This window comes from Bifidobacterium primatium (genome assembly GCF_002802875.1).
Lineage (GTDB): Bacteria > Actinomycetota > Actinomycetes > Actinomycetales > Bifidobacteriaceae > Galliscardovia > Galliscardovia primatium.
On sequence record NZ_PEBI01000003.1, the window covers coordinates 115,343 to 172,056 of the forward strand.

The following is a 56,714-nucleotide window of genomic DNA, read 5'->3' on the forward strand; positions in this document are numbered from 1 at the left end:
CAGGTCCTTGATGTCCATGGGGCGTTCGTTGGTCTCCACGCTTTTTACGCGGGCGTCGTGCATGCGGATCACCCGGTCGGCGATGGGTGCGATGGCGGAGTTGTGGGTGACGATGACCACGGTCGCGCCTTTCTCGCGGCTTTGGTCCTGCAGGATGCGCAGCACCTGTTTGCCGGTGTTGTAGTCCAATGCGCCGGTCGGTTCGTCGCACAGCAGGATCTTCGGGTTCTTCGCCACGGCGCGGGCGATGGCCACGCGCTGCTGTTCGCCGCCGGAAAGCTGGGCCGGGAAGTTGTCGACGCGGTCCTTGAGTCCCACGTCGGCGAGCACCTGCACGGAGTCCTGCGCATCGGGCACGATCTCGGACGCCAGTTCCACGTTTTCGCGTGCGGTCAGGTTGGCGACGAGGTTGTAGAACTGGAATACGAATCCGATGCTGTATCGTCGGTAGTCGGTCAGTTGGCGCGCGCTGTAGTTCGCGATGTCCTTGCCGTCGATGATGACCTGGCCTTCGGAGTTGGTGTCCATGCCGCCGAGGATGTTGAGCACGGTGGATTTGCCGGCCCCGGAGGCTCCGAGGATGATGGCGAGTTCGCCCTGTTCGATGCCGAAGGTCACGTCGTTGTTGGCGACGATGGTGGTGTCGCCCATGCGGTAGCGTTTGAAGCTGTGGACCATTTCGATGTACGCCATGGGTGTCTCCTGTTCCCCGTTGAAGCGGCGATATGCCCGCAATGCACAACATGTCGATTTTCCGGTCCGATTGTAGAAGCGTGAATACGGTGCCGACAATGGTCAGAATCGTTGGAATTGTTCATAATGAACGGTTTTTCGGAAACTGTTCATTCCGTTTGCCGATGAACGACATGGTGATATAACCTGTGGAATCAGCGTCGAAGGAGACGAGGCGACGATGCCGTAAAGGAGGGGCCATGGCGACGACGGCTCAACGACAGACCAGAACCGAGGCGAAGATTCGGGGCGCGTTCATCGAGCTTATGCAGGAGAAGGGGTTCGAGGCGATGACGGTCAGCGCCATCGTCAGGGCGGCCGGTATCAACCGCGGAACGTTCTATCTGCATTATCTCGACAAGTTCGATTTGAAGCAGCAGCTCATCGACGACACCATCGACGATTTGACCGAGATTCTCGTCGGCGATGACATGCGCGACGGCAGAAGGTCGGTGGATGACGTGCTGGACATCTTGCGCACGGATGCGATCGCCGAGGCGTTGCGTTATGTCAAGCGCGAGTATGCGTTCTTCGATGCGATCTCCCGTTCGGGTAGCGACATGCAGATGTACGACCGGTTCAAGGACGTGCTCAAGCGGATGCTGATATCGCAGGCGAAGCGTCTGAATCTCACGTCCAACACGTATGCTGGCATCCCTCGGCCGTATGCGATGGAAATACTGGTGTCATCGGTGGCCTCGATCATCTGGCTGTGGATTCGTGGCGGCTGCAAGGAGACGCCGGAACGGATCTGCGCGATCATCGAGAGGAACAAGACGATGGCGCCGGTCGATATTCTGCGGTGACGTCTTGCGGGCCGGGCATCGTCGTGACGGCCGGAGCCCCGGGATCCGGGGGCTTGCGAGCGCATAAACGAGACCCCGGAGCTGTGTTGCAAACCCCGGGGCCTCATGGTTGTATGGTGTCTCCCATAGTCACCTCTTCAATTGTCGGGCGGATGATTATCCGCTGTTGTTTGGTTATGGTTGTTCGATTATCACTTCACTTCCGTCATGCCGCCGTTGTTTCGCGGCATCTCTTCCATTATGCCTTGCCTTCGTCCGGACGCTTCCTTCTTCGGTTATCGCGACCTCGGTCCGTCGCCTCATGATGACCGCTCGTCATCGTCTGCCTCATCATCTCGTCGCTTCCTTGCGACCCTGCCGAAGATTGGAAATCAAACACCACTATGTGTTCGCTTTTCTTGGTTGAATATTTCCAACCTTCGCTTTCAGTATAGCATACGTACGCAAATCACAACAGCAAAAACGTTGAAATCCCAACGATTATGACGTTTTGTCACCAATTGTTCGATTTATGATAGGTCCCACGGATATCATGTTACTTGAGAGCAATAACACGTATTTCTACCATATGATTCATGGTCTTTAACCCGCTAAAGCTGTTAGATGCTGCTGACAAGTCGAAAGAAAAAGACACTGAATAATGTGCTTGTTCCCTAGGTTTTCTTTACTTCGGCGTATCTGTTGCGGGTATGCTTGAAAGCGAAATGAGTCATTGAATAATATCGAGGCGGTACGTCGCGTGAGGGGACGGACCCTTGCGTTAGTGGTCGTCGGATACGACGAGTTCGGGCGTCTCCTTGAGATGGTCGGATATTTGAAGGATGACGGCGATTGGCGTGTTTTCCATGCGATGAAAGCTTAGCCGCCGATTCTACGCGAGGTCGGCTTGTTGTAAAGGAGGTTTCCATGAGTGTTGTCGCCAAAGGTGGGCGGATTGTCACCGAAGACATGGAGGACCGTTGGGCGGATGAAATCGAACATGGTGAGTTGGGCGGTAGCGCCGGCCCTGTGTTTTCCGGTCCCGTGTTTGATGTGGATCCCGTTTCCCCCGTCCTTCGTACGGTCTCCATGAGTTCCGACATGTCCGCCATGTTGGATTCCATGGCGAAAAAGCGTGGCATGTCCGTTGATGCGATTATGCGTCACGCGCTGATGCGTGAGTTCGCCACGGTGTGACCTGATTCGTGTTCGACGTGTTCGCCCAGGTTGCGGCATGCGTGCGGGGTTTAGTTTCCCGTGCGTGCATGAGGGGCTGGAATCGTTGAAATTCCGATTGACGCGCCAGTTGATTTGACCTGATTATAGTCAGGTCGCTTTGATAAGCGTCATCAAGTTAAATCAGGCATGCCGCCCCGACAACCGAATAGCGAATCAAGCCAGCCTCGCATATAGCGATTTTGCTTTAATCGGACCGGCCAAATGAAAGAAAGGTGCGCCAAATGGGATTGAAAGAAGTAAGGAGTCGAAAAGGTCTCACACAGGTACAAGCCGCCGAACTGATGGCACTCCCCCAACAGAGAATCAGTGAATATGAACGCGGTCAGGACATGAATGTGTCCCGCGCGAAAAAGTTCGCGACCATTTTGGGATGCAGCCTAGATGAGGTGTGTGAGTACATAGCCCCTGAAAAGTAGGTGCAAAACACCAAGTGACATTCTTGCACTCTAGGTTTTCTTTACTTTTGACATATCCGCTGCAGGTATGTTTGAACTACTGACGAAAGCGAGGTTGTGGCTATGGCTGCTGTAGAGACTATAGAGAGTCTGCCGTCGTATGCTTCGACGGAATCCGTGGCACGAAGCAACGACGACAATCTGTTAAGTGTGACCAATGCATGTCTTGTTGGATATGCCGCCGGTGCCGATGACGTTGAAATTTTGGTCGACGATGATTACGCAAGTTCACAAGTTCTGTCGGATGAATCTGTATACAAGACCCCTGACTCCACTCGTGTGCATTTCATAGGCTTGATTGACGAGAAGCAGCACGGTGTTTGAGATTCGTACAGTCCACTTCCCTGCTTTCAGTGTCCGAAAAACGGACGTGTGGCCTCTAATTCGGGATATAAGCAACATAAGTGTTTGTGATATCTGCTATAAACTTGTCTTATGACACTGCTGCAGCTGAAATACATCGTCAAAATCGTCGAATGCGGCTCCATGAACGAGGCCTCGCACGAACTGTACATCTCCCAGCCGGCGCTTTCCTCCGCCGTCAAGGAGCTGGAGAAGGAGATGGGTATCGAGATCTTCACCCGTTCCTCGCAGGGCATCGCCCTGACCGTCGACGGCGCCGAGTTCCTCACCTACGCCCGTCAGGTCCTTGACCAGTCCGCGCTGCTCGAGGAGCGTTACAAGAACGCCAAGCCGCGCAAGCAGCTGTGCCAGGTCTCTACCCAGCACTACATGTTCGCCGTCGAGGCGTTCGTGGAGCTCATCAACTCCATCAAGTCCGACGAGTACGAGTTCACCATCCGCGAGACCCGCACCAAGGACATCATCAACCAGGTCGCCAACATGCAGTCCGAGGTCGGCATCCTCTACCTGTCCGACTTCAACAAGGACGTCATCGGCAAGCTGCTGCGCGAGAAGCATCTCGAATTCCACCCGATCTTCCGTGCCGGACTGCACGTGTTCCTCTCCCGATCCAACCCGCTGGCCGGCCGCAAGAGCCTGACCATGGAGGACTTGAAGCCGTATCCGTGGATCCAGTACGAGCAGGGCGAGGAGGGCAGCTTCTACTTCGCCGAGGAGGCCGTCTGGCCCGAATACTCCCCCAAGCAGATCAACGTGACCGACCGCGCCACCATCCTCAACTTCATCGTCGGCCTCAACGGCTACACGGTCTGCTCCGGCATCGACAACGAGGATCTCAACTCCGAGAAGATCGTCACCGTGCCGCTGGAATCCGATGAGAAGATGCTCGTCGGCTGGATCACCAACGAACGTGCCAAGCTCTCCAAGGCCGCCGAAGTGTATCTCGAGAAGCTCAAGTCCGTCATCGCCGACCACGGCTACACGCTTATCGACTGATTGCCGTGCGAAACTGACGACGTTCTCGCAAGACCGGAAAACAAAGGGCTGGTTGCATAAGATATTCACTTGCTTATGCAACCAGCCCTTTTACGTATCCCCTAACTTACGTGGTCCACGTCGACGCTGCTATTGCAGCTCCCCCGCGTCGATCATCACGCCGTCGAGGAACCAGTAGTCGTGGTGGTCGCCGACCAATGCGGTGAACGGCTTCAGTTCCACGCCCCGCTCCTCGGCCTTGCGCAGCAGATAGTTGCGGATGATCCACGGGTCTTCAAGCACCCCGCTGCGCAATTCGATGATGTCGACGATGTACCGTTCGTCCACATCGAAGTATTTGGCGAGGTCGGCCGGGGTAAGCCCCAGCAACCCGAGATTCTCCTTGAACTCACGAATGGTGTTCCTGCGTTGCGTCATGCTCAGCGACATTATGATCCCCCGTTCCTTGGCAACCGCTACACCACTGTACCCGCCGCGGCATTCACTCTTTTTGCCGGTTCCGCAAAGAGTGAACGGGAATGATTCTCAAGAGAACCTGACCTGCCCGGAATATCAACGATGCGATAGCTGAATAATGTCGCATTCCATGCGTTTGCGATTCACTCCTTCACGGGATGCGAAAAGAGTGAATCGCACACTCCGCACGGACCCTACTCGCGTACCAGACGAATCTTCTTGACGCCTTCCTTGCTCGTCTCGCGGTAGAGCACGAAACGGTGGCCGATGGTCTGCACCAGGTCGGCGTGCAGGCGCTCGGCGAACTCCTCGCCCGCCTCCTTGGCGGTGTAGCCGCAGCCTTCCAGCAGCGAGCACTTGATGAGCTCATGCGCCTCGAGGCTCTCCTCGGCCTGGGCGATGGTGGCGTCGGTGATGCCGTTCTTGCCGATGATGAGCTCGGGCTTGAGCTGCTGGCCGAGCGAACGGAGCTGCTTGATCTGCTTCTTGGTCAATGCCATGGGATGGTTCTCTTTCTTCGGATTCTCAAAAACGTTTGTGAACAAGTCACTGTATCATGCGGCATTGAGGTTCATACGGACTCCACGAGCCGGCCGGACCATTCCGCCAGCAGTCGGCCCGTCTCCTCGGGACGGTCGATGTGCAGGTTGTGTCCGGCGTTCTCCAACACCACGAACCTCGCGTTCGGATAATGCGGCAGCAACGCCCGCTGGTCCTCATAGCCGACGATCTGATCCTCATGACCGGTGACGATAAGCGTGGGACCGGAGAACGTGCCGAATACCTGCTCGGGCACGTCGTTGAGGAAATACCGGTCGCCCAGGCGCTCGCAGGCTTTTCGGTCGCACAGCCGCACGCCGGGGAGGATGAACCGCTGGTAGCGCCGCCACGCCTCGAACGACTGGTTGACGCCCATGGTGACGAAGTCGAAGACCTGTTCCTGAGGCAACGTGTGGGTGAGTTTCGGATTCGGGTCGGCGATGATGTGTTCCCCGACCTTGCGGTGCGCGTGACGCGGGTCGACCACGGGCGCGATGAGGGCGAGGCCGAGCACGCGCTCCGGCTCCCGGGCCAGCATCTCACGGGCCAGGGCACCGCCCATGGAGTTGCCGACCATGGCGAAGGCCGTGCGGGGGCCGATGATGTCGTCGATGGTGGACTGCAGCCAGTCGGCCATCTCCGGCAGGCCGCCCATGCCGTCCAGCGCCGGGGTCTTGCCGAAGCCCGGCAGATCCAGATAGATGCGACGCATCGCATCGGGAAAGACGCCGTCCAACAGCATCAGCGAACGATGGTCGACGCCCATGCCATGCACGAATACGACGGGGATGACATCCTCTCGCGCATCATCCCCCTGTATGACCACGTTCGCCTTCGGCTGCGTCATTCATCGCCCTTTCGTTCGCTTTCCGGACGAGACGATGATACGAAGCCCGACGAACAAGACACCCCGACCATCACAAAAAGGGCATGGCCACCCATACCAGTCGACGACCGATATAACTAGGCAACGTGTTGACTCGCAATATGGCGACGACCTCGTACGCCGAACATCACTTTTTCGCGATGAAGAAGAACCGGCGGAATTTGAGGATGACCTCGCCGTTGGCCTGTGGCACGTAGGCGGAGTTCACGCGCCAGGCGACCTCCTGTTCGAAGCGTTCGGCGGCCTTGCCCGATTCGTCGCGATCGTTCAGTGCGGCGATGTAGCGTTGCATGCGGGCGCCCTTGACCCATTCGACGAGCGCGTCGGCGGACGGCATGCGATGGTAGTAGGTCGTCTCCCATTGGGTGAAGTCGGAGCTGGTGGCGGCGAGGATGTCAAAGTATTCCTCGGGCTGCAGCGTGCCGTTCTTGCCGCGCAATACGTCGCCGAGATTCCAGCGCGGGTCGTTGGCCACCTCGTAGATGATGCTGAACAGCGGCGTCTGCTCGACCATGGGGATCTGCACGGCGAGCACGCCACCAGGGTTGAGCGACTCCATGAGCTGCGGTATGAGCAGCCGGTGGCCGGGTATCCATTGCAGGCATGCATTGGAGAACATGAGGTCATAGCGGCCGTGCAGATGATGCACGTCCCCGAGCAGAAATTCGATGCCGGGATGGTTCTTCTTGGCGCTGGCGATCATGTTCGGCGAGTTGTCGATGCCGAACAGCCGGGATTCGGGGAATGCGCGACGCAATACGGTGGTACTGTTACCGGGGCCGCAGCCAAGGTCGGCGATGATGTTCGGGCCGGGGATGACCTGCTTGACCCTTCGGGCCAGATCGATCGACGGCTGCGTTCGTTCCGCCTCGAACTTCAGGTACTGCTCGGAATTCCAATCGGACAATGGGCTCACACTCCTTAGGCCCTGCAACTGCGTCGTTCGCCTGGCACTCGTACTCCAGTGTAGTCCCATCCGTAGCCTCAGCCATGGTCGCCGGCGTGGCTGGAACACGGAACATGCCGCGTTCCAGCGCCCGCATTGCGATAGACTCTCAATCATTGTGCTGACCGCATCGCAACCGAATCCAAGGAGCGACATGAGCAACGAATCCCCCGTCACCGACGTCATCTTCGATTTCTGCGGCGTGCTGCTGGACTGGCGGTGCCGCGCCTGCCTCGAAGGGCATTTCCCGCCGGAGGTCGTCGACCGCATCTGCGCCGACGACGATCCGCACGGCTTCTTCCGTTATGAGGACCGCATGGACGCCGGCGAGGACGTGGCCGACATCATGCCCGACGTGGTGCGTGAGCAGGGCGAGTACATCGCCGGCATCTTCCGCTACTACGTGGACCATTACGGCGACGCGCTGCCTCGGATGCTGCCCGGCATGGAGCAGCTGCTGCACGACCTGAAGTCCGCCGGCTACGGCGTGTGGGGCCTGACGAACTGGTCGCACGAGACCATCCACATCGCGTTCGACAAGTTCCCACAGCTGGACGAGCTGCTTGAAGATACGGTGGTCTCCGGCATCGAGAAGCTGCACAAGCCGAACGCCGACATCTATGAGCTCGCGCTGAGCCGTTTCGGCCTCAAGCCGGAATCCTCGGTGTTCCTCGACGACACCGTCAAGAACGTGACGGGCGCGCAGGCCGTGGGCATGCACGCATTCCGTTTCACCGACGCCGAGCAGGCCCGTAGGGACCTTGCCTCATTGGGTATGGAGTTCTGATTCGCGTCTTTCCGTCTTTCCGCCTCATCGGCTCATGAACGACAGAGCCGGCGAGGCGTTTATTGTTCGTGAGCCCAGTCGACGACGGCTTCGATGTTGTTGCCGTCGGGGTCGAGCACGAATGCGGAATAGTATCCGGGATGGTAGTCGCGCGGGCCGGGGGCGCCGTTGTCGTGTCCGCCGGCTGCGAGCGCGGCGTCGTAGAAGTCGTGGACGGACCGTCGGCTCGGTGCGAGGAATGCGATGTGGGTGACGGGCGTGGTCGCCTGGCCGCCGTCCCCGTTGCCGTCGGCATTGTCTGCCGGCGAGACGTAGAAGTCGGAGTGTGGGGTGCCGTCGTCGACGCCGAATCCGAGTGTGGGCTCGTGGTGGGCCTTGACGATGTAGCCGAGCGGTTTGAGTGCCTTGGTGTAGAAGTCGATGCTGCGGTCGATGTCGCGTACGTGCAGTGTCAGATGGTCGAGCATGGTTTCATGCTACGCCGCCGATGGCCGTCGTGGCGCTGGTGCAACATTCGTTTGTAAAAAATATCGTATTTCGATATAGTAATATTGTTATTCGATATATTTGATTGCGTTATGGGAGGTGTGGTCATGTCGAAATACATGAATACCTGGGTGCTTGGCGGGCTCAAGGCCATCGTCGTGCTCATCTGGCTGGCGTGCCTGTGGGGTCAGGTATTCGCCGTTCCGACGTTGAGCGCCGCGTTGGCCGGATTGTATCCGGGCCAGGCGGCGATGCGGTGGCCGTATCTGGTGCTGGGCGTGCTGTTCCTGCTCTGCGTCGAAATGGCGTTCGTCGGCGTATGGCGTCTGTTCTCGCTGTCCGGTTCGGGCGTGGTGTTCACGGCTAAGGCGCGCCCCTGCGTGAATCTCATCATCGGCGGGGCCTCCGTCGGCACGATGCTGACGGCCGTCGTGCTGGTCTGTTTCGTCGCGACCGGCTCGGCCGACGCCGCCATGCCGGCCATGGATTTCTTCAGCATCGTTGCGGTGTTGGGCGCGACATTGGTGGCCGAGATCGGGTTCATCCTGCTCATGGTCGTCATGAATGGTCTGCTGCGGGCGGCGACCGACCAGTCCGACGAGTTGGAGCAGGTGATCTGACATGACGATCCGCATCAATCTCGACGTCATGATGGCCAAACGCAAGATCGGCGTCGGCGAGCTCGCCGACCGTGTCGGCATCACCCCGGCCAACGTGTCCATACTGAAGAACGGCCGCGCCAAGGCGGTGCGGTTCACTACGTTGGACGCGCTGTGCCGCGCGCTCAACTGCCAGCCCGGCGACATCCTCGAATGGGTGGACGATGACGAATAGTCGAATGACGCCGACGACGAATGCCCGCTCATCGTCCATCACCACGGTGGCATAATCGGACTATGAGTCGTTTTCTTTCACGTTGGCTGGTATTGACGATCGCGGCGGGCGTCATGGTGGCGCTGCTGCCCGGCATGGAGGCGGTGGGCGAGCCGCCGATTCTCGGCGTCGCCGCGTTCTCCCTGTTCCTGGCGCTCATCAACGCGTCCATCAAACCAGTGGTCCATCTGATTGCCCTGCCGATTTCCATCCTGAGCTTCGGCCTGTTCGCGCTGATTCTCAACTGGCTGTTCATGGAGCTGGCCTCATGGCTGGCGATGTCGTTGTTCAGCGTCGGCGTAATCATCCACGGGTTCCTGTGGGCGGTGCTCGGCTCGTTCATCATGGCCGTCGTCTCCGGCATCGTCGACGCCGTGATCGGTGAGTGATGTGCAGACGGTTCGCGCTTGATTTGGATTGGGATGCCGTGGCGGCGCGGTTCGCCGTGGACGACGACGATGTCAACGCCGACGCGTTGCCCGACCCCTCATACAACATCGCGCCCAGGCAGACCATCGCAGTCGTTGCCCAGGGCCGGGACGGGCGTCGCCATCTGACCGGCGCCAACTGGTCGCTCATCCCCCGCTGGAGTACGACCGACGACCTGCCGTATCCCACGTACAACGCACGTGTGGAGTCGATTGCGTCCAAACCCACGTTCGCCGACTCCACGCGTTCCATGCGATGCCTCATCCCCGCGTCGGGATACTACGAATGGCATGGCGTCAAGCCGTTCTACTTCCATGCCGGAGACGGCATGCCGCTGTATATGGCCGGACTGTACTCATGGTGGCGTGCCTCATCTGCGACCCCGTGGCTGCTGACGGCGACCATCATCACCTGCCAGGCCGTGGAGGGTCCGGCATCCGTGCACGACCGCATGCCCCTGCTGATGTCGCAGCCGTTATACGACGCGTGGCTGGACCCGGCCGTCGACGGTCCGACATTGCTGCCGCAAGTGCATACGGCCGGGGAATCGTTGTCCCGCGCGCTCGCCTTTCATGAGGTCGCACCGTTGGATGGTGACGGGCCCGAGCTCATCCGGCCCGTCACCCGCGAAGAGCCGCTTCGCTTATTCTGACCGATGCTCGGATTACTCCGCCGAATGAGCGGCATGATGGCCGCCATGCGCGTGCGCGGGAGCGGGCCTGGGACGCACCTTGGCGGTGAGGTATTCCGATTCGATCTTCCATACGGTCACGCTTCTGACCTGTGCGTCGGTGAATTCGACGTGGAGCATGTGCGCCTGATGCGCCATCAGCAGCTGCAGGCCATGGCGGCATGCGTCGAGATCGTCGACGATGGAGGCAATGCCGTTGCCGACGATGGATTTGAACGATTCGCCCCAGTTGCAGGCCGTGCGCCCCTCGACCACTTCGCAGTCCGTGCGCCCCTCGACCACTTCGCAGTCCGTGCGCATGGTGAACGCGACCGGCAGACGGTTGCCGGACGCACGAATGGCGTCAAGCCTGCGACCATGCGGCGCCGAGTGCATCCACAAAACGAGCCGTCCGTTTTCCCGGTCGTATTCGTAGCCGAAGTTGACCGGCACTACGGTCAGGCCCTCGACGTCCGTATATGCGACGTCGACGATGTCGCAGCCGTCGATGATCGAGGCGATGGACTGCGTGTCCGTGACCTCGCGGTCGGCCCGTCGCATGGGGCGCCTCTCCCCCGCAATCGTCCGCTCGTTCTCGCGACGGCGCACATGGCCGGCGCTGTCGTTCTCCTTTGCGTAGTCCACGCTCATCATCGGCCTCTTTCCCGTTCCGTCACGACGTCATGCCATTGCATCGCAATTATGCCACGGCATTCGCGTTCACGGCTTCGGCGACGATGAGTTTTCTGCGCACCCATACCGGGGCGATCATGCGGCCGTGGCGTTGCAGATGAATCAGGATGGCGATGGCGAGACCGCCAAGCACCAGCACCGGGATGATGCTGGCTTCAAGGCCGAAGGAGCCACCGGTCAGGAGTTCCGGTCCGTTCCATTGCGCGACCAGCCACGACTGCTGGGCTCCGGTGCCGGAGACGATCGAACCGAAGATGGGGCCTTCGGCGATGTTCCACATGGCGTGGAAGCCGATGCACCACCATAGGGAGCGCGTGGCCAGATAGATGGCGCCGAACAGCAGCCCCGCCTCGATGGCGATGGCGATGCCGCCCCATAGGGTGCCGTCCGGATTGGTCACGTGAAGCAGGCCGAATACGAGCGCGGACACCGCCACCGCACCCCATGAGCCGAGACTCTCCTCGACCAGACGCAACAGGATGCCGCGCATCATGATTTCTTCGGCGACGCCTGCGGTCAGGCCCAACGTCAGCAAATCGGCCCACGGATCGTAGCCGGCATTGAATCCGACGATCCGGTATCCGCCAAGCAGCGCGATGATGCCGATGCTCACGGCGATGCACACGAATGATGCGATGCCGCCGCGCACCAGATCTAGAGCGCGCATCGGCGCCAGTTCGGCCGGAAGGCGACGCCCCTCCATCGCCATCACGACGACCAGATACGCGACGATCGCACCGAACAATTCGCCCCACGATACGAGCGTCATATCGGGGGTCACCCCTACTCCGGAGCCCGGCAACGCCGCCGATCCGCCGGAGCCGACGCCGATGACCGCAATCGCGGCGGCAATGAATATCACCACGAATACAAGGCCTCGCAAAGGCGCGCTGTAGCGTTTCTTGTCTTTCCCGTCATACCGGCGGACCGGATGGTCATCGGTCATCAAATCGGTTTGCCGGAATGACGGGACATCGCCCAGCAGCATCCCGTGTCCATCATTTGTCTGTCGAGTTGATTGTCTCACATCGCCCATTGCAGCTCCCCTTCTCACGGATACACCGTAGTACGTGATTCCAGTATGGCATCGTCCCAATCGCGACACCATGGGCATCGCATCAACGGCGAGAATCTCCGGCAAGCACTTCGCTGCCGAAAGTCACGCGATGGAGTACACGACACAATCGTTAAACAACATGATGTTGAGCAATCATATATCCGCCGACACGTCGGCCGTCCCTATGCAATGACTTCGACGGGAACTCGATTCGTCAAATAATCGAAATGTCAACGCCGGGTCTCGCGAATGGCGGCCTTGCAGGCCCATTTGGTGAGCAAATACTGTCCGTAACAACTGACGGCGATGACGCCGACCATGATTGCCGTGGATGCAATCGTCGGCACAAGGCCATCGCGGTTCTTCAACGCCTTCCACGGGCAGCAGCGCATGGGTCCATTGTCCACGATTTCGGGAGTGACATTTTCCATGTCGTCTGTCCCGTTCATGTTCCTGGCGTCATCGTTCCTGCAGTCAGCGTTCATGACAATCCTCCTTGATTGAATACGTGCACCTATGCCACATTCAGCTTAGCAAGCGGCATCAATCGCGACCAACTCTCATGGGCGCTTACAGAGCCTCATCCTTGAGGATGAGGAGCGCGTTCATCCTCATGACCGATGGAGATTCCACGTGGTCGGGAAGACCATAGAAACATAGCGTTTCCGCCGGTTGCAAGGAGCTAACAGCGTCGTTGCAGTATGCGGGCCTAGGCAAGGCATCCTTGGTCTCTGCCTTCAATCCCGTCTTTTCCGAAAGGTGAACCATGCCATCCATATCAGCGACCAATCTCTCGATCGGGTACAGGAATTCTCCGATCGTCAGCAACATCAACCTGAAGCTAAGGACGGGCAGGATCATCTGTCTGCTCGGAGCGAACGGCTCGGGCAAGACCACGTTGATGAAGACGCTGCTCGGGCGGATAAAGCCCGTTAGCGGGCAGGTCACATACAACCAGACGAATATCAATGAGATGTCCGCGGCGATAGACCACCCGAGTTTCTTTCCCTACCTGAGTGGCAGACGGAACGTTGAGGTGGTTTCCGCGTTCTGGGGTCTGGATGTGGATCCGGAGACGGCGTTGAACAATGCAGGCATCGATCGCGCGGCACATGGACGGAAGGCGAAGGACTACTCGACCGGCATGAAGGAGCGTCTGGAACTCTGTCTCGCCCTCGTGCCGCGTCCAAGGTTCCTGTTCCTCGACGAGCCGCAGAACGGCCTGGACCCCGATGGCATAACCTCTCTGTCCGAAACGCTTCGCTCCTATCGGGACAAGGGGAACTGCGTCATCATCTCCACGCATCTGCTCCATGAAATCCAGGGAGTCCCGGACGAATGCATCATGATCCGTCATGGTCAAGCGGTTCAGGTCCCGGATCTGACCGGGGTGAACCTCGCGGACCTGTATCAGAGGAGGTAGGGTCGTGAGCGTCATTTCCCCCATTCGAACGCTGATCGCCTACTACTGGAACGTGTGGTATTTTCTCGCCGCGATGTCCGGCGCCGTAGCGTCTCTCCTGCTGGGTGCCTGGATTTCAGGCGCGGCGAACGGGACCCCGATAACCGGAGGGTATTGCGTCTATTTCACCGGCACCCAGCCGCTGATCTGCCTCTCGCTGCTCTTCGCATACGATGACAGGGTCTTGAAGGCGCACTACGGGGGCCTGCCCCGTCGAGTGTATTTCGCTTGGAAGCCGAGCTCGCTCAGAGCTGTATTCCGGGCTCTGGTACTGGCCGCTTTGAATCTGCTCGGCGTATTGTGCTTCGATGCCATCATGATTCTGGCGGGCGTCGAGATGCACCCGAACCTGGCCGCCGTTCTGCGTTTTGTTGTTCTGCAAAGCTTTTTGATTGCCCTGATCTACTCGATAATCGAGATCGTCGCCGATCCCAAGATTGCCGGAATCGTCTCGGGCATCCTGCTCTATCTGTGGGTCATCCTGCCGAGCAATCTTTCCGACTATGCGACGCCCTACATTGCAGCCGCTCTACGGACCGTCGGCCTGAACCTGAACGGCACCGTGATGTCGCCGACGGAAGCGGGGAACCGACCGTCTATCGACCCCGTGATGGGCGTGCCGATTGTGGTGCTCTGGGTCGCCTATGTTGTCGTCTATGTTCTGCTGAGCTGGTTCCATCGCAAAGGAGCGAACAAGAAATGAAATCTCTGTTCCGCATTGAACACGTGGCATTGATCCGCCGGTCGACGCTTGCCTTCTTGGCAGTGCTTCTTCTTCCGTTGTTCTTTTTACGTTACGGGAACATGGGTGCAGTGGTGCAGTCGGCAATGGTGATGGCGCTTCCCATAACCACGGCCGGTCTTGCCTTCTCCCATGCGAGGGTGCCCGGCTCGTATCGTTCCTTCAGCATCCACGAACGGCTCCTGTTGAGCTTTACCTTGAAATCGCTGTTGCTCGGTACCGCGGTCAACGTCTGCCTGACCTTGCTGTATGGATTTGCCATCGGATTTGTCGTCAATGAGAGGCCTCTTTCACCGCATACCGTCCTGATGCTCGCATTCACCGGCGTCGTTCTTTCTCTGGCATGCTTCGTCCTGCGGCTCTGGACCAGTCCCCTTGTCTCCTGGAACGTTGTCGCTTTCTTCATCGTCGCCGGACTCACGGTGAGTTCCGGCATGTTCGAAAACGCACCGATCCTGCACGCCGTCATACCGACCACATGGGTATTGAGCGGCGTAAGATTCGCTGGCTCCGTGATTCCGGTCGGCATCGCCGTCGTCATGATAAGCGCATGGCTGCTGCTCAAGGCGGTGAAACGCGTCTAGTTGCCGAGGCTTCAGCGAATAGGCCGAACCATTGTTCGAGATCGGCGAGCGCGACGGGCTGCTATAGCACTGATAAACGTCCCGGAACATCACTCATGCGAAACATCATGAGACCTCGGGAATTTTTAGCGTGAACCTATCGCGAGGTCACGGCTACCAACTATTACAAGTAGCCTTCAATGAGGAGTGATCATGGGTTTTCTGTCGGCGTTTACGGTTCCGTTCTTGTTTGCGTTGGCGTTGTGGCCTGTTGTGTCCGTGGCGTTGACCGTTCCGGTGCTGGCGATGCTGTATCACCGCGATAACCGGCTTGGATTGCCAGCGGTCCTGTCCGCGTATGGCACGGTGCTGTATGCGATCGGCTTGCTGTGCTTCACCTTGTACCCGCTGCCGGCCGATCCCGTCGCGTTCTGCGCCGTCCACCATCTGACGCCGCAGTTGGACCTGTTCCGGTTCATCACCGACATCCGTACTGACGGGTTGGATGCGGTGCTGCAGATCGTGATGAACGTCGTGTTCTTCCTTCCGCTCGGGTTCATCGTCAGGCGCGTGTTCCGCCGCGGTCTTCCCACGGCTCTCGTCGCCGGGTTCCTGGTCTCGCTGCTGGTGGAGACGATGCAGCTGACGGGAGCGTTGGGCGTGTTCCCGTGCGCGTATCGCCTGTTCGACGTGGATGATCTGGTGTGGAACACGTCGGGTGCGCTGACCGGGTACGGGTGCGCGCTGGTGTTCGATCGACTCCTGCCCGTGCGTGAGTCGGATGCGGTGACGGTGACCCATCCCGGTCTGATCCGGCGTCTGGTCGCGTTCCTCGTGGACATGGGCCTCGTGATGTCGGCGGCCCTGCCGTTGGCCGTCGCGGCGAACGTCGCCCACGCATTGGTCTCGGGCGTCCGGCCCGGCATGGATGCCGACCGCGTGTTGGGCGGGTTGGGGTTCTCGGGGCTGATGTTCCTGCTCATGCTGTTCGTCTTCGAGGTGCTGGTGCCCTGGCTGCGGGATGGGCGCACGTTGGGAGGCGGCTACACGCATATGACCTGCGAGACGGTCCCGCGCTCGGGCGCACGCCGGGTCCTGTTCTATATGGCGCGGTTCGCGGCGTTCGCCTGTCTGATGCTTGCCGGCATGCCGTGGCAGCCCGTGATCGCCCTTGCGCTTCTGGCGTTCTGGATGGTGTTCAGGCGCATGCCCTACGACCTGATCTGACGATTCTCCGGGCGTGTCGGCGCCCGTGCCGTGAACCGTCTGCGCGTTCCCCGCTACGTAAACCGATGGATACCCGTCTACGATGTGCCGTGGAAGGAGCCGCATACGCAGGATGACATGACCTTGCCCGGTGGGGAGATGACGCGCGATGAGGATCTGCTCGCGCGGGTCGCCTCCGGGGACGAGCGCGCCTTCGAGACCCTGTATGGACGGTACGCTGTGGCGGTGCGGGCGTTCGTTCGTGCGCGCGTGTCGGATACCGGTATGGCCGAGGAGGTGTGCGCCGACGTGTGGTTGGGCTGCTGGCGGTCGGCGAAGGCGTTCCGCGGTGACGCGAAGGTGCTGTCATGGCTGCTGGGCATCGCGAAACGCCAGATCTACATGCGTGTGCGGCGCGGGCGCCCGAACGTGACCGCGTTGGATGACGCGCCCGAACCGCGTGACGATGGCCCGAGCCCGGAGACGGCCGTGCTGTCCGAAGCGGGCGTGGATGATCTGACGGCGTTGCTGCGCCGTCTGCCCGTCGAACTGGTGGAGACGGCGACGTTGGCGTGGCTGCACGGCCTGCCCTACCGGCAGATCGCCCGCCTGCTGGACGTGCCGGAGGGCACGGTCAAATCCCGCGTCTCGCGTGCACGCCGTCTGCTGCGCGCGCAACTCGGCCACGAAAACGATGCGGATGGAAAGGAACGGTGAACCCCGATGACCGATCATCTTGACGAAACGACCAGCCGCTTGACGGACGATGAGGCCGACGAGCGCCTGCTCGCGGCATTGGCCGCCGTGGAACGATCCCGTTCGGGAGGCGTGCCTCCCGTGGCGGCGGTGATGGCGCGCATCCGCGCGTCGCGTTCCCCGTTGGACGGGCCCGCATGGTCGTGGACGCGTAGCCTGAGATTGTTCATGCTGCTGCTGGGCCGGCAGATGAAGGTGGTACCGTGGCAGGTGGTGCCGGCCACGCTGGCGTTGATGGCGTTCTCCGGATTGGGGGCGCGGTTCTTCGCGGTCGGCTGGGGGGTAACGGTCGTGTCCCGCGCGTTCTGCTCGATGGTGCTGGCCGGCGTGTTGTTGAGCGTGACGATGGCGTTCGGTGATTCCCGCGCGGACATGATCTCGTCGGCCACCCCGTTGGGTCCGGGGGCGGTCACGCTGGTCCGGTTGGTGTTCGTGCTCGCCTGCGACGTCGTGTTCGGCCTGTTGGTGACCGTTGTGATGGGCGCGCAGGGCTATGGGATGTTCGGCGTGCTGCTGGTCGGATGGCTGTCGCCTTTGCTGCTGGTCGCCGGCGTGGGCGCGATGCTCGCGATCCGGTTCTCCACGGGCGTCGGCTTCGGCGTCGGTCTGCTGCTGGTCGCCGTGATCCGCATGGACCTGCTCGGGCTCATGGGACTGCCGGCCGTGGGCTGGATCGATATGACCCGGACATTCGGACAACTGTTGCTGGCTGTCACGGGTCTGCTGGCGTGCACGGCGGCGGTGGCGTTCGCCGGACGATTGTCCGAGGCGCGCGTGGCGGCCGCGGCCGTCTGAACGAATCGAGGTCGATGGGTCTCATCGGTGGTTGTTCGGCGTGTCGCGTGAACCATGCGGCCGGTGGCCGCTACCTATCTGGTGACGGACGATAAGGAACGGCCGTCGATCTTCGGACTTCAGGGAGGGACGGCATGGCGGGAATGATTCGCGCGCAGGCCAGGCGCATCGGCGTGGGATTGCTGGCGGCGCCCGTGGTCTGCGGGATTACCGTTGCGGTCGCCGGCATCATGGTGTCCGGCGTGTGGTCGCGTACGCAGACGTTGACGGTGGTGAACTGGCTCGCCCAGCTGATGGTGATCGGTTCGGGCGTGTGCGTGGCGGTCGCGTTGACCGGCGACCCGCTGGTCGAGGCGAGCGAGTCCACGCCCGTGGGCTGGCGGCGCGTTGAGTCCACGCGGTTCGTCCTGACGGCCTTGTCCGGTCTGGTCGGCGCCGTGCTCATGTTCGCGCCGTTGCACGTACTGGGCTTGTGGCCGCAGGACATGGGATGGGCGAGTCTGATCGCGCCGGCCGGCGCGGTGCTGGTCGTGGGGGCGGCCGGATTCGCAGCCGCCGCATGGTCCATGTCCACGCAGGCCACGGTCATGGCGGTGGTCGCGGTATGGATGTTCCTCGCCCTCCTGTGGGATCCGTACGTGCTCGACCCGGTCGCGCAGCGCGGCATCCCGTTCGCCGCCGCCGTGATCGCCATTGGGGTCGCGTGGCGGCTGCTGGGCGACGAGGAACGCAACGCGACGCTTGCGAGGAGGAGCATATGAGCATGCGCATCGGTTTCCCGCGATTGGCCCGCGTCCACCTGCTCATCGTGTGGCGGCAACGCTCCTTATGGGTCGCGGCCGTCCCATTGGCCCTGTTCGCGCTCCTGCTGGGCGCGATCTCCCCGGCCGGCCCGCACGACCACGGCGCGGGCGATCTGGCGTTCATGGCCAAGACGATGGCCATGTTCATGCCGATCGCCTACATGGCCGCGTTCACCGACTTCCACACGCGCCACGACCGGCTCGGCATCGGCCAGCTGGAGGACTCCACGCCCACTTCCGCGCCCGTGCTGGCGGCGGCGCGCACGCTCGGCGCGTTCCTGATCCTCATCGCCCCGTCGATCCTGCTGCTGGCCTGCGCCGGCGTCACGCAGACCCTGCACGGCTCGTGGCGGGCCGTCCCGCAGGCGTTGGCCGCCGGGCTTACGATCACCGGGCCGGCCGTGCTGACCGCGATGAGCCTGTCCTCGCTGCTCGGCGTGATCCTGCCCATGATCGTCGCGCGCATCGCCGGCGTGCTCGCATGGTTCGCGCTCGTGTTCTCCTCGCCGATGCTGCCCGTGCCGACCGTCAACGGCACCATCCTCAACGTGATCGGCGACGCCGTCGGCGCCGGATGGTTCGGGCTCAAGCCCGTCTACCCGGCCGTGGGAGGCGTCCTCGCGGTCACCGGCACGCCCGCCAACGCGGCCGTGTCCCTGATCGCGCAGCTCGCCGCCGCCATACTGCTCATGGCGTTGGGCGGATGGTGCTCGGCGCGCCCGCGCACGGCACGCTGAACGGCACCGGCGGAACCCTCATCGGAAAACACCATACGGGAAGGAAAAGCATCATGTTCATCTCCATCAGCCATCTGACCAAGGACTTCCCGAGGAAGCCCCGCGCGTTGGACGACGTGACCTGCGACCTGCCGCACGGGATGGTCGGCCTGATCGGGCCGAACGGCGCCGGCAAGACCACGCTCATGCGCATCCTCGCCGGCATCATCCGCCCCACGTCGGGCCAGGTGCTCATGGACGGCCACGATCTGAAGGACGCGAGGACCCGCCGCGCGCTCAAACGAACGCTCGGCTACCTGCCGCAGGACATCGAACCCTACCCGCAGCTCACCCCGCTCGAATTCCTCGACTACGTGGGCGTCCTCAAAGGCATCGACGGCACCCGGGAGCGCATGCGCCAGGCATGCGAGCTCATCGACCGGGTCGGGCTCACGGACGTGGCCGACCGGCGCATCGGCGGCTTCTCCGGAGGCATGCGCCGCCGCGTCGGCATCGCCCAGGCCCTCATGGCGGACCCCCGGCTCATCATCGTGGACGAGCCCACCGCCGGACTCGACCCCGAGGAACGCATGCGCTTCCGCACGCTGCTCGCCGGCCTCGGCGGCGACCGCACCGTGATCCTGTCCACCCACATCCTCGACGACATCGCCCAGACCTGCCCATACGTGTTCGTCCTGCGCCAGGGCCGCATCCGCTACGACGGGCCGACCGAACAGCTCACCGGACACGCCGCGGGCCGCGTCTGGCTCACCCAACCGGCCAACACCCCGCCACCCGCCGGCATGATCGTCGCCAACGCCGTCACCACCGCACGCGGCGTACGCTACCGCGTCATCACCGACACCCCGCCCGCCGACGCGCACCCCATGGAACCCACCTTGGAGGACGGCTACATGGCCCTCATCGAGGAACACCCCGACCACCACTGACGGCCGACGAACAGGCAGCTCAATCATCGGAAACACGACGCAAAGGAAACCAGCATGACCAACACGACACACGCCATCCGAACCATCACGGCCACCGGTCTCGCCGCCATCATGGCCCTGAGCCTGACCGCCTGCATGGACGGCATCAAACATCCCGAAAACTACCCGGCCGACGGAAGCAAAACAATCACCGCGACCAGCAACCCGCAGGACATCAGCGCCGACCAACTCGGCCACACATGGCCCCTCACCGTCGACCACGGCACCGTCAGCTGCACACACGACACCAAAGGCGACCCCGTCATGCGCTTCACCGCGCCCGACGGCGCCCAATACGCCCTCAACCAGACCAGCAGCAACAAGGACCTGCCCGGCATCGACCAGCTCCTCGCCGACGGCAAATCCACCGGCACCCTCACCAGCTTCGCCTTCACCGTCTGCGACGTGGAATGACGATGTCGGAATCATCGACGAAAGACCGCAGGGCTTCCTCCCGGACAATCCTATAGTCTCTATAGTCCGGTTTCCCGAGGCTCGTGTTCGAGCGCGAGTTTCATCTTGCTGTTGTCCGTCAGCCACGCATGCAGGTCTCGGTCCAGGATCATCGCCAAGTCGAAGCATGCCTGTACAGCGTCCTCCAAGGTGATGCGTCGGTTCTCGCCGGGAAGCGGGATGCCGTTGACGAGCGGCTCGTGGTGGGCGACCCTGTTGCGCAGGGCGTGCACCGTCTTGACGATGTCCAGCGCAAAGCGTCTTGTCCAACGTTCTCCCATCGCACGCGAATACCGGCGCCCATTGGAAAACATCTTGTCAAGCCCCTTGCGCCACAGATCGTTCTCGTAGTCGGCGCGCCTCTGGTCCGGCCACTTCGTATGAATCGTGCCTCCGTCCTCCAGAAGGTTGCGCCAGAAGCCGAACGTCAATGAGGCAACGAGATGACCGTGCGTATGAATTCCGCGCTGTTGCGGGGTGAGATGGTTCCATGCCTCGCGAATCTGGTATTGGGTGCGGTCGTCTAAATTGAGTCCCGCCATGTACCAGTCCCCGGTGCCTGTCTGTTCCGAGGAGATGAGGGACAGCCGCCGGTCCATGTGGTTGCGCAGGGCGACTTCGAGGATGGCGATGTCTCCCATGCAGGCGCTGGCCATGTCGTGATTCCACAGGTACAGTCGCAGCGCAGGGCATGAGCGCCGCCGTGCTTCGGAATCATACGCGGCGAGCCGTTCGTTGGTGATGCACGCGCGCAGCGCCCTCTCCTGCGGGCTTCCCTTGCGAGGGGTTTGCGAGAGGAAATCGGGCGCTGGGTTTGACTATCGACTCATAAACCACTAGCGTATGTCATGAATTCCCCCAATGGGCCTCTCCGGACGGTCTTTGACTGAGCCGTGATGCACTGGGGGTTCTCTTTTTTTTTTCAGGGCATCGTTTCGTCCTCCGTTCCGGTTTCACCAACTTCGACGTCGTCCGCGTGCGAGCCGTTCCGCCCGTAGAACAGGATGACTACGATGCATCCAGCGAAAGCGAGCATGGCGACGAACATGCCGGTCGTTCCCATGAGGCCCAGCGGGACCATTCCGAGCATGCCCAGTTGCAGCGTAAGGCCAACACCCAGCATCACGGCGATACCAACGAGCAGTGTGTAGACACTCCATACTCGCATTATCGCGGCATGCCTCCATACCGAGCGCGGAGGCCGATGCGGGTCGATCAGGCGCCCTGAGTACAGGATGGCGATGTGTCCAAGCACCATCACGGTAACGATGGCAAGCTCGAAGCCGGGCGCAAGCCAGATCAGCCACGGACTTTTGTCGGCCCAACCGTCGACGACGCCGGCCATGTTCATGTGCATCGGCACACGCTGCGGCATACTGTCGTAGCCTGCGTATCCGACGATAACCGTCGCCGCGATGATCGCGACGTAAACGAGATCCCACCACAGCGGCAGCGGCTTGGGCAGCGAATCGTCAATGACGGCAACACGTCGATCGCCGGTCGCTTTCCAACCGCGTTCCGTCTTGACCGAGATCATCTCGCGGCGGCACCGCTGCCACCAGACGAATCCGAATGCCATGATCAGAACCAAGGCGATGACCGCGGTCCAGAATGCCACAGTCGGGCCGAATCCAAGCCACACACCGAAGTCGACGAGTGCCAATATGCCGCCGAAGCCACCGACGGTCAGCGAATAGTTTCTTCTGAGACCCGCGAGGCGTATATCGGAGAACGCCGCGGGCGGTACGGTGACTCCGAACATCTCGTACCGGTCGGTCGCCCATGGTGCAGCCGTCACGCCGACGGTCTCCAGCACCGGCAGCATCAGCCACATCGCCGTCGTGATGACGGTCATTGCGCTGTCATTCATTGCCCCCCCTACTTGGGCCCTTGAATCACTTGAATTATATGTCCGTATGCCCGTTCGCACTGGCGCCGGACCATGATGAGGGACGATGCCATGTCACCGCCGCCGCTCGTAAAGCGGCCATCCCGCGCGCAACATCCCCGAGTTCAACCCGCACAAGGCCTCACACGATAGCAAAAACTCGCATGATGACGGGCTTCCATATGCCAAGGGTCACTGGTCTGGGTTGTTAAGCAGTGGGGCGCGACCGTCATCATATGCGCGGATCAATCGTCGCAGGAGGAATGCCGTGAAGTATGGTGCGGTGAAGATGTGATTGCTGCCGCCGATGTTGCCCGCACTAAATTTGATACCGAAGTTGATGTCCGGGTAGGAGTCCGAAGTCACGAGCGTGCGCAATGATTTGGCGGTGCCGTTCTTCGCCTTCACCTCGACCGGGACGAGGTGGTTTCTGGTCCGGATGAAGAAGTCCTGTTCCAGTGTCGAATTCTCCCGCTTGTAGTAGTAGAGATCGTATCCCTGCTTCTTCAGCGCCTCGCCCACAATGCTCTCATATAGCGCACCCTTGTAGACACCCAGATTGCGGTTGGCCCGAAAGTCCTCGCTGGCCTCGTCGTCGAGCATGGACACGAACAGTCCTGTGTCGCCGAAGTAGAGCTTGAACCGGTTCTCGTCGTAGTTGCCCTTCAATGGCAGTTCCGGATATGCCAGACAGTAGCAGATGTTGACCATACCTGATGTCTCCAGCCATTCGACACAGCCTCGGTAGTCCTTGAACCGTGCCCCACGGGCTACCTTGCTGATCTGGAACTTCTTGTTCTCCTTGGCGAGCTGAACGGGAATGTGGTTGAACACGTTCAATATGCGTGCCTGGTCCAGTCCCTGCGCGTACTTGCGGATGTCCTCCTGATAGTCCAGCACCAGCTGGCGCTGCATTTGCAAGGTCCCTTCGAAGGTTCCCTTAACGATGTACGACGAGACGACCGCCGGCATGCCGCCCAACGTGCAGTAGTCGAGGAACAGGGTGGTAAAGACCTGCATCTGAGCATCGGAAAACGGACGAGCGTCTATGAGATGGTCGAGCATGTCTCCGGTGATGTCGTCCCCGTAGCCGCGGGCCCATAGGAACTCCTCAAAGTCCAGAGAGCGCATCTCGTAGTCGGTCTTGTATCCGACGCTGTTGCTCTCGATTCGTGTGTATCCGATTCCCAGCATCGACCCGCTGCAGATGACGTCGAACCGTCCGTCGATCTTCAAGAACTTGAGTGCCGTGGCGATGTCCGGAAACTCCTGCATTTCGTCGAAAAACAGTAGCGTCCTGCCAGGGATGAACCGTTTGGACGGGTCGATCAGCGAAATATTACGTATGATCGCATCGGCTGCGTAGCCGTCCGATGTGATCATACGGTATTTCGGTTCCTCAACGAAGTTGATTTCGATGACGCTCTCATAATGGCCCTTGGCGAAACGCCGGATAGACTCGGTTTTCCCCACCTGTCTCGGTCCCTTGATGATGAGCGGCAGTCTGTTCGGGTTGCCCTTCCATTCTTCAAGAAAAGCGTCAGCCTTGCGCTTGAGATATGTCATAGAGACCTCTTTCGTTTCCGATGCCTGAGCCCAGTATAATTTGTTTTCTCATTTCATGAGCGAGATTTACTTGAGAAACACATTTTTATGAGCGACTTTTTATTTATATACACTTTTTAATGAGGGAGTTTTGCTTGTTTTTCCGCATTTCATGAGCGAGATTGGTTGTTTTGTGACGGAAAAAGCATGATGCGACTGATGCGCTTCTAACTATCGCAGCGGAACCATTCGCGGTCCAAATGCGCTGTCATGCGATCGCTTGACATGACGTTGCGGGTGATGGGGCAGGGCATTTCTAATGGTTGGTATCGGTCCGTTACTCGATCCGGGGAGACGTTATGGGTTATCTGCTTATCATCGACATGCTGCCCACGTATGGGCTGTTGTTCTACGTTTTGGTTTCGGTGTGCGTCTTTGTACTGCTCCACGGCCTGCGTAAAACGTCTCTGGACCGGCGCCGGATTCGATTCGTCATGGCTGCGGCGTTGGTTGTCTCTTGGATTTGCGCCCTGTTTACCGCGTTGGTGTATGCCATGGCAACGCCAGCGTCACAGCCCGATATGGCGGACTTCTACGTCATGTACCGGCCGGCTTCGCTGGGTGTTCTCTTGGTGTTATTTCTTGCGCAGGTTGGGTATGGCATACGGGCCATACGGCGATGATTGTTTTGCCATGCCGGGCGGTGCTTGTTTTGTGCGGTAAATGGTTCATGAGCACTTCGGGCTTCGGATTTAAGATTGCACGTTCATCAGTCTGCGCATCATACGGGCGAATCCCGGCATGCCGGAATGTTTAAGCCGTTCCAGTTCTTCCCGCATGGTGCGCGGTGGATGTTTCTTTGATGCGACCAGTTCGGTCATGGCCTTGACCGCGCGTTCGGGATATGCCTCGGCGACGCCGGTCAGAAACACGTCGGGGTGACGGGCGGATAATCCGATCTTGGCGAGTTGATTCGCCGGAAAGTCCTTCAGATTGAAGGTGACGATCACATCCGCATCGCCGTTATGGGCGGCGGCGGCCACATGCCGATCGCCGGCGTCCGGCAAGACGACCTCACCGGTCAGTTCCGGAATGGAGGAGACAAGATAATACGGCTTGATGTTGCGGATGGCGGACAGATAGCGGTCAACCCAAGATGGTATCCAATCCGCCTTGGCTGGCGGCCTCGCGCATGGTCTCCAATGTCTCATGGCTGTGGGATTCCGACTTGTCGCGGTAGGCGACGACCTGTGCTCGAGAAACCATGCGGTTGCCTTTCGCACTGTAGCGGACGAACGGAATCTCGCCGGCGTCAAGCATGCGCGCGACGGTCTTCGCCGATACGCCGAGAATCTGAGCGGCCTCACCGGTGGTAATCATTTCGGTTGAATTGTCGTGCACGATAGCCGCGAATGCGCGACGCAGCTCCTCCGCGTCCAGCGGGTATGCTTTGCCGTCACCTGCGGTGATGTATGCAGTTCCTTTGCCGATCTGGGAAATGGGGATTGCCTCGAATACAGTCATGGTGAGTCCTTTCCTGAAGCCTTGTGTCCACCCTATCCCAGATCAGACATTTCGGCAATATCGGACACATCGGACACTCTATCGACGATAAACATGCACTCTTGCCAAAAAGGAATAACCCACATTCACTGAAGGTGTCGAACAGCCCAGACAATCCAGACAATGAGGCGTGCACGGTTGGTCTGGCCGGTTTTCTTCAGAGTGTTGCTGATACGGGTTTTGCGAGTCCAAAAAGTTATACAAGAATCAGATACATCTGATTCTTCCTTCAAATTACTATTCAATATCAAACATATTTGATTATTTGACGGCTACCTCCGGCAATTATCCAGCGCACAAAAACGAGAATGCCCGGTCAACCGCACACATAGTCAAATAGTCAATGTGCGGTCACCGGACATTCTCTCTTTACGGACAACGCTTAACCGGCGAAACACTCACCCGATCAAACGCTCAGTCGCCCCACACCTCGTCGGCGATGGACTTGACGAGGGCGATCTTGGCCCACTGCTGCTCCTCGGTGAGCTTGTTGCCCTCCTCGGTGGAGGCGAAGCCGCACTGCGTGGACAGGCACAGACGTTCGAGCGGCACGTACTGAGCGGCCTCCTCGATTCGGGCCTTGATGGCGGCCGGGTCCTCGAGCTCGGGCGTCTTCGACGTGATGAGGCCAAGCACCACCTTCTTGTCCTCGGAGAGTTCGGCGAGCGGCGCGAAGTCGCCGGAACGGTCGTCGTCGAACTCGAGGTAGTAGGCGTTGACGTTCTCCTTGCCGAACAGGTTCGCCGCCACGGGCGCGTAGCCACCGGAGGAAAGCCACGTGGAGTGGAAGTTGCCGCGGCACACATGCGTGTTGATGGCGAGGTCGGCGGGCTGGCCATCGATCACCGCGTTGATGATGTCGAGGTTCTGCCGCTGCAGGCGTTCGGCGTCCTCGTCGCTCCAGCCGAGGCGCTCGCGCACGGCCGGGTCGCACAGGCGGGTCCACGTACAGTCGTCGAACTGCACGTTGCGGCAGCCGGCCTCGTACAGGTCGGCGATGGTCTGGCGGTAGGCCTTGACGATGTCGGCGGCGAGCGCCTCGTCGGTGGCGTAGAACTCGTCGTACGGGTAGGCGACCTTGTTGCCGGTGAGCACGAACAGGGTCTGTGCGGGCGAAGGCATGGTCTGGCGGGCCACGGTGTTCTCGTCCTCGAACTGCTTGACGAACTTGAAGTGTTCGACGAACGGATGGTTGTGGCCGTCGAGTTTGCCGGTCACGGCGGCGGTGTCGGCGGGGGTGACCTCGTCGTGGAAGGCGACGCGGTGGGCCGCGGCCTTGTGCTCCACGCCGGCGAAGCCCCACATGAAGTCGAAGTGCCACCAGCGACGGCGGAACTCGCCGTCGGTGATCACGTGCAGGCCGGCCTGCTTCTGCTTGGCGACCAGCTCCTTGATGGCCTTGTCCTCGACGGCCTTGAGCGCCGCCGCGTCGATGCTGCCGGCCTCGTAGTCCGCGCGGGCCTGCTTGAGGGCCTCGGGACGCAGGTAGCTGCCCACCACGTCGGCGTGGAAGGGTGCGTTGCTCGCATATGCCATGGTTGCTCCATTTCCTCGGAAAATCGTTTGACCGCGATCGCCGCCGAACTCGGACGGCGCACCGCAATGCTGACTTTGGTACCTTACCGCGATTCCGTGGATTGTGCGCGGGCGTCCCTTATCGCGGACAGCCCCTATTCTCCGAATTCGGGCCTGGCTTTCGAAATCAGCCTATGGCGTTGCCCGCTTCGGCGGCGATCTGGGTCAGAGCCTCGCCATCGGGGATGGTGGCGTGGCTGCGGCATCGGATCCATTCGCCGAAGATCTCGATGAGCGTGTTGACGGCGATGGCATAGCGCAGTCGGGTGGCGAATCCCTCGGCGTCCTCATCGTCGGCGGGGAACATGTCGGCAAGTATCGCCGACCATTGGGGTATCCGTGCGAACATGGCGCTACGCAGCGTATCGGTGTCGTTAATGATGGTGAGGCCTCGTGCCAGCGACTCATATTGTTCATCGTCGAGCCGGTTCGCGACCTCCTCGACGACGATCGAGGCGATGACGAACGGCGACGTGGGCGACGGCTTGTCTGCCGTCCTCGCCTCGATCGCGGACGCCAGTTCCGCGATCTGCGGGGGCTCGATGACAAGATCCTCTTTCTTGGGGTAATAGCGGAACAGTGTGATCGGGGTCACGTTCGCCGTCTTGGCGATCTGCTGGACGGTGACCTCGTCGTAGCCGTGTTCGAGGAAGAGTCCGATGGCGGCCTGTCGGATGCGTTTGCGGGTCTGCCGCTTCTTCTCCCGCTGCCATTGCTCGCGGGATGAGACCGCCTTCGCCGATACTCCCCTGGCGTTGCTGTGCTCCGATGTCATGCCTGGCGTCCTTTCCTTCGAACCCTTTCATACTATGCCGTATGTCATTTACCTTGTCGTAATGGGTTGCGAACGTGTTACCGAGGGCCGGTTGTCGCCGCGACATACGTGCGGGAAGGGCCGGTGTCACGCCTGTTCGGAGGATTCCGCAGGCGTGGTGTAGCGGACCGTGGCGAGGTAGAGGATCCATGCGAGGGGCATGGCGAGCATGAACAGCGGGTAGAACCATTCGATGGGCATATTGCCGTACAGCAGGCCGCCGATGATGGGCCCCAACGACATGCCGAGGTCGATGCCTGCATAATACGTGCTGTTGGCGATGCCGCTGCGTGCCTTGCCTGCGATGATGACGGCCTGCGCCTGGGTGACCGAGCTCATGATGCCATAGCTGCCGGCCATGAGAACCGCGGCGAGGATGAGCGGTATGTCGTTGCGCATGAGGTCGAGGCACAGCAGTGTGGCGAGCATGAGCAGCGAGCAGACGCGCATGAAGAACCGGAAGCTCTTCTCGTCGAACAGGTCGCGCAGGGTGACTCGCATGATGAGCAGGGCCACGGCGTAGAGCGGGAAGAACAGACTGACCTCGACGGCCAGGTGCCGTGCCGACACGTAGGAGACGAGGAACGACTGTGTGGCGAAATACGGGATGGCGAACAGCATGAACACGAGCGAGAGCGGCACGACGCGCGGTTCGACGATGCTGCGGATGCCGAACCGATGCGAAGCACGCTCCGTTTTGGCGGAGGCTGTCGAAGCCGGGGACTTCTTCGCCACCGGCCGTCCACCGTTGCGCACGAACAATACGGAGACCACCATGAACACGGCGACGACGGCGGAGATGAGGAACGTGTGCCGGTAGCCGATGACCTGCTGCGCCTTGATGCCGATAGCGGGGCCGATGGCCATGGCCAGTGCGTTCATGGTGCCGTAGAGCCCCATGCCGGCGCCCATGTGACGGATGGGCAGCAGCAGCGACATCCATGTGGCGAGGCAGACCGAACAGCAGGCGAAGCCGACGCCGTTGACCATGCGTGCGGCGATGAGCGACGCCGGGTTGGAGGCGAGCGAATACCAGATGCTGGCCACGAGGTAGAGTGCCGAGCCGATGCCGACGAGCATGCGTTTGCTGGTCTTGTCGGCGAGGTTGCCGGCGATGGGCCGGCAGAACAGGGCGATGATGTTCATCATGCCGGAGACGACGCCCATGAGCGCGCCCGATGCGCCGAGATGCTCGGAGTAGCCGGCCATCAGCGGCGTGGCAAGCATGTTGCTGGCCATGAAGCAGAATGTCGCGACCATGACCAGGACCACATCTCGGGTGAGCAGTCTGTCGTCGTTGTTTTTCGTCAACGTTCTCATCTCCGGAAATAACTCATATGATGTTCATATCAATATGAAAGCCCTCCCCCTTTTGTCGCGGGGAGGGCTTGCGTGTGTGGAAACGCTTACGCTGCCGGTTATCAGGCGCCGTAGCGTTCGAGGTAGGCGTCGGCCGCGGCCTTGATCTCGTCCGTGACGTACGGGGTACCGTCGGCCGTATTGATGCGCCGGCCGGCTTCGAAGATCTCACGCACGTTGGCGATGGCGAAGACGGGGAAGCCGAACTCCTGTTCGACGGCCTTGACGGCGGAGAGGTCGGAGTCCTTGGTCTTCTCCATGCGGTCGACGGAGAGCACGAGGCCTACGACCTCCACGTTCGCCTCGGCCTTGAGCTTGGGGATGACCTCGCGCACGGCGGTGCCGGCGGTCATCACGTCGTCGACGAGCAGCACCTTCATTCCGTCGGTCAGCTGGGTGCCGACCATCATGCCGCCGTCGCCGTGGTCCTTCTTCTCCTTGCGGTCGAAGGTGTAGCCGACCTCCATGCCGTGGGCGGAGGTCAATGCGATGGCGGTGGAGACGCCGAGCGGGATGCCCTTGTATGCGGGGCCGAACACGGTGTCGATGTCCTTGGGCAGGTTGCCGGCTTCGATTTCGGCGGCGATCTTCTCGGCGTAGAATGCGCCGATCGTGGCGATCTTGCGGCCGTCGTTGAAGGCGCCGGCGTTGATGAAGTACGGGGACTTGCGGCCGGACTTGAGAGTGAATTCGCCGAACTTCAGCGCCTTGGATTCGAGCAGGAACTGTGTGAAGCGGATGTCGAGCGATGCGGTGTCGGTCATGTCTCTTTCTCCTTGTGATGTGATGTCAGCGCCAGGTCTTGCCTTCGGCGAGTTTGGCGGCGAGTTCCGGACGGTCGTCGAGCAGGTCGTCGAGCTCGCAGGCGACGCGCAGCGGCGCGACGGGGTCGAACAGGGCGGCCGCGCCCACCTCGACGGCGTTCGCTCCTGCATACAGATATTCGAGGGCCTTTTCGCCGCTGTCGACGCCGCCGATGCCGATGATCGGAATGTCGGGCAGTGCGGAACGTACCTGCCATACGCGTGCCAGGCCGATGGGCAGCACAGCCGGTCCGGAGACGCCGCCGGTCACATGGTCGATGATCGGCTTGCCGGTGCGGGTGTTGATGCGCATGCCGACGATGGTGTTGATAAGACTCAGTGCGTCGGCGCCGGCCTCCACGGCCGCGCGTGCGGGCACGGTGATGTCGGTGACGTTCGGCGTGAGCTTGACGATCATGGGCTTGTCGGTCATCTTGCGCAGCCGGGTGATGAGCCGGCTCAACGCCACGGGGTCGGTGCCGACGCTCATGCCACCGGCGGAGACGTTCGGACAGCTCACGTTGATCTCCAGCATGTCGGCCGGCGAGTCGGCGAGCTTGGCCACGACCTCGGCGTAATCGTCGTCACTGTGGCCGGCCACGTTGGACACGACGTTCGCGCCGATCTTCTTGAGCTTGGGCAGGTCGTCGACGAGGTAATGGTCGACGCCCGGGTTCTGCAGGCCCACGGCGTTGATGTTGCAGGCGGGGCCTTCGGCGGTGCGCACGCCGGGATTGCCCTCCCACGGGACCGGGGAGACGCCCTTGGTGGTCACGGCGCCGAGCTGGCTCACGTCGTAGAACCAGCGAACGGCCGCATACTGGAAGGTGCCGGATGCGGTGCCCACGGGGTTCTTCCAGGGCACGCCCGCCACCACGGTGGGATGTTTCCACTCGTGGTCGTACAGGTCCATGGTTTCGGTTTCGGGATTCGCTGCGGTCACGGTCATGGACTTCACTCCCATCCAAGCTGTTCTCGGGTGAATACGGGTCCGTCCGCGCAGACCTTGAGCCTGCCGTTCACGGTGTCGGTGGTGCACAGCACGCAGGTGCCGTAGCCGCAGCCCATGCGCTGTTCGAGGCTGAGCTGGCAGGGGATGTCGCGCTTGGCTGCCCAGGAGGCCACGGCCTTCATCATGGGCAGCGGCCCGCAGGAGAGGATCACCGGGGGCAGGTCGCCGTCCTTCAACTCGTCCTCGATGCGGTCGAGCAGCGTGACCACGTTGCCTTCCGACTCGTCGATGCTGTAGGTGCGGTCGGCGTAGCGGTCCACGTATTCGTCGGCGAAATGGTTCTTACGGTAGCCGAACACGGCGGTGGATTCGCTGTTTTCGTCGCCGGCGATGTGCTGGGCGGCGTGGATGAGCGGCGGTACGCCGAGGCCTCCGGCCACCAGCACGTAGTTCGCAGGCTCCTTGGTGTTGAAGGGATGGCCGAGCGGACCCATCACGTCGATGACGTCGCCGGCCTTGAGCTCGGCGAACTCGCCGGTGCCCTTGCCGACGACGGCGAAGATGAAGCTCACCAGGTCGTCCTGGATCTCGCTGATGCCGAACGGACGGGGCATGGGCTTCATGGGATCGTGGGTGAAGAAGTCCACGAACTGGGCGGGGCGTCCATGCGCGGCGATGTACGGATCGCGGATGGTCATACGCATCACGCCGGAATCGAGTTCGGTGATGTCTGCGATCTCAACGGTGTGGCGGGGCGGGAAAAACCCATGGGCGACCGCCGCGTCGACGACGGCCCTGCCATGTGCCAGCCGCTCCTCCGTGGCAGTCGGGATGAACGTGTCTGCGGTCAAAGTCTCTGCTCTCCTTCAGGTTCAGTGCTGCAGGGCGGAATCGAGGTCGTCTCGCATGCGTTCGGCGGCTTCCCTCGCGCTTTCGCCTACGATCTGCAGCGCCTCGTCAAGGTCAAGGTCCTCGCTGTAGGCGGGGTTCTTCTTCCAGGCGCCGATGATACCACGGGAAGAATTCACGATTGCGCCCGAACCGTTGCCATCGAACATACGTGCCACGTCGGCGGCGGTGCCGCCCTGTGCGCCATAACCGGGCACGAGGAAGAACGTATGCGGCATCCGCTCGCGCAGCTGCGCGCCCTCTTCGGGGTGGGTGGCTCCCACGACGGCACCGGCACGCGAGTATCCGTGCTCGCCGATGGTGTCGGCGCCCCACTGTTCGACCAGGTCGGCGACGTGCTCGTAGACGCGGCCGCCGTTCTTGAGCTCCAGCTCCTGGATCTCGCTGCTGGAGGGGTTCGAGGTGCGCACGAGGATGAACACGTCCTTGTCGGTGGCCGTGGCGGCGTTGATGAACGGCGTGATGCCGTCGGTGCCGAGATACGGGTTCACGGTGACGGCGTCCTCGTACCATTCGGAGCCGAACTGGAATTCATCGCCGTTCTCGTCGTAGTCCTCCACATCGACGGCAAGGGCGGCGGCGTTGCGCTGCACGTTCTCGATCTCGTCCTCGCTGGCCACGTCGGCGAACCGCAGCGGGAAGCCGCTCAGATGGTGGGCGTAGGCTTCGGCCGTCGAGCCGATGTCGCCGCGCTTGACGTCGCCGAGCACATACAGGCCGTTGTCCTGCGCGTACTTGCAGGTGCGCGCGTACATCCACAGTCCGGCCTCGCCCAATGCCTCGTACATGGCGATCTGCGGCTTGACCGCGGGGACGATGTCCTTCACCGCGTCGATGATCGTGGTGTTGAACTTGAGATACATGGCGGCGAAGTTGATGGACCATGCGGCCTCCGCCTCCATGGGGTTGCCCATCTCGCTTTCGCTGACGGTCGCCTCTCGCGCGTGGTCGATGAGCTGCTTGGGCAGCAGCGCCGGCTTCGGGTCGAGTCCGACGACGCTGGGGTTGTTCTTCGCCGCGATGGCGTCGATTAGGCGGTCCATGAGTGTTCTTGTGTCCTTTCCGGGGAACGAATGAAGAATCGGGAAAACGTGAAGACGCGTCTTACAGCCGGCTGAAGACGAGCCTGGAGCCGATGATGGTGGCGAGCGGACGGCCGGTGACGTCCCATCCGCCGAATGGCGTGTTGCGGGCCTGGGAGTGGAAGCGCTCGGGATCGACCTTCCATGCCGCATTCGTGTCAAGCACGACGAGGTCGGCGGTCTCGGGATGCTCCACCGCGCTCAGGTCGAGCATGCGACGGCCCTCGCCGGCGCCGGCCGTATCGAGCATCGCATCGATGTCGGCGGGGTCGTGTCCCATGAGCCGCTGCGGCTCGGTGGCCATGAGCTCGATGAGTCGCTTGTCGGAGATGTGCCCGCCGTCGACGAGCACCTTGTGGCATACGCCGTAGGCGCATTCGAGTCCGATGATGCCGTTGGGCGCCTCGAGGAAGCCGCGTTCCTTCTCCTCGAGCGTATGCGGCGCATGATCGGTGGCGAGCAGGTCGACGGTGCCGTCGGCGATGGCCTCGATGGTGGCCTGACGGTCGGCCTCCGAGCGCAGCGGCGGGTTCATCTTGGCGAGGGTGCCGTATTCGAGCAGCGCCTCGTCGCTCAGGGCCAGATAGTGCGGTGCCGTCTCGCAGGTGATGGGCAGACCTTCGGCCTTGGCTTTGCGGATGGCGTCGAAGGAGATGGCCGTGCTCACATGCTGGAAGTGGATGTGCACACCGGTCTCACGGGCCTTTTCGATGTCGCGGGCGACGATCTTCAGTTCGGTGTCTTCGGGGATTCCCGGCACGCCGAGCTTGCGCGAGACGGGCCCGTCGTTGACGGCGCCGGTGTCGTGATGCTCGCAGTGTTCGATGAGGTAGAGGCCGGATTCCCTGACCATGCGCAGCACGTCGTCGAGGATCTCCGGCGTGACGGCCGAGCCGTCGTCGCTTATCGCGGTGATGGGATGGTCGAGCTGGGAGCGGTCCTTCTCCCCCTCGGCCACGCCTCGGATGTACCAGTGCCAGTCGGCGAGGTCGGTGGCCTCGTGGCCGGCACGGCCCTTGGACGCACAGACGCACAGGTCGTAGCGCACCGGCAGGTTCACGTCGTGGGCGGAATCGTAGTGCTGGAGGAAGTCGATGACGCTGTCGAATCCCTTGCCGAGCACCTCCTCGGCGCCGGACTGCTCACGATCCGTGACCTTCACACCGTCCAGCGCCGGCACGGTGTTCGGCATGATGAGCACGTTCGTGTAGCCGCCGGATGCCGCGGCGGCGGCGCCTGAGACCATGGACTCCTTGTACGTCTGTCCGGGGTCGCGGAAATGCACATGCGGGTCGGCGAAGCCCGGTGCCAGCGTGAGTCCCGTGGCGTCGACCTCGCCGTCGAAGACGGCGTCCTCGTCACGGAAGAAGCGCCCTTCATCGGTTTCGGGAATCACCAGATCGATGGTCTCGCCCGTGTCCCATACGGTGATGTTGCGCAATGTGAGCATGTGCTTTTCCTTTCACAGTCGGTGCGGCCGCCGGTATGCCCGCCGACGGCCGCAGTCCAGGGAACCTGGCTAGAACTTGGCTTCCTCGTCGCAGTAGTCGCAGCGGTATTCCTTGCGCTCGGAGTGCACGAGGTGGAAACGCTGTTTGATGCCGCGTTCGATGGTGGTCACGCAGCGCGGGTTCACGCAGCTGATGACGTTGGTCACATGCTCGGGCAGGTTCGGGGTGAGCTTCTGTACGATCCTGCCGCCGTGCACCACGTCGACGGTCGCCTGACGGGCCACAAGTCCGAGCACGTCGAGGTCGATGTCCTGCTCGCCTTCGATCTTGATGATGTCCTTGGAACCGAACTGGTGGCTGGTCGTGTTCATGATCAGCGCAAGCCGAGTGGTGGCCGGGTTGATGTTGAGATAGTTGAGCACCTTCAGCGCCGTGCCGGCGGGCACGTGGTCGATGATGATGCCTTCAGTGATGCTGGTCACCTCCATCAGGCGGCCACCTCCTTCGCGTTGACCGCGTCGATTCCTTCGGGGTCGAATCCGGGCAGTTCGTCGCCCAGTACGGAGCATTCCAATGCCATACGCATGAGCATGCCGTTCTTCACCTGCTCGAAGTAGGCGGCACGCGGGTCGTGGTCCACCTCCACGGCGATCTCGTTGACGCGTGGCAGCGGGTGCAGCACGGCCATATCCTTCTTGGCGAGCTTGAGCTTGTCCTCGTCGAGGATGTAGGTGTCGCGCAGGCGCAGGTAGTCGTCCTCGTTGAAGAAACGCTCCTGCTGCACACGGGTCATGTACAGCACATCGAGGTCGCCGATCACCGAGACGAGGTCCTTGACCTCCACATAGGTGCAGTTCTCGGTGGCGTTGATGCGGTCGATCACGTACTGCGGGGTCTTCAGCTCGTCGGGGCTGATGAGCACGAAGTTCACGTTGCCGAAGCGGCACAGCGTCTCGATGAGCGAGTGCACGGTGCGGCCGAAGGTGAGGTCGCCGCACAGACCCACGGTGAGGTTGTTGATGCGGCCGAAGCGCGACTGCAGCGTGCACAGGTCGGCGAGCGTCTGCGTGGGATGCATGTGTCCGCCGTCGCCGGCGTTGATCACGGGAATGTCCACCGCCTCCGAGGCCACCAGCGCAGCACCCTCCTTCGGGTGGCGGATGGCGACGACGTCGACGAAGTTCGCGACGGTCTTCAACGTGTCGGCGATGGATTCGCCCTTGCTCACCGACGCCTGCTGGGCTCCGGCGAAACCGATGACGCGGCCGCCGAGACGCAGCATGGCGGTCTCGAAGCTCAGACGCGTGCGGGTGCTCGGCTCATAGAACAACGTTGCGATGATACGGCCGTCGCAGGTGTGCGAGACCAGTTTGCGATTTGCGTCGATGTACTGCGCCTTGCGCAGCAGAAGCTCGATCTGCTCGGTGCTGAGATCGTCGAGCGTGACAACGCTTTTTCCGATGAAATCCTCGCTCGGGGATATTGATGACATGCGCGCCTTTCCGTCGTTGTTTGGATTCAGGCGGCCACAACATCGTCGCGACCTAATCAAGTCTAAATTCCCATAGGGACGGAAAGACGCAAAAACATGACACGCGTTGTTTACGTTGGCTTCGGCGGCCGTTCACCTCGGTCCGTCGAAACCTCCTACTCCTCTCCTTCTCGTTTTTTCGCGGCGGCGACCTCCAACTGGTCGAGGAAGTCGGTGAGATAGTGGATGACGCGCCTGCCGCCGGCCAGCACGCGTTCATCGACCGCCTGGTTGCGGCCCGCCTTGAGCTGGGTGACGATGCGGTCACCCTGATGCTCGCGCCTGGCGCTGAACCTGCATAGCACCACGGCGTCCTGCGGAGGCTCCTCGCAGATGGAGATGGCGTAACGGGCCACGACCATGGGATCGTCATTATGGGGAAGCTGCTGGTTGATGAGCATGGCCAGTGTCTCCAACACGCGACGCTGGCCTTCGGACGCCTTGATCTCATCGTTGACGCGCACGCTCACGGCGACGCCATTGAGCTCCCTGGACGGCTGGTCGGCGCAGATCACCGCCTCGAGGTTCATGTCGTCGATTTCGGCGTCTGCGTCGAATGCATAGTAGTAGCCGAGCGTGCTGAACCCGTCGGCGTCGGTGATGGGGCTTGTTGCGTCGTCGCTCATGGATGCGCTCCTTCTTCGGAAGATAAAACGTCTACGCACAGCATAGCGGATGATCGCCGTTCTGAAGATAAAAGAAGCCTCCCTCTGACGAGGGAGGCGGAGACTAAAGAAAACGACGGGAGAAACCGAACGCCCGAAAGCATGCCACGCTCGTCAGAGCACGGCGGTCCTGCAATTAGGGACCGCCTGCGGCAGCGTTTATCTGGCTTTCTCGCTCGATGAAATTGCAAATCGGCATGCCGTGCTCATTAGAGCACGGCGGTCCCGCAATTAGGGACTGCCTGCGGCAGCGCCTTACTGGCTTTCTCGCTCGATAAAATCGCTCGAAAGCATGCGGTGCTCGTTAGAGCACCGCATCCGCTTGCATGAGGTAGACGTTTTGGCGCATCATCTTGGCCTGGCTGCGCGTGATCTCCTCTTCCTCCTGCATCTCGCGAATCGTCTCCAGCTCGAGACGGAACGTCTGCGTGCGGATGTCCTCCACGCCCTGACGCGACGGCAACGACGACAACGTGGGCAACGACGACGACTTCGCATGCAAAGTGCTCAATGCGGCACGGTATTCGCCGATCAGACGGGCGATGATCTCCGCGTTCTCCACATCGGTGAGCACCTCGTTCTTCAGGTGCCCGATGGTGGCCTCGAACAGTTCGATCTGGATGCTGCGCATCATATCGGTCTTATGCGGGTCCAGACCGGGCGTCACCCGTGCCAGCAGCGACCAGATGCGACGCAGCAGAATCATGGCCTGACGACGGGGCTTGGCCTGACGGATCTGGATGTGGTGGCCGCCCGAGCCGGTGAGATGATTCAGCGAACTGTTGAGACGGGTGATGAGCTGTTCGGCGGCCTCCTCCTTTTCGGGATGCTCCTCGAGCAGGTCGTTCAGCCACTCCCGCTCCCATTCAAGCGTCGAGACGCGAACCTTCTGTTCTCGTTTGATGGTCTCCTGGGGAACCGCGAGCTTCACGCGGTCGATGCGCTCCGTGTAGGAGTGCATGACGGCACGCACCTCCTCATGGGTCTCCGGGGTGTCGAGCTCGGCGATCTTCGTAAGCGTGCGGCGCAGCATCTCCACGTTGTCCTTTGCATACTCCTCGCCCTTCACGTCGTCGTCGCGCGGTGCCAGCAGCGGAAGGATGATGTTCGCCAACACCAGCGACACCACGATGTAGCCGGAGACGATGAACAGCAGGGCGCTGCGCAGTGGAATATGCGTGGCCTCGTCGATGCCGTTGGGCAGCGTGAACGCCAATGCCAGCGAGATCGTGCCCTTCGGGCCGCCGAACGTCATGACCAGGGCGCTGTGCACTCGCTCCTTCGTAAGCTTGCGGCGCTTGCGGGTGACCCGGTCCTTGGTGACGCGCAGCATGCCCAGCATCCACAGGAAACGGATGACGAGGGACACGACGGTGAGCACCACCACGGCCAGCACGAGCATCCAGCTGCTCACCGATTCGTTCTGCCAGCTGGAGCGCATGGCGATGGGCAGTTCGATGCCGAGCAGCACGAACACCGAACCGTTCAGCGTGAATTCGATGAACTGCCATACGGAGTTCGAAACCAGATTGGTGCGGGCGATGTCGCTGCCGAAGCCGTAACGCTGGAAGGTGATGAGCAGGCCTGCGGCCACCACCGCCAGCACGCCGGAGACATGCAGGTGCTCGGCCCCCACATAGGCCGCGAACGGAATCAGCACCTCTATGCCGATGCGCAGGGTCATCGTCTCCATACGGTATCGGCGCAGCAACAGCACCAGCTTGTTGAAGACGAATCCGGCGACCACGCCCACGGCGACGCCGCCGAAGAAGCTCACCGTGATGCCTTGGGCGAACTGCGCAAGGGAGAACGTGCCCGTGAGCGCGGCGAGACAGGCGAACTGGAAGCCCACGATGCTGGCCGCGTCGTTGAACAGGCTTTCGCCGCGCAGCACGTTCAGCTGTCGCTCGGTCAGCTTCGCCTCCTTGCTCAGCGAGGCGACGGCCACAGCGTCGGTGGGGCCGAGCGCCGCGCCGAGCGCCAGTGCCGCGGCAAGCGGCACCGCAGGCCACAGCACATGCAGCGTGATGCCGGTGACGGCGAGCGAGAGCAGCACCAGTCCGATAGCCAACGACAGCGACGGCCCCAGGTCCTTGGCCACTTCACGACGGGGGACGTTGCGGGCCTCAAGGAACAGCAGCGGGGCGATGAACAGCACCATGAACAGTTCCGAATCCAGTTCCAGATTCGGCAGGAACGGCGTGAAATACCAGACCACACCCAAGGCGATCTGCACAAGCGGCGTCGACACGCGGGGAATGAAGCTGCTCAGCGCCGACGACACCAGAACGGCGATAAGCACTTGAAGGACCAGGGTGAGTTGGGCCATACGGGAAGGACCTTTTCTTCTCTCTTATTGACAAAATCTATTCAAAATGCTAGCAGTCAAACGTTTTCATCGCGTTAAGGATTCGTCCATGGCTTATTCATTTTCGCGGGAAAACCACGCCTCCAAAGATTCCCGCCCGTAAGGAGTCGGCGTCGACGAGCGGTCACAGTCCCGCCTTCTTGAGCTCGGCGACGATGCCCACGTAGAACTCGCGCACATCGAATCCCTCGATGTTCTCACGGTTGAGGTCGATCATGTCGGCATGCGAGATGCCGCGTCTGCCATTCGGCTCCAGCCAGATGAACCGCTCCCCCCACGGGAACGACGGCTTGGACACCAGTCCGTCGTTGGGGCCGTCGAACCATTTGACCAGCGGATACGTGAAGTTCAACGGGAATTTGCCGGTCGTCGCGTGGGCGAGCCTCGACCCCACGCTTTGGCATCGTATGCCGGGGAACGGCTCGAGCCCGATCCGCTCGTTGATGCGGGCGCATCCCTCCTGCGTGAGGTCATGCACGGCAGCCATGAAGTCCGGGGTCTTGTCCCCCAGACGGGCCGCTGCGGTGTTGTAGGCGGATTCGACCCTGTGCTGGGCGGAGAGAGGAATGTGGGACAGCAGATAGTCGGCGAATCCGCATCCCCGATGAGGCGTGTTGATGGTGGTCAGTGACGCGACCCACCGGCCGGCGCCGCATCGCGCGATGGCGTAGCGCATATCGAGCCCGCCCTTGGAATGGGCGATGACGTTGACCTTGCCGCAGCCGGTCTGTTCCACGATTCGGCGTATGCGTTCGGCGAGCTCGACGGCGCTGTCCGCGACCGACGAGGCTGACTGGTGCTCACCGTAGAAGATTCGCGCGCCGTTGCGTTCCAGCTCGTCCGGTATTCGCCCCCAGTAATTCAACGCCTTGGTATCCCGGAAGAACACGCCGTGCACCAGCAGGACAGGGTATCGGGTCGCGCAGATTCCGGCCGGCGCACGACGTCTATCGAATGCCTCCTTCTCCGATTCGAACCGCACCTCGCGCTCGACGGTGCGGATGATCAGCCGCAACGCGACCAGATTCGCGATGGGTATCCATCCGCACAGAATGCCGATGACGCGAATCTTCAGACCCAATTGCACGGAGGCGAGATAGACGGCGATGATGCCGATCCAGAAGACGACGGATTCGATCAGCGCGAACACCGCCAGCGACGAGACCCAGGGCATCCACCGGGAGGGCAAGGCGAAGAACGCCGACACGACGAATGCGGCACCGCCGATGAGCACGGTCCACCAGAACACCTTCAGAAGAATCACACCGAACCGGCAGATCGCGATACGGCGCGAGCCGGTCATCCCACCCGTTTTCCGTTTCATCCCGTTCACGCCTCCATTGCACCACGAACCATACACAATGGCGGGATTATCAGACGCGGCGCCGTCATCCGACGGCACGGAGATCACTGGACACCATGTCGTCTTGTGATTTACCGCCATGTGGTCCCGACAATATTCAGGCAGCGTACGCATAATTCCCATGAATACCCGCATGCGCATCCTACAATGGGAGGCGGGATCTATTCATCCGCCTACTATGGCTCTAATTCATGGACAGCGAGGTATCCATGGCGATTCAATCGACTATTACGCTGAACAACGGCACGGTCATCCCCCAGGTCGGTCTGGGAGTGTTCCAGACTCCGGACGGCGACACCACCGTAAACGCGGTCCAGACCGCGCTGGAAGCCGGCTACCGACACATCGACACGGCGATGATCTATCGCAACGAGGCCTCGGTCGGCGAGGGCATCCGCCGTTCCGGCGTGCCGCGTGAGGATATCTTCCTCACCACGAAGCTGTGGAACGACGACATTCGCTCCCATCGCGCAAAGGATGCGTTCCAAGAGAGCCTTGACAGGCTCGGGCTGGATTATGTCGACCTGTATCTCATCCACTGGCCTGCGGACGGCTGGCAGCAGGCCTGGGACGACATGCAGGAGATCTATGCCTCCGGCCGCGCGAAGGCCATCGGCGTGAGCAACTTCCATGAGCATCATCTCGCCGACCTTCTGGCGAACAGCGACGTGACGCCGGCCGCCGACCAGATCGAATCCTCACCGCAGTTCCCCAACCAGCCGCTTATCGACGCGGTGCAGGCCAAGGGCATCGCCGCGGAGGCGTGGAGTCCTCTCGGCGGCACGGGCGGCAGTCTGCTCGGCAACCCCGCATTGGCCGAGATCGGCGCGAAATACGGCAAGTCGCCGGCGCAGGTGGCGATTCGCTGGCATATCCAGCGTGGTGTGGTCGTGCTGCCGAAGTCCACACATGCCGAACGCATCAGGCAGAATCTCGATGTGTTCGATTTCACGCTCTCCGAGGCCGACATGGCCGCCGTCAGTGCGTTGGACACCGGCAGGCGCAACGGTTCCGATCCGGATAACTTCGCGTTCTGATTCCGACCGCAGGCCCCGTTCAGGGGCCTGTTCGCCATCCGTCGTCCATGCCGCCTTCCCGACGTCGGATTCTTCCGAACATGATGACGCAACGTTGCAAGAACGATTGCAAAGGAGTGGTCCCAAATGTCGTTCGCCACGGTCCATCAGGACATCACCACCATGCAGGTCGACGCCATCGTCAACGCGGCCAACACGCGGCTGCGTATGGGAGGAGGAGTCTGCGGCGCGATATTCCACGCGGCGGGCGCGGAGAAGCTCCAGCGGGCCTGCGACCGCCTCTCCCCCATCGTCACCGGTCAGGCCATCGCCACCACCGGATTCGATCTGCCGGCGCACTACGTCATCCATACGGCGGGCCCCATCTGGCACGGCGGCGATCATGGCGAGGAACGTCTGCTGCGCGCCTGCTACCGAAATTCGCTGAAGCTTGCGGACAAGCTGCATTGCACGAGCATCGCCTTCCCGCTGATCTCCAGCGGCATCTACGGGTATCCAAAGGATGCGGCGCTCGATGTCGCCGAGGACGAAATCCAATCCTACCTTGATGAAACGCCGTCGACGGACATCAATGTGTATCTGGTGCTGTTCGGCTGATGCGCCCCGATCGGTGCCGGCGTCTAACGCAGAATCGGGTCGACGAAGCGACGGTTGGCGAGCACGGGCAGGCTTTCCCGCGCCGAACACAGTACGCCTCGGTCGGGTCGCGCCGCGATCATGCCTGACCGCAGGCCAGCGTTCACGATCACCTCGCCCAATGGGTCGATGATACGGCTCAAGCCGATGTTCTGTTCGCTCACCTCGCTGCATGCCAGTACGTAGCAGGTGTTCTCCACCGCGCGGGCGGCGGTCATCAACGCCCAATGCCGCTCCTTCAACGCCCCTCGCACCCATGCCGCACTGACCACGATGACGTCGGCGCCCCGTACCGCCAGCGAGCGCGCGGTTTCGGGGAAGCGTACGTCGTAGCAGGTCATGACGCCTATCTTCCAGCCGTCGATGTCGACGATGGGCGGCAGTTCGTTGCCTGGCAGCACGGTGTCGGATTCCTTTTCGGCGAACGCATCGTACAGGTGGAGTTTGCGGTAGGCGGCGATGATGTCGCCATTCCGGACGACGAGGAACGTGTTGGCGACGCGGGAATCGTCCGTTCCGTATTTCCGGCCCGTGGCCGCCTCATCAGGTTCAGCAACGGTGCCTGAAGCGTTTTCGGTCGACAGGCGTTCATGCACGGTGCCCATGAGTGTAACGCCGGTCTCCCGGCTGATGCGGCGCAGCTGCGTCGCAAATGGCCCATCCAGTGGCTGTGCGTGTTCGGCCACGAACGCTCCGTCGCCGCCGTTGCGTGCGATGAGGCCTTCGGGCAATACCAGCAGTCGTGCGCCTTCGTCGGCCGCCTGCCGGGTGTAATCCCGTATCGTCGTCAGGTTGCCTTCCGAATCCGGCCCCACGGTGAACTGTGCCACCGCCACCGACAGTGTTTCGGCATCGCCCATATCATCCTCCGTTTCTTCTGTCCCGTTCTTTCCATGGTTGCTCACTGTTTCCCGCCATGGAGCCGACCTCTTGCCGGCGTGTCGTGGCGGGAAACGGTAAGTGACCGATTCGTCACTGGTCCGCACGGCTGTAGTTGACGGTGAAGTCCTTGCTTACCGGCCTCAGCTGGGGCATACGCAGCAGGGGGCTGAACCAGCTGGTGTCGAACCGCTGGTAGATGTCGAGTCCCCGGCCCATGTCGATGATCCAGCCGGTGTCGGTTTTGATGGACCGGTCATGGATGCTGTCCTTGAACTCGTAGGTGAATACGATGCCGTAACGCCCGTAGTTGTCCTGTAGCGCCTTCAGGTTGTCGAGCTGCTCCATGGCAGGGCCGTTGTTCCGCTCCTGATCGGTGATGAGATGGACCTGGATTTCCTCGGATCGGTCGGAGCATCGCAGCACGGTTTCGAGGAATTCCGCGAAATTGCGGACCTGATAGGATTTGCGAACATAGGGGTCGCAAACCACGATCCGCTTCGCTCCCGCGAGCCAGGGGCCGAACAGCCTATCGTAGCTTAGGTTGTTCTGTCCTTCCTTATATTCCCGACGGCCGGGTTTCGCCAGAAGGGCAAGCTGTTCGAGGCGCGAAAGCCGCGGCTGGGATGCCGGTGCCGCAGCAGTTCCGCCCGTCGTCGTCCGGTCTGCGGCGGAAGCACCGGAACCGGAGGGAGCCGATTCTCCCGATTCCATCCCGGCGGGCTCCATATCGTCTCTGGTCTTCTCCGAGGCCTTGTCTGCCCTGCCACGCCAGTAGAGTTCCGGATATTCGGTCTCCTCCAGCGTGCTTACGTAAACCTGTTCGCCCGAGCCGGCTCTTGTGTACGAGAAGTCCACTTCGGCCATGGTGTCATCGATTCGGCACAGCTGGTCCTTGACGCGTTTGCGTCCTTCGATGGCACAGCGCAACAGCGTCTCCATCTCCTCCATCGTGGCCTCGCCGGTCGGGTGGATGAGTTTCATGAGTCCGGAGAACGTCTTGCGGATGCCGGCCTTGTCTCGCGTGGACAATGTCGGCGACAGGGTGAAATACCGTTCGTATACGCTGCCGTAGTCCACGTCGCGCAGGTTGTGCAGTATCTCGGCCAGATAGTCGACCACGAACCCGTAGCCGCGGGTGAACATCTCGCCGCGGATCTGCTCGAACTCCCAGCCGGGAACGTAGTAGTGGATGCGGTCGAGGAACGCCGGATCGTGATACTGCCGAGGCAGCTCCTCGAACAGGTCGGTGTTCTTCAGCATGTAGGGCACGTTATGCGACGTGTTGCCGATGAACACCATGGACGCCTCGCCCTGCAACGTTTCGACGCCACGGGAGAACGACTTGTTGGCCATGTAGTTCTTCATGATGTCGACGAGCGCCTTGTCGGCCCGCTTGGCCTTGCCGGCGAATTCGTCGAACGCGACCGTGTCCCAGTAGCCGACGAGACCGATCCTGCCGCTGGCGTTGTTGACGAACAGTTTCGCCGCCGTCACTTCGCCTCCGGAGATCAGCATGCCGTGCGGCGAGAACTCCGAGTAGATGTGTGATTTTCCGGTGCCCTTGGGGCCGAGTTCCACGAGATTGTAGTTGCGTTCGACGAACGGGATCATGCGTACCAGATGCAGCAGTTTGGCACGTGTGCCGAACAGGTCCGGGTCGAATCCGATGGACTGCATGAGCAGGTCGATCCACTCGTCCGTCGTGAACCGGCCTCGCGCGGCGAGATAGTTCTCTCGGTCGTCGCGCGACATCTGCACGGGAGCCAGTTTCTGCAGCCGCCACGGCACCTCGTGCGGGTCTCCTGAATACGCGTAGCCGAGCGTGCACATACACCACACGCCCGAAACCAGCAGCTTCGGGTTCCTTTTCACGATTGTCGGGTCGACAATCACCTCGCTGATGCCGAGATTCGAGAACGTGGCCTCGTACCGGTCGTATTTCTCGTTCAACACCACCTGCACACGGTCGATGATGCTGTAGCGCCCACGTTCGCGGATACGCGACTGGATGAGGTTCGCCTCCTCGCGATGCACATAGTTGTCGCTGAGGATCCTGCGTACGCTGTCCATGCCACCTTCGATGCTCGTCGCATCGGTCGTGGCCGCATACTTGCCGATGAGATATTCAAGCACGTATGAGGGGACGGGCGCATTGCCCTTGATGCGGCCAACCAGGTCCTTGCGCGCCACGCATCCGGGGAACGTCTCGGCGATCTTGCGATCGAGTTCGGACTCGTTCGCCGGCTCCCCGTTCGCCGAAGCCGTCACATTGTCTTCCGTGTTCGTCATATGCCCTACCTTCATCCCGCAGGCCTCATGGCCTGTCAGAAGTCGAATCCGTCGTCGGCGAAGAGACTGCGTTTGAGCAGATAGTCGGCCTTCTGCTCCAGCATACGCCGCTGGTTGCTGCCGGCGATCCGTTCGGACAGGCGCAACTCCACCATCGTGTCGTTGAACCGGTCGGCCTCGCTCGTCAGCAGGAACGTCGCCGCCACATGACGGTCACGCGCCTCGGGGCTTTCGGACAGGAACGTTACCGGCACCTCGTTGGAGATCGGCACCGCATCGCCGCCGGCGACGCCGTACAGCCCTGCGAACACGGTGCGCTGCGCCACCTTGTCGCCCACCGGCTCGGTCTGCTGGAACTCCACGGTCAGCTGGCCGGTGGTGATGCGGTCAGTCTGCTGCAGAATACGGAACTCGACGGGCCTGACATCCTGCGCCGCCGACCGTCCCTTGCTGATGCGCACGACCGGCACGACGATCTCAGGCAGCGAGGCGCCGCCATGCACGTACCGCACGCCACTGCCCTGCTTCCGCAGCCGGTGGATGGAAACGGGCACCTGCACGCTCACGCCCTCGCCGTCGGCATCCTCCAATCCGAGCTGCACGGCCGTGAACGTGGTGAACGAAGGGGATTCGGCCAGGTTGGAACCGATAACGAACCGGCGTTTGCGCTGCCATACCGCGTCGCCCTTCGGCTGTTCGCTCAGCCATTCGCCGTCGGCCACGTCATGGTCCTGATACAGGAACCCATGGTCGGCGGTCACGATCATGTTGGTCACGTTCGCGTTCGCCAGCTTCTTCACGATGCCGTCCAGTTCGACGATGGCGCGTTCGCAGGCGTCGAACGTGGATGCCTCATCGCTTTCTCCGGCATGGTCGATCGTGTTGTGGAACACGTAGATCACCTTGTGGGACTTCACCAGCTCGCGGGAGTCTTCACGGTTGAGCCGCATCAGATCCTCGGCCTTCACGGCGGCACCTCCCACCTTCGCGAGAATGGCGTTACGGTTGTCGGCACCCTGCGACGGCATGCCGTCGACCAGCACGCCGTAATGGTCGTTCGTGCTGAACGTCAGCGTCCTGTGTGGCAGCAACGCGGCCATGCCCAGCTGCGTGTATGAAGGCAGCACGCTCAGCTGGGCCTCGGTCGTCGCATTCCAACGGTTCTGCGAGCGCATCCAGTCGGCGAAGGATTGTGCCACCTCGTATCGCAGTGCATCGGAGATGATGACGGCGATCTTCCTGCCGCCGTCCACGGTCTTGTGCACGTATTTCCGGTAGAAGTCCCGTTGCACCGGAACATCCTTGATGCCCCAATAATCGAGCTTGTCGACCTGCCGCTGCCATGTCTCACCGAGCCGGGATTGGAACCGTGAATAGCGAAGTTCTAGATCGTCGCGGATGGCCGACGCCTCCGCACGTCTGCCCTGCCGTTTCCATGCGCGGACGAACTCTCGATACGTTTGGTCTGCCCGGTACAGATGCTGCGCATACATGGCGAATCCTCGTTCGGGAGAATCGATACCGTCGATGGCCTCCTCGCATTCGTCGAGCGTGGCGCGAAGCCGGCTTGCCGCGCCGATGGCCTCATAATCGGTCCGGTAGTCGTCGTACCAGATGTGCGGTGTGCGCTCGCGGATGATGGCTTGTACGTCGTCGTCGGCTATCGTCTCGTTGCCGACCTCCTGATACAGGAGAGTCACAATCTGTTCGTCGACTTCGCTGAACAGCGAGCGTCGGATGAGTTTCTTCAACGGCATCGCGACGATGTCGCGGCTGAGCATGAGTTCGTCGAACACCTGTTCGGCAAGTTGTTTGAACGTGTCGGTGAAGGTGCGGTCGTTGCGCCAGCCTTCGAAGTCGCGTCGGATGTTGGCGTACCGGTCGGGGCCGGCGTCGCCTTCGGAGAAGTCGTTCCATGCGAGTTTGAACAGCCACAGCACGAAGTCCTTGACCGTCGGGGTCTTGTTCGTCCCCATCGGCGCAAGGTCATATGGCATATCCGCCGGGATATCTCCCGGAATCTCATACCGGTAGATGCCGCTGGTTCCCTTCCAGTGGAAGTCCAATAGTCCGGCCTTGCGGATGCGATCGATGCCGCTGTCGTCGTCTTCGGCGTATTGTTCGAGCAGCCGACGCCAGATGTCCTGCAGGCTGTTGCGCCCATCCGGCAGATTGAGCAGCACGGCGATCATTTTCGCCTGCATGGTTCGTGCGTCGTCATTTGCGCTCATGCGTTCGGCGAGCGCAGCTACGTCGTCGTCATCATCGAAGAACGGTTTGGTGTGCTGCATCACGTCGAGCCATGCGTCGCGGGTTTCACCGTCGGCGTCCTTGGGCATGGTTTCGTTGAGGATGAGCATGAGCCGGTCGGCGGAGAAGACGGGCCCGTAGGCGAGTTCGAGGTCGAGCAGCCAGTTGTGTTCGTCGTCGGGGTGCTCGTTGCCGGGTTCTGCGGCGTTGCGATAGATGAGGAACTTGGTGTCGGGCTGTTCGCGCAATACCCGGTATTTCACGCCGAACGGGTTGGTGTTGGTGAGTCTGATGAGTTCCACGTCACGCAGCGTCGCGTTCGTAGCCGTCGGGCCGACGAGCGTTGCCACGGCGTCGTCGTAGACGCCCTCGTTGTCCTCCCAGAACACGATGCGCCCTTCGCCGTTCGCCGACTCCACGTATTTGCCGAATCGTGCCGCCAGCAGTGCGCTCAGCTGTTCGCTTCCACCCATATGCTGCTCCTTTCGCTTCCCAGTCATCCGATCATGCCGCGGTCCGGCGCAGGTATTCGCGCAGGAACGGGACCGCGAAGTCGACTTCGCCGCGTTCCGTCTCCCGAATCACGTATGCGTCGAGCAGACGCTTGCGATAGGTGGCGGCATAATTGGCGCTTTTGCCCATGCGCTCGGCCACCTCCGCCGTGGATACGGCGCCGTCCGATTGCGCCATCGCCTCAAGGTATTCCCGATCCTTTGGAGACAGCCCGTGAAGTTCGGGGACGCAGACGGCATTGTCGAGATCGATGCGCGCCTCGGATATGCCGCCGCGAACATCCTCATCCTCTATAACGTTGGATTCCCTCATGTCGACGGCATCCCAGATATGGTAGCCGACCAGTTGAATCATGTACGGGTATCCATATGTCGCCTCGGAGGCCGTCCGCAGCTGCTCCTCGGTGATGGCCATGCCTGAGGCGGCGAAGGTCTCCGCGAATGCATTCTGCACCTCATCGACGGGAATGTCGGCGAGCACGTTGGTTTTCGCACGCCGCAGGAAGGTGATCACCTCGTCGTTGAACAGGTCGGAGACCATCTGCGGCAGTCCGGCGAATACGATGGCGATGTTGCGGCGCTCTCGTATCTGATGCTGAATGGCCGTGGCGATGGCGATCATGTCAGAGCGTTCCGCGGCCTGCGTCTCGTCGATGGTTATCAGCAGACCGGCATGGTGTTTCTCCAATGATTCCAACCGGTCGGCCATCGCCTTGCGCAGTGTTTCGGGCATGCGTTTCGGCGAGAGTTCCGCCTCGCCCAGGCTGATGCCAGCGCCGGCGAAGCTCACCGACGGCTTGATGGTGAAATGGTCCAGTACCGAGTCCTTGGACCGTAGTTCGTTGACCAGCCGCTCGCACAGCCCTTCCGATGCGGTCTCCTCGATGACGTCCCATTTTCGGGCACGGGCACGGTCTCCGAACACGGTGAGCATCACCGTCTTGCCGGTTCCTCGTGCTCCAGTTATGAGCATGATGCGCCCGGGAGCTCCCACGCCGTTGTCGAGGCCTTTTTCGAAATCGCGGATTACTTTTCTGCGGCCGATGAGTAGCGGCGGTTCCCCTCCTGCCGTCGGCTTGAACGGGTTCTCCTTGGCTTGCATGATGGCCTTCCTCCCGTATCGGCTTTGATTCATCCTGAAATCAAAACTATCAAAAGAATCAAAAATTTCAAAAGAATCAAAAGTGAAACTTCTTTTAAACGAAAGTCCCGTCACCAACAGCATACTTTTTGCAAAAATCTGCGTTTTTTGCCTGTTTCTTGATATAGTTAACAAGAATACAAAGCAATCAAGGAAATGTATTATGCTCATTGACTTCAGTTTCTCCAACTACAGAAGTTTCAAAGACGAGCAGTCGTTCTCAATGACTCGCGACACCAGATTCTCGGACGGGGAATTCGGCAAGCAGTCGACAATCACCGCAGTATATGGTCCGAACGCGTCCGGCAAGTCAAATTTCCTCAAGGCATTATGGACTATGGCCACATTGGTGCGAACCAGTTATAGTCAGGGCGACGCCACAACGTCCATTCCCCGGGATCCATTCCTTCTGCGAAGCAACGCCCGCGGAATCGAATCGATGTTCTTCGCGGATTTTCTGGCATCCGACGGACAACGCTACCAGTACTGGTTCCGATGCGACGATAAAACCATCCTGCATGAGGAACTTTCATTGTTCAGAATCATAGGGGATAGACTTTCCACGCATTCAACGAGACTGTTCTCACGGAATGGCAGCGATGTCGATTTCGGCGGATCCTTCCGCGGCCCCAAGGCACAAGTGCGGAAAACAATCGAGCTGAGACCGAATTCACTTGTACTGTCGGCAGCGGCCGCAGCCGGCATTGAATGCACACATGCCGCATTTGAATTCTTTTCATCAGGAATCGCCTATTGCGACGCCATGGGATTTTCGGATGAACAGCCGCTTATCATCAGTGAGTTCAATCGCAACACCAGATTCTCCACACATCTGCAACAGTTGATTCGATACGCCGATTTCGGCATCGACTCGATTCGGAGCGCTCCGGTGAACACCGACCCCATCATGCTGGATTCATTCAAAGAGCAGCTGAAGACACAGCTCGGCGCCGATTCCGAAAAACTGGACCAGCTGTTCGACGCGCCAGCTGCCACTGAGCTGCGCTTTGAGCATCGCGGCGAGACAACCGCCCAGTTCGGCGTGCAGAATGAGTCCCAGGGCACGCTGGCCGCGTTATCGTTCTTCTCACTGGCCCTACGGCAGCTGGCTCGCCCTACGGTGACGTTGATCGATGAGATAGACACCAGCCTGCATCCCACTTTGGTCGAGGAGTTCATCCGGTTGTTCACCGACCCGGAGACAAATCCCCACGGCTCGCAAATCATCTTCACCACTCACGATGCTTCGCTGATCAATACGTCCGGAGCGGAGGACCGGCTTATCGGCCCGGATCAGGTGTGGCTGGTGGAGAAAACAGCCTCAGGCGATTCGGAACTATATCCCGTGACCGATCTGAATGTGCGGCGGGAGGAAAACATCGGCAAGAATTATCTCAACGGTATTTACGGGGCCATTCCCAAGCCAAGCTTCCACATGATGTTCGCGCGAATAATGGAAGAGGATGATGCGTCATGAGCCGCAGAAAAACTAAACTTCCGGCGCATGGCCGCAACGCCCGCAGAAGGCACCGCACCCGAGCCAAGCGATATCTTGTGGTTTGCGGCGGGGAGGTCACCGAGAAAGATTATTTCGAACATTTGGGCGCACAGTATGATGTCCAGATTACTGTGCGCTCAAAAATACGTACGCCCGCACAGCTTGCCGAGTATGCGGTCAAATGCATGGACGACGATGCCAAGAACAATGACGAGCAGGACAGATACGCCGCCGTCTTTGTGGTCGTCGATGTCGATGATTTCCACGATCACAGTAAGGCTCAGCGTATCTGCAAGCAAAACGGCATCCAGCTCATTATCTCGAACCCCTGCTTTGAGGTCTGGCTCATCGACCATGTGCAACAATGCCCAGACTCCCATACCTCCACGCCCGATGTGGAACGATACGCGGCATCGTTGGGAGTCACGACCGGACCTCGGCACAAGTACGTTGAGTTTTCTCACATTGACGGGCACTTGTCGGATGCCGTTCGAAATGCAAGACGTCATAATACACAGGGGCGTCTCCCGCACCGCCGCCAGCTCACCGCGGGGCAGGAATCACAATACGCCCCATGGACGGATGTTGCCGATATGGTGAACGACATCATTCCGTCCTTGTGACCACTCGGAATCGGATGTTTCACTCCTCCAGCTTGTGGTGGGGCCAGGTCCAGGTGGCGACGTCCTTGCGCTTGCGGTCCAGGGCGGGGATGGATCGCAGGGCGCCGCCGAGACGCAGGTAATTGACGAGCACGCCGTCATCGAGATCGATGTCGAGGTTGCGGGTGGCGAGCGGATAGAGGACCTTGTCCTCGTATTCGCGGCATTCCGTGATGGCGGCCCGCATCTTCTCCCCCGCACGCACGTCGCGCGCCGAATCAGAGGCGAGCAGACGGCCCGACTGCGCGTCGAGCTTGGCCACGTAGTCGCGCAGGTAGCCGAGCACGTTGCTCGTGGTGACCGGCGTGTACCGGTGCAAGCATACAAGAGCCCTGAACGAGCCCTTGTTGTCGCGACGGCTGGAATACATCCAGTAGATCGGACGGCTCTTGTACATCTTCACATGGTCGTTGTAGAAGTCGTTCACGAAATACTTGCGCAGGGATTTGCCGAGCATGGATTCGGCATACGCCACGTTCTCGCCGAGTCGTTCCTCGCCGTAGACGACGGCCAGGAACGTGCGGAAGCGGGAGACGATGTCGTCCTCGAACCATTCATCCGACGTGATCGGGATGACGTTGTCCTCGTCGGGCATGAAGCGCGGGTTCGGCACCTCGCGCAGGTAGTTGTCCAACGTCTGGCCCTGCGAGGCGAGGATGAGGCCCGGCTTGTCGATGCTGTAGCGGCCGAACATGCAGCCGACGGCGTACGAGATGAGCTCCTTGACGAGGTCGCGGGCCATGAGCGTATCGCGTTCGGCCGGGTCAGCTTTCGGATACGCGAACGCCGGATTGCGTTTCAGCGAGACGCGTTCCAACGGCACGTCACACGGCACTTCGTCACGCACCCCATACGCATCCGCCACCAGTTCGTTGTTGCGAGCCTCACGCTCCCGCTGCTCCTCGGCGATTCGCTTGCACCGCTCGATATACGCGGCAACGATTTCAGCCAGACTTCGGCCTCGGCCCCCGCTGGCGGGGGCTGTCAGCGCAGCTGACTGGGGGTGGCTGGTCTCTTCCGCAACCGTCCCCTCCACAATCGGCAACCCCACAAAATCCCACGACGTCTCAAAAGAGTCCCAATCGGACTTGGAGGTGGAGATGAGGGATTCGATGAGTTGCTTATTATCTTCCGTGTTGGAGGGCAAAGGGATTTTTTCGATATAACCCGGATGCAGATTAAGCGTTGGATTCAATCCATCAAGAATCACTCGGGCGACAACTGAATTCAACAGTCCTAGAAGTGACACATTATCTTCGGATTGTGCTACGCCCGCTGCTGCATCAAACAGATGTCCCGCATAATTAATACGGAAAGATTGCTCCCCGCTTGAAATAACAGTCCAACTAATTCCCGGCTTAAAAATTCGGTCAAGATTAAAATTCGTCGCTCGGACTCTGCTGCCATCTTCTGTTAATTCATGCTGAATTGTGCACCCATCATGCTTCCAATTAACCAGGGACGACTCATTCCCATACCACCTGCGAAACTCCCCTCCCTTCGCATACATAAACCATGTATAGCTGGACTCAGCCGCATGTCGCCTATCGGTTTCACTAAACCCAACCGCACACTGGTCGACTTCATGCCACAGCCTAACGAATTTGTCATTATTCGCAGTCACCATACCCTTAGATACACGGGTAGTATCACCGAGATTATGCCCGGAACGGAAAACATTCATCACTCCAGCCGGAAGCCAGTACACGATGGGCGAGCCGGGAATCCGCGTGAAATCATCCTGATCACACTCATAGAAATGCCTAGCCATAGGAGCCTCATCCAAAAACTTGCCGTTCAAGACAGCCCGGTGAGCGGCGATAATCTCCCGTGAGCGAGGGCCCTGCTGCTTTGCACCGACGAAATCACTCAGCCGAACAAAGCAGCTCTTCTCATCAGAAAGACCTCGTTCCAATACAAAAGTACAAATGGGTACAGTAGCCCCATCGAAACCAGAGTATTCAAGTTGAATCAACGACGACAAATGCTCACGGCTAATAATCCGCTGACGCAGCTTTTCGTAAGAGTTAATGAACATCCATACATACGGAGACATGAAACCGAGACGCCCATGAGCCGGCACAAGTAGAAGACATCTGTAAATGAACGCGGCGAACAGATCCGCTTTGCCGTCCTTGTAGTTGTGGTTTACGTAGCTCTTGAGCTCGGCACCCATGTTGTTCGAGCCCATGTACGGCGGATTGGCGACCACGGCCATGTATTGGCGTGCGAGGTATCGGGTCTGAGTGAGGACGGTTTCGGCCTTTGCCCTGAGGGCTTCGTGGTCGATGAGGGAGTCGCCGGTGAAGAAGGCCGGCTGGGCTGTGGGGGTGTCACCACCCTCAGTCCCGGCTTCGCCGGGCCAGCTCCCGCCAGCGGGAGCCGAGGCCGACTTCGTCGAGGCGGCGAGGTCGGCGAGCTCCTTCGATGGCTGGATGAGGGAGCCGGTGATGTTGGCCTGGGCGTATGTGTTCCAGATTTCGGGGTCGAATTCCACCTGGTACATGCGGTTGAGCTCGTTTGCCTCGTCATCGGTGAACGACACCGGCTCGATGCGCCGGATGTGCGGGCGCACGCCGCGGTTGCGGCGGAAGAAACGACGGTAACGGTCGCGCGCCTTCATCAGCAGTGCGAACTCGGCCAGGTTCGCCGCACGCTCGTCGATCTCCATGCCATAGAGGTTGTGCTCCAGAATCAGCGCGGGAATCTCGTTCGGGGAATAGCCCTGCTCCTCGTAGATGGCGTAGAGCAGGTCGAACGCGTAGGTGAGCATGTGGCCGGAACCGCAGGCGGGGTCGCATACGGTGAGGGATTCGGGGGTGGAAAGATCCTTCGACTCGCTACGCTCGCTCAGGATGACATTGGGGACAGAGGGATCCGAGGACTCAGGGATGTAATACTCCCACTGTTTGGAAAGGTGGGATTCGGGGTGGGATTGGGTCCAGAGGCGGCCGACGGTGTTCTGTACCAGGTAGCGTACGATCCAGTCCGGGGTGAACAGCTGCGTGGCGGCCGGAATCTCAGCCGCGCCGGCCTTGCCGCTCTTCTTGAATCCGGCCATCACCTCGTCCTTGCGCTGGGAGATGTAGAACTGGTACAGCCAGCCGATGATCTCCACGTTGCCGCGCTGCTCGCCTGCGGCATCCACCGTGATGCAGTCCTCCGGGCTCATGGCCTCCAATGCACGACGCAGCACCGAACCCGACGCCAGCAGATCCGCCGGCATGAGCAGCTCGTCCACGCCGCGGTCAAGGTTCTCCTCACCTTCGAACATGGAGGGAATCGCATCATGCCAGTGCCGGCAGTACGCCTGCAATAGCAGACCATACGCCTCGCCCTGCGGGTCGTCGCTCGCACGCGTGCCATCGATCAGCGCCTCGACCGCGCTCTGCACGCCGGCCGTGCGGTTCGCACGATTCTCCTCGAACACGGCCGGATCATACACACCGCGCAACGCCTCCGACAGCACCTGCGGCAGGCCGTTCACATCGGCCACATCCTCCGCGGACACCACATGCAAATCCGTATATCCCAGCACATCCATGTACCGCAAGGCGATGATGCGGTTGAACCATCGGTACGCATACCGTTCCGTCACGGCGGCGAAGCCGGTGTCGCCGCCGCCCTCCGCCCTGATGATCTCCTCCAGGCGGGCGACCACCTTCGGCATGTCCGCGCGGGCTCGGGAGGCGGGCTCCAACGCCGCCCTCATGCGGGCGGCGATCGACGTCATCAGTTCGGTGCGCGATTCGGCGGCGAACGCCTGGAGTCTGTTCGTATTCACAGCAGGATCTTCTTTCCTTCGTTGATGGCATGGATGAGGGTGCGTCGGTAGGATTCGAGGAAGGTATCCACGTCATGCTCGTTCTCCAACGCCGTCACCGGCTTGGGAACGGGAATGGTGGTGATGACCACGCTTCGCCGCACGACGGATGTGACGGATGCCCCATCGTCGTGAACGGTTTTGGCGACGTGACGGCCGGAACGTTGCGATTCCTCCGCCTCCTCACCGGTGCCCGGCTGCTCGGAACGATGCGATGTATCGGTAGCGGGCGTCTCGTCAGGCTTACGGGATTCGACGGTCTTCTCATGCTGACGGGCAAGCGCCTCGTCCAGCTGCGTCATGAGCGTGGCATACAGGCTCTGCTGTACGACATCCGCGTTCTGCCGGATGTCGGCGATGTACTTGGCGCTTCCCGCCTTGCCCGCGAACTCGTCCAGCCTCCGGCCCACCAGCTGCCGCACCGACTCGTCCACGTTCGCGTACGAGTCGGATTGCATAATGCTTTCGCGCACCGAGTCGATGACGGCGAGCGCCTGCGAGCGCTCCTGTTCGATCAGCCGGTCCAATGCGGCGCGCAGTTCGTCCACCATGGTCTTGAGCTGGTTGATGCGGTTGCCCCGGTGAAGGTTCGGGTCGTTCGCCAATGTCAGGGTGTCATCGCGCTTCCGCTGTACGTCAGCCGGCGCAAGCGTGAAGTTCGATTCGTTGTCGTGCAGGTATGCCATGCAATCGCTGAGCACGGTCTTCTGCGCGCCGTTGAGTATCTGCCGGATCGGCGAGACGATGTCGTCCTTGTCGTCGAGCAGCTGTTCGTCACCGTCCTCTTCGTCGTCGGTGATGAACGATTCGAGCATCCACTGGTCGCCGTGCGCCACCGCCCGGTTCAGACGTGCGATGACTTCATCCAGTCGCTTGGTGAACGCGAACCGGTTGTTGACGTCGCGCAGGTGCCGCAGGTCGGCGGCCTCGTCGCTGAGCGCATCGCGTATGGCCGCGGCCATGGCCGGCGGATCGGATGGCAGACCCGACTCCGGGGCGTCGAAGTAGTCGCCGTAGAATCGGCGCAGTCGGCGCACCTTGGCCGCGTCGTACTGTTTGGGCACCTCCACGACGATGGAGTTCTGCTTCTTGGTGCTGGTGAGCACGGCGACGGCTTCGGTGCGTTCCACCTTGCGGCTGTCGACCATGAGCGTGACCTGCCCCGTGCCGTACAGGTGCAGCAGACAGGCCAGCACGGCTGCGTAGGGCCAGCCGTACGGCGGCTCGCCGTAGTGCGA

At 60.9% G+C, this 56,714-nt stretch carries 58 protein-coding genes (2 of these 58 running past the window's edge); 25 read left to right on the forward strand and 33 right to left on the reverse strand.

What is annotated here, in order from left to right; all coding sequences use genetic code 11:
- Positions 1-693, reverse strand: partial view of an ABC transporter ATP-binding protein gene (locus CS006_RS06565; RefSeq protein WP_100511024.1) — the 5' portion only. Its footprint begins 9 nt before the window's first position; the window shows 693 of its 702 coding nt (coding positions 1-693); its start codon is at positions 691-693; its stop codon lies off the left edge, out of view.
- 239 nt (positions 694-932) lie between these two features.
- Here CS006_RS06565 and CS006_RS06570 point away from each other — a divergent pair, with 239 nt between their 5' ends.
- The 5 genes from CS006_RS06570 (at position 933) to CS006_RS06590 (ending at position 4,570) form a co-directional block, all read left to right on the forward strand.
- On the forward strand, positions 933-1,538 hold the full coding sequence (locus CS006_RS06570) for a TetR/AcrR family transcriptional regulator (protein ID WP_100511025.1): 606 nt from the start codon (positions 933-935) through the stop codon (positions 1,536-1,538).
- A gap of 906 nt (positions 1,539-2,444) precedes the next feature.
- Positions 2,445-2,714, forward strand: a complete 270-nt coding sequence (locus CS006_RS06580) for a ribbon-helix-helix domain-containing protein (RefSeq protein ID WP_100511027.1) — start codon at positions 2,445-2,447, stop codon at positions 2,712-2,714.
- 263 nt (positions 2,715-2,977) lie between these two features.
- Positions 2,978-3,172 carry a helix-turn-helix domain-containing protein gene (locus CS006_RS06585; protein WP_100511028.1) on the forward strand — a complete coding sequence of 65 codons (195 nt, stop codon included), beginning with the start codon at positions 2,978-2,980 and terminating at the stop codon, positions 3,170-3,172.
- A gap of 102 nt (positions 3,173-3,274) precedes the next feature.
- On the forward strand, positions 3,275-3,535 hold the full coding sequence (locus CS006_RS10690; RefSeq protein WP_133119541.1) for a hypothetical protein: 261 nt from the start codon (positions 3,275-3,277) through the stop codon (positions 3,533-3,535).
- A 111-nt stretch (positions 3,536-3,646) separates the two neighbouring features.
- Positions 3,647-4,570: a LysR family transcriptional regulator gene (locus CS006_RS06590; protein ID WP_100511029.1), complete on the forward strand. Its 924-nt coding sequence runs from the start codon at positions 3,647-3,649 to the stop codon at positions 4,568-4,570.
- Positions 4,571-4,699: 129 nt separating this feature from the next.
- Here the strand turns inward: CS006_RS06590 and CS006_RS06595 are convergent, their stop codons facing one another.
- The 4 genes from CS006_RS06595 to CS006_RS06610 form a co-directional block, all read right to left on the reverse strand.
- Positions 4,700-4,999 (reverse strand): DUF2316 family protein, encoded by a 300-nt coding sequence (locus CS006_RS06595; RefSeq protein WP_100511030.1) that lies wholly within the window; start codon positions 4,997-4,999, stop codon positions 4,700-4,702.
- Positions 5,000-5,220: 221 nt separating this feature from the next.
- Complete coding sequence (locus CS006_RS06600) at positions 5,221-5,526, reverse strand: YhbY family RNA-binding protein (protein ID WP_100511031.1); 306 nt, start codon at positions 5,524-5,526, stop codon at positions 5,221-5,223.
- A gap of 71 nt (positions 5,527-5,597) precedes the next feature.
- Positions 5,598-6,413, reverse strand: a complete 816-nt coding sequence (locus CS006_RS06605) for an alpha/beta fold hydrolase (RefSeq protein ID WP_100511032.1) — start codon at positions 6,411-6,413, stop codon at positions 5,598-5,600.
- A 166-nt stretch (positions 6,414-6,579) separates the two neighbouring features.
- On the reverse strand, positions 6,580-7,359 hold the full coding sequence (locus CS006_RS06610) for a methyltransferase domain-containing protein (protein WP_165777276.1): 780 nt from the start codon (positions 7,357-7,359) through the stop codon (positions 6,580-6,582).
- A 193-nt stretch (positions 7,360-7,552) separates the two neighbouring features.
- Here CS006_RS06610 and CS006_RS06615 point away from each other — a divergent pair, with 193 nt between their 5' ends.
- Positions 7,553-8,185, forward strand: a complete 633-nt coding sequence (locus tag CS006_RS06615; RefSeq protein WP_100511034.1) for an HAD family hydrolase — start codon at positions 7,553-7,555, stop codon at positions 8,183-8,185.
- Positions 8,186-8,244: 59 nt separating this feature from the next.
- Here the strand turns inward: CS006_RS06615 and CS006_RS06620 are convergent, their stop codons facing one another.
- Positions 8,245-8,652 carry a VOC family protein gene (locus tag CS006_RS06620; RefSeq protein ID WP_100511035.1) on the reverse strand — a complete coding sequence of 136 codons (408 nt, stop codon included), beginning with the start codon at positions 8,650-8,652 and terminating at the stop codon, positions 8,245-8,247.
- A gap of 126 nt (positions 8,653-8,778) precedes the next feature.
- Between CS006_RS06620 and CS006_RS06625 the strand changes: the two genes are divergently transcribed.
- From CS006_RS06625 to CS006_RS06640, 4 genes are all read left to right on the forward strand, one after another.
- Entirely contained in the window at positions 8,779-9,291 is a 513-nt protein-coding gene (locus CS006_RS06625; RefSeq protein WP_100511036.1) for a DUF2975 domain-containing protein, read from the forward strand.
- 1 nt (position 9,292) lies between these two features.
- Positions 9,293-9,505 carry a helix-turn-helix domain-containing protein gene (locus CS006_RS06630; protein ID WP_100511037.1) on the forward strand — a complete coding sequence of 71 codons (213 nt, stop codon included), beginning with the start codon at positions 9,293-9,295 and terminating at the stop codon, positions 9,503-9,505.
- 62 nt (positions 9,506-9,567) lie between these two features.
- A complete protein-coding gene (locus CS006_RS06635) occupies positions 9,568-9,933 on the forward strand; it encodes a phage holin family protein (protein ID WP_100511038.1) in 366 nt (121 codons plus the stop codon).
- Positions 9,933-10,625: an SOS response-associated peptidase gene (locus CS006_RS06640; protein ID WP_100511039.1), complete on the forward strand. Its 693-nt coding sequence runs from the start codon at positions 9,933-9,935 to the stop codon at positions 10,623-10,625. The genes CS006_RS06635 and CS006_RS06640 overlap by 1 nt, the downstream gene beginning before the upstream one ends.
- A gap of 12 nt (positions 10,626-10,637) precedes the next feature.
- On the opposite strand, the gene CS006_RS06645 is transcribed toward CS006_RS06640, so the two are convergent.
- The 3 genes from CS006_RS06645 to CS006_RS06655 form a co-directional block, all read right to left on the reverse strand.
- Positions 10,638-11,294 carry a pyridoxamine 5'-phosphate oxidase family protein gene (locus CS006_RS06645; protein ID WP_100511272.1) on the reverse strand — a complete coding sequence of 219 codons (657 nt, stop codon included), beginning with the start codon at positions 11,292-11,294 and terminating at the stop codon, positions 10,638-10,640.
- Positions 11,295-11,343: 49 nt separating this feature from the next.
- Entirely contained in the window at positions 11,344-12,201 is an 858-nt protein-coding gene (locus tag CS006_RS06650; RefSeq protein ID WP_165777277.1) for a CPBP family intramembrane glutamic endopeptidase, read from the reverse strand.
- A 422-nt stretch (positions 12,202-12,623) separates the two neighbouring features.
- Positions 12,624-12,878 carry a hypothetical protein gene (locus tag CS006_RS06655; RefSeq protein ID WP_100511041.1) on the reverse strand — a complete coding sequence of 85 codons (255 nt, stop codon included), beginning with the start codon at positions 12,876-12,878 and terminating at the stop codon, positions 12,624-12,626.
- A gap of 281 nt (positions 12,879-13,159) precedes the next feature.
- On the opposite strand from CS006_RS06655, the gene CS006_RS06665 reads away from it, so the two are divergent.
- From CS006_RS06665 to CS006_RS06710, 10 genes are all read left to right on the forward strand, one after another.
- Positions 13,160-13,816 (forward strand): ABC transporter ATP-binding protein, encoded by a 657-nt coding sequence (locus CS006_RS06665; protein ID WP_100511043.1) that lies wholly within the window; start codon positions 13,160-13,162, stop codon positions 13,814-13,816.
- Positions 13,817-13,820: 4 nt separating this feature from the next.
- Positions 13,821-14,558 carry a hypothetical protein gene (locus tag CS006_RS06670; protein WP_100511044.1) on the forward strand — a complete coding sequence of 246 codons (738 nt, stop codon included), beginning with the start codon at positions 13,821-13,823 and terminating at the stop codon, positions 14,556-14,558.
- The gene (locus CS006_RS06675) at positions 14,555-15,181 is read left to right on the forward strand and encodes a cytochrome C oxidase subunit IV (protein ID WP_100511045.1); all 627 of its coding nucleotides are present in this window, start codon (positions 14,555-14,557) and stop codon (positions 15,179-15,181) included. Before CS006_RS06670 ends, CS006_RS06675 begins: the two co-directional genes overlap by 4 nt.
- A 192-nt stretch (positions 15,182-15,373) precedes the next feature.
- The gene (locus CS006_RS06680) at positions 15,374-16,387 is read left to right on the forward strand and encodes a VanZ family protein (protein ID WP_100511046.1); all 1,014 of its coding nucleotides are present in this window, start codon (positions 15,374-15,376) and stop codon (positions 16,385-16,387) included.
- Positions 16,388-16,504: 117 nt separating this feature from the next.
- Complete coding sequence (locus CS006_RS06685) at positions 16,505-17,083, forward strand: RNA polymerase sigma factor (RefSeq protein WP_100511273.1); 579 nt, start codon at positions 16,505-16,507, stop codon at positions 17,081-17,083.
- A 6-nt stretch (positions 17,084-17,089) separates the two neighbouring features.
- Positions 17,090-17,917: a hypothetical protein gene (locus CS006_RS06690; protein WP_100511047.1), complete on the forward strand. Its 828-nt coding sequence runs from the start codon at positions 17,090-17,092 to the stop codon at positions 17,915-17,917.
- A gap of 134 nt (positions 17,918-18,051) precedes the next feature.
- Positions 18,052-18,678 carry a hypothetical protein gene (locus CS006_RS06695; protein WP_100511048.1) on the forward strand — a complete coding sequence of 209 codons (627 nt, stop codon included), beginning with the start codon at positions 18,052-18,054 and terminating at the stop codon, positions 18,676-18,678.
- The gene (locus tag CS006_RS06700) at positions 18,675-19,457 is read left to right on the forward strand and encodes a murein hydrolase transporter LrgB (RefSeq protein WP_100511049.1); all 783 of its coding nucleotides are present in this window, start codon (positions 18,675-18,677) and stop codon (positions 19,455-19,457) included. The genes CS006_RS06695 and CS006_RS06700 overlap by 4 nt, the downstream gene beginning before the upstream one ends.
- A 53-nt stretch (positions 19,458-19,510) precedes the next feature.
- A complete protein-coding gene (locus CS006_RS06705; protein WP_100511274.1) occupies positions 19,511-20,386 on the forward strand; it encodes an ABC transporter ATP-binding protein in 876 nt (291 codons plus the stop codon).
- Between the two features lie 54 nt (positions 20,387-20,440).
- Positions 20,441-20,839: a superoxide dismutase gene (locus CS006_RS06710; protein WP_100511050.1), complete on the forward strand. Its 399-nt coding sequence runs from the start codon at positions 20,441-20,443 to the stop codon at positions 20,837-20,839.
- A 59-nt stretch (positions 20,840-20,898) separates the two neighbouring features.
- Here CS006_RS06710 and CS006_RS06715 read toward each other — a convergent pair whose 3' ends face one another.
- The 3 genes from CS006_RS06715 to CS006_RS06725 form a co-directional block, all read right to left on the reverse strand.
- On the reverse strand, positions 20,899-21,534 hold the full coding sequence (locus CS006_RS06715) for a DNA-binding protein (RefSeq protein ID WP_243386851.1): 636 nt from the start codon (positions 21,532-21,534) through the stop codon (positions 20,899-20,901).
- Positions 21,535-21,800: 266 nt separating this feature from the next.
- Entirely contained in the window at positions 21,801-22,733 is a 933-nt protein-coding gene (locus CS006_RS06720) for a DUF1648 domain-containing protein (protein ID WP_165777278.1), read from the reverse strand.
- A 225-nt stretch (positions 22,734-22,958) separates the two neighbouring features.
- The gene (locus CS006_RS06725; protein WP_100511052.1) at positions 22,959-24,332 is read right to left on the reverse strand and encodes an ATP-binding protein; all 1,374 of its coding nucleotides are present in this window, start codon (positions 24,330-24,332) and stop codon (positions 22,959-22,961) included.
- A gap of 338 nt (positions 24,333-24,670) precedes the next feature.
- On the opposite strand from CS006_RS06725, the gene CS006_RS06730 reads away from it, so the two are divergent.
- Entirely contained in the window at positions 24,671-24,994 is a 324-nt protein-coding gene (locus CS006_RS06730; RefSeq protein ID WP_100511053.1) for a hypothetical protein, read from the forward strand.
- A 69-nt stretch (positions 24,995-25,063) separates the two neighbouring features.
- Here the strand turns inward: CS006_RS06730 and CS006_RS06735 are convergent, their stop codons facing one another.
- The 15 genes from CS006_RS06735 to CS006_RS06805 all read right to left on the reverse strand — a co-directional run bounded on the left by CS006_RS06735 (position 25,064) and on the right by CS006_RS06805 (position 40,686).
- On the reverse strand, positions 25,064-25,378 hold the full coding sequence (locus tag CS006_RS06735) for a VapC50 family PIN domain-containing toxin (RefSeq protein ID WP_100511054.1): 315 nt from the start codon (positions 25,376-25,378) through the stop codon (positions 25,064-25,066).
- Between the two features lie 79 nt (positions 25,379-25,457).
- Positions 25,458-25,835 carry a helix-turn-helix domain-containing protein gene (locus CS006_RS06740; RefSeq protein ID WP_100511055.1) on the reverse strand — a complete coding sequence of 126 codons (378 nt, stop codon included), beginning with the start codon at positions 25,833-25,835 and terminating at the stop codon, positions 25,458-25,460.
- A gap of 453 nt (positions 25,836-26,288) precedes the next feature.
- Positions 26,289-27,410: a 5-methyltetrahydropteroyltriglutamate--homocysteine S-methyltransferase gene (locus CS006_RS06745; RefSeq protein WP_100511056.1), complete on the reverse strand. Its 1,122-nt coding sequence runs from the start codon at positions 27,408-27,410 to the stop codon at positions 26,289-26,291.
- 166 nt (positions 27,411-27,576) lie between these two features.
- Positions 27,577-28,224 (reverse strand): TetR/AcrR family transcriptional regulator, encoded by a 648-nt coding sequence (locus CS006_RS06750; protein WP_100511057.1) that lies wholly within the window; start codon positions 28,222-28,224, stop codon positions 27,577-27,579.
- Positions 28,225-28,350: 126 nt separating this feature from the next.
- Positions 28,351-29,574, reverse strand: coding sequence for an MFS transporter (locus CS006_RS06755; protein ID WP_243386853.1), 1,224 nt, complete (start codon positions 29,572-29,574; stop codon positions 28,351-28,353).
- Between the two features lie 110 nt (positions 29,575-29,684).
- Complete coding sequence (gene pyrE / locus CS006_RS06760) at positions 29,685-30,386, reverse strand: orotate phosphoribosyltransferase (RefSeq protein WP_100511058.1); 702 nt, start codon at positions 30,384-30,386, stop codon at positions 29,685-29,687.
- A gap of 25 nt (positions 30,387-30,411) precedes the next feature.
- Positions 30,412-31,374 (reverse strand): dihydroorotate dehydrogenase, encoded by a 963-nt coding sequence (locus tag CS006_RS06765; protein ID WP_100511276.1) that lies wholly within the window; start codon positions 31,372-31,374, stop codon positions 30,412-30,414.
- A gap of 5 nt (positions 31,375-31,379) precedes the next feature.
- Complete coding sequence (locus CS006_RS06770; RefSeq protein ID WP_423734833.1) at positions 31,380-32,228, reverse strand: dihydroorotate dehydrogenase electron transfer subunit; 849 nt, start codon at positions 32,226-32,228, stop codon at positions 31,380-31,382.
- Positions 32,229-32,249: 21 nt separating this feature from the next.
- Complete coding sequence (gene pyrF / locus CS006_RS06775; RefSeq protein WP_100511059.1) at positions 32,250-33,329, reverse strand: orotidine-5'-phosphate decarboxylase; 1,080 nt, start codon at positions 33,327-33,329, stop codon at positions 32,250-32,252.
- 61 nt (positions 33,330-33,390) lie between these two features.
- Positions 33,391-34,818: a dihydroorotase gene (locus tag CS006_RS06780; protein WP_100511060.1), complete on the reverse strand. Its 1,428-nt coding sequence runs from the start codon at positions 34,816-34,818 to the stop codon at positions 33,391-33,393.
- Between the two features lie 69 nt (positions 34,819-34,887).
- Positions 34,888-35,307, reverse strand: coding sequence for an aspartate carbamoyltransferase regulatory subunit (locus CS006_RS06785; RefSeq protein WP_100511061.1), 420 nt, complete (start codon positions 35,305-35,307; stop codon positions 34,888-34,890).
- Positions 35,307-36,311: an aspartate carbamoyltransferase gene (pyrB, locus tag CS006_RS06790; protein ID WP_100511062.1), complete on the reverse strand. Its 1,005-nt coding sequence runs from the start codon at positions 36,309-36,311 to the stop codon at positions 35,307-35,309. Before pyrB ends, CS006_RS06785 begins: the two co-directional genes overlap by 1 nt.
- 155 nt (positions 36,312-36,466) lie before the next feature.
- The gene (locus CS006_RS06795; RefSeq protein ID WP_100511063.1) at positions 36,467-36,976 is read right to left on the reverse strand and encodes a hypothetical protein; all 510 of its coding nucleotides are present in this window, start codon (positions 36,974-36,976) and stop codon (positions 36,467-36,469) included.
- A gap of 343 nt (positions 36,977-37,319) precedes the next feature.
- A complete protein-coding gene (locus CS006_RS06800; RefSeq protein ID WP_100511064.1) occupies positions 37,320-39,344 on the reverse strand; it encodes a Na+/H+ antiporter in 2,025 nt (674 codons plus the stop codon).
- A gap of 163 nt (positions 39,345-39,507) precedes the next feature.
- Positions 39,508-40,686: an esterase/lipase family protein gene (locus CS006_RS06805; protein WP_100511065.1), complete on the reverse strand. Its 1,179-nt coding sequence runs from the start codon at positions 40,684-40,686 to the stop codon at positions 39,508-39,510.
- Between the two features lie 269 nt (positions 40,687-40,955).
- Between CS006_RS06805 and CS006_RS06810 the strand changes: the two genes are divergently transcribed.
- Entirely contained in the window at positions 40,956-41,783 is an 828-nt protein-coding gene (locus tag CS006_RS06810) for an aldo/keto reductase (RefSeq protein ID WP_100511278.1), read from the forward strand.
- Between the two features lie 126 nt (positions 41,784-41,909).
- The gene (locus CS006_RS06815) at positions 41,910-42,380 is read left to right on the forward strand and encodes a macro domain-containing protein (protein WP_100511066.1); all 471 of its coding nucleotides are present in this window, start codon (positions 41,910-41,912) and stop codon (positions 42,378-42,380) included.
- A gap of 23 nt (positions 42,381-42,403) precedes the next feature.
- On the opposite strand, the gene CS006_RS06820 is transcribed toward CS006_RS06815, so the two are convergent.
- From CS006_RS06820 to CS006_RS06835, 4 genes are all read right to left on the reverse strand, one after another.
- Positions 42,404-43,279, reverse strand: a complete 876-nt coding sequence (locus tag CS006_RS06820; RefSeq protein WP_100511067.1) for a nitrilase-related carbon-nitrogen hydrolase — start codon at positions 43,277-43,279, stop codon at positions 42,404-42,406.
- A 112-nt stretch (positions 43,280-43,391) separates the two neighbouring features.
- Positions 43,392-45,590: a BREX system Lon protease-like protein BrxL gene (brxL, locus tag CS006_RS06825; RefSeq protein WP_165777279.1), complete on the reverse strand. Its 2,199-nt coding sequence runs from the start codon at positions 45,588-45,590 to the stop codon at positions 43,392-43,394.
- Between the two features lie 35 nt (positions 45,591-45,625).
- Positions 45,626-48,313 (reverse strand): BREX-1 system phosphatase PglZ type A, encoded by a 2,688-nt coding sequence (gene pglZ / locus CS006_RS06830; RefSeq protein WP_100511069.1) that lies wholly within the window; start codon positions 48,311-48,313, stop codon positions 45,626-45,628.
- A 31-nt stretch (positions 48,314-48,344) separates the two neighbouring features.
- A complete protein-coding gene (locus CS006_RS06835) occupies positions 48,345-49,454 on the reverse strand; it encodes an ATP-binding protein (protein ID WP_100511070.1) in 1,110 nt (369 codons plus the stop codon).
- 202 nt (positions 49,455-49,656) lie between these two features.
- Between CS006_RS06835 and CS006_RS06840 the strand changes: the two genes are divergently transcribed.
- Both CS006_RS06840 and CS006_RS06845 read left to right on the forward strand, forming a co-directional pair.
- Positions 49,657-50,970, forward strand: a complete 1,314-nt coding sequence (locus tag CS006_RS06840) for an AAA family ATPase (protein ID WP_100511071.1) — start codon at positions 49,657-49,659, stop codon at positions 50,968-50,970.
- Positions 50,967-51,614, forward strand: a complete 648-nt coding sequence (locus CS006_RS06845) for an RloB family protein (protein WP_100511072.1) — start codon at positions 50,967-50,969, stop codon at positions 51,612-51,614. Before CS006_RS06840 ends, CS006_RS06845 begins: the two co-directional genes overlap by 4 nt.
- 19 nt (positions 51,615-51,633) lie before the next feature.
- Here CS006_RS06845 and pglX read toward each other — a convergent pair whose 3' ends face one another.
- Both pglX and brxC read right to left on the reverse strand, forming a co-directional pair.
- Positions 51,634-55,437, reverse strand: a complete 3,804-nt coding sequence (gene pglX / locus CS006_RS06850; protein ID WP_100511073.1) for a BREX-1 system adenine-specific DNA-methyltransferase PglX — start codon at positions 55,435-55,437, stop codon at positions 51,634-51,636.
- Positions 55,434-56,714 carry the end of a BREX system P-loop protein BrxC gene (gene brxC, locus CS006_RS06855; RefSeq protein WP_100511074.1) on the reverse strand. It continues 2,475 nt past the right edge of the window, so 1,281 of the gene's 3,756 nt are visible here — the last part of the coding sequence; its start codon lies off the right edge, out of view — the gene reads right to left on this strand; its stop codon occupies positions 55,434-55,436. The genes pglX and brxC overlap by 4 nt, the downstream gene beginning before the upstream one ends.

Coding starts and splice junctions, on each gene's coding strand:
- CS006_RS06570 (WP_100511025.1), top strand. CDS start 933: ATGGCGACGACGGCTCAACGACAGACCAGAACCGAGGCGAAGATTCGG.
- CS006_RS06580 (WP_100511027.1), top strand. CDS start 2,445: ATGAGTGTTGTCGCCAAAGGTGGGCGGATTGTCACCGAAGACATGGAG.
- CS006_RS06585 (WP_100511028.1), top strand. CDS start 2,978: ATGGGATTGAAAGAAGTAAGGAGTCGAAAAGGTCTCACACAGGTACAA.
- CS006_RS10690 (WP_133119541.1), top strand. CDS start 3,275: ATGGCTGCTGTAGAGACTATAGAGAGTCTGCCGTCGTATGCTTCGACG.
- CS006_RS06590 (WP_100511029.1), top strand. CDS start 3,647: ATGACACTGCTGCAGCTGAAATACATCGTCAAAATCGTCGAATGCGGC.
- CS006_RS06595 (WP_100511030.1), bottom strand. CDS start 4,999: ATGTCGCTGAGCATGACGCAACGCAGGAACACCATTCGTGAGTTCAAG.
- CS006_RS06600 (WP_100511031.1), bottom strand. CDS start 5,526: ATGGCATTGACCAAGAAGCAGATCAAGCAGCTCCGTTCGCTCGGCCAG.
- CS006_RS06605 (WP_100511032.1), bottom strand. CDS start 6,413: ATGACGCAGCCGAAGGCGAACGTGGTCATACAGGGGGATGATGCGCGA.
- CS006_RS06615 (WP_100511034.1), top strand. CDS start 7,553: ATGAGCAACGAATCCCCCGTCACCGACGTCATCTTCGATTTCTGCGGC.
- CS006_RS06620 (WP_100511035.1), bottom strand. CDS start 8,652: ATGCTCGACCATCTGACACTGCACGTACGCGACATCGACCGCAGCATC.
- CS006_RS06625 (WP_100511036.1), top strand. CDS start 8,779: ATGTCGAAATACATGAATACCTGGGTGCTTGGCGGGCTCAAGGCCATC.
- CS006_RS06630 (WP_100511037.1), top strand. CDS start 9,293: ATGACGATCCGCATCAATCTCGACGTCATGATGGCCAAACGCAAGATC.
- CS006_RS06635 (WP_100511038.1), top strand. CDS start 9,568: ATGAGTCGTTTTCTTTCACGTTGGCTGGTATTGACGATCGCGGCGGGC.
- CS006_RS06640 (WP_100511039.1), top strand. CDS start 9,933: ATGTGCAGACGGTTCGCGCTTGATTTGGATTGGGATGCCGTGGCGGCG.
- CS006_RS06645 (WP_100511272.1), bottom strand. CDS start 11,294: ATGAGCGTGGACTACGCAAAGGAGAACGACAGCGCCGGCCATGTGCGC.
- CS006_RS06655 (WP_100511041.1), bottom strand. CDS start 12,878: ATGAACGCTGACTGCAGGAACGATGACGCCAGGAACATGAACGGGACA.
- CS006_RS06665 (WP_100511043.1), top strand. CDS start 13,160: ATGCCATCCATATCAGCGACCAATCTCTCGATCGGGTACAGGAATTCT.
- CS006_RS06675 (WP_100511045.1), top strand. CDS start 14,555: ATGAAATCTCTGTTCCGCATTGAACACGTGGCATTGATCCGCCGGTCG.
- CS006_RS06680 (WP_100511046.1), top strand. CDS start 15,374: ATGGGTTTTCTGTCGGCGTTTACGGTTCCGTTCTTGTTTGCGTTGGCG.
- CS006_RS06685 (WP_100511273.1), top strand. CDS start 16,505: ATGACCTTGCCCGGTGGGGAGATGACGCGCGATGAGGATCTGCTCGCG.
- CS006_RS06690 (WP_100511047.1), top strand. CDS start 17,090: ATGACCGATCATCTTGACGAAACGACCAGCCGCTTGACGGACGATGAG.
- CS006_RS06695 (WP_100511048.1), top strand. CDS start 18,052: ATGGCGGGAATGATTCGCGCGCAGGCCAGGCGCATCGGCGTGGGATTG.
- CS006_RS06700 (WP_100511049.1), top strand. CDS start 18,675: ATGAGCATGCGCATCGGTTTCCCGCGATTGGCCCGCGTCCACCTGCTC.
- CS006_RS06705 (WP_100511274.1), top strand. CDS start 19,511: ATGTTCATCTCCATCAGCCATCTGACCAAGGACTTCCCGAGGAAGCCC.
- CS006_RS06710 (WP_100511050.1), top strand. CDS start 20,441: ATGACCAACACGACACACGCCATCCGAACCATCACGGCCACCGGTCTC.
- CS006_RS06715 (WP_243386851.1), bottom strand. CDS start 21,534: ATGGCCAGCGCCTGCATGGGAGACATCGCCATCCTCGAAGTCGCCCTG.
- CS006_RS06720 (WP_165777278.1), bottom strand. CDS start 22,733: ATGACCGTCATCACGACGGCGATGTGGCTGATGCTGCCGGTGCTGGAG.
- CS006_RS06725 (WP_100511052.1), bottom strand. CDS start 24,332: ATGACATATCTCAAGCGCAAGGCTGACGCTTTTCTTGAAGAATGGAAG.
- CS006_RS06730 (WP_100511053.1), top strand. CDS start 24,671: ATGGGTTATCTGCTTATCATCGACATGCTGCCCACGTATGGGCTGTTG.
- CS006_RS06740 (WP_100511055.1), bottom strand. CDS start 25,835: ATGACTGTATTCGAGGCAATCCCCATTTCCCAGATCGGCAAAGGAACT.
- CS006_RS06745 (WP_100511056.1), bottom strand. CDS start 27,410: ATGGCATATGCGAGCAACGCACCCTTCCACGCCGACGTGGTGGGCAGC.
- CS006_RS06750 (WP_100511057.1), bottom strand. CDS start 28,224: ATGACATCGGAGCACAGCAACGCCAGGGGAGTATCGGCGAAGGCGGTC.
- pyrE (WP_100511058.1), bottom strand. CDS start 30,386: ATGACCGACACCGCATCGCTCGACATCCGCTTCACACAGTTCCTGCTC.
- CS006_RS06765 (WP_100511276.1), bottom strand. CDS start 31,374: ATGACCGTGACCGCAGCGAATCCCGAAACCGAAACCATGGACCTGTAC.
- pyrF (WP_100511059.1), bottom strand. CDS start 33,329: ATGGACCGCCTAATCGACGCCATCGCGGCGAAGAACAACCCCAGCGTC.
- CS006_RS06780 (WP_100511060.1), bottom strand. CDS start 34,818: ATGCTCACATTGCGCAACATCACCGTATGGGACACGGGCGAGACCATC.
- CS006_RS06785 (WP_100511061.1), bottom strand. CDS start 35,307: ATGGAGGTGACCAGCATCACTGAAGGCATCATCATCGACCACGTGCCC.
- pyrB (WP_100511062.1), bottom strand. CDS start 36,311: ATGTCATCAATATCCCCGAGCGAGGATTTCATCGGAAAAAGCGTTGTC.
- CS006_RS06795 (WP_100511063.1), bottom strand. CDS start 36,976: ATGAGCGACGACGCAACAAGCCCCATCACCGACGCCGACGGGTTCAGC.
- CS006_RS06800 (WP_100511064.1), bottom strand. CDS start 39,344: ATGGCCCAACTCACCCTGGTCCTTCAAGTGCTTATCGCCGTTCTGGTG.
- CS006_RS06805 (WP_100511065.1), bottom strand. CDS start 40,686: ATGACCGGCTCGCGCCGTATCGCGATCTGCCGGTTCGGTGTGATTCTT.
- CS006_RS06810 (WP_100511278.1), top strand. CDS start 40,956: ATGGCGATTCAATCGACTATTACGCTGAACAACGGCACGGTCATCCCC.
- CS006_RS06815 (WP_100511066.1), top strand. CDS start 41,910: ATGTCGTTCGCCACGGTCCATCAGGACATCACCACCATGCAGGTCGAC.
- CS006_RS06820 (WP_100511067.1), bottom strand. CDS start 43,279: ATGGGCGATGCCGAAACACTGTCGGTGGCGGTGGCACAGTTCACCGTG.
- brxL (WP_165777279.1), bottom strand. CDS start 45,590: ATGACGAACACGGAAGACAATGTGACGGCTTCGGCGAACGGGGAGCCG.
- pglZ (WP_100511069.1), bottom strand. CDS start 48,313: ATGGGTGGAAGCGAACAGCTGAGCGCACTGCTGGCGGCACGATTCGGC.
- CS006_RS06835 (WP_100511070.1), bottom strand. CDS start 49,454: ATGCAAGCCAAGGAGAACCCGTTCAAGCCGACGGCAGGAGGGGAACCG.
- CS006_RS06840 (WP_100511071.1), top strand. CDS start 49,657: ATGCTCATTGACTTCAGTTTCTCCAACTACAGAAGTTTCAAAGACGAG.
- CS006_RS06845 (WP_100511072.1), top strand. CDS start 50,967: ATGAGCCGCAGAAAAACTAAACTTCCGGCGCATGGCCGCAACGCCCGC.